This window comes from Ruminiclostridium cellobioparum DSM 1351 = ATCC 15832, assembly GCF_000621505.1.
GTDB classification, from domain to species: Bacteria; Bacillota; Clostridia; order Acetivibrionales; family DSM-1351; genus Ruminiclostridium; species Ruminiclostridium cellobioparum.
Map to the genome: position 1 here is coordinate 1 of NZ_JHYD01000031.1, position 57,671 is coordinate 57,671.

A 57,671-nucleotide genomic window follows, 5' to 3' on the forward strand; every position below is an offset into this window, starting at 1 on the left:
TCACACATAGATCCAGGTACTGTTTTTATCAGCACACCATCCCGGTAGATTTCATACCCTGCTACCCCTTCATTATCAGTGGATGGTGACCATGACAATGATACCGTCCCACCAACCACTGCTAATATGGTTAAATCTTCCGGCACTGTTGGTGCTTGTATATCAGGCGTGCTTATATTTATAGTGTATGCTCCTGTCCCACTACCATAAAGACGCATTTCTATATAATAAGTTTGCTGAGATTCCAAATAGATATTTATTAAAAAATTATAGTCTTCCGGGCCATCATCATTAAATCCTATCATATTACCATTACTGTCATAAATACTCCCATATGTGTCCAAATTACTTATACTTTTTATTATGTATTTGCCCTCTGTACTTACGCTAAATTTGAAATAATCTTTATCTCCATCAAAATTAATTACCCCTGGTGTATCAATTCCCAATTCAATTAATCCAGCTGAGTTTATATCGTCCCCATAATCATCATCAAGCGTTGTCACTTTAATGATATTACTTGCTTCCGATTCATTATTTGCCATATCCACTGCTTTTACTGTAAACGAATACTCGGTATTTGGAGTTAGTCCGTTTAATATATAATATGTATCATTGGTTGTCGTCATTAACGTTGTTCCGCTAAATATGGCATAGTGATCTACACCGATGTTATCTGTGGACTCACCCCATGTCACTGTTGCCGACCATGATGTGATTGATGAGACCTCAAAATCAGAAGGTATTGTTGGGACTTGTATATCCCCGTCAATAGTTACGGTAGCATCTTGGCTTTTTTTAGAATAATTACCCTGGTCATTAATCGACTTAATGTTGTAAATATATTTATTCCCTGGTATCAATCCAGTATCAGTTTCTGAATCCGCATCACTTACTCCAATTTTTACATTATCCCTATATATTTCATATCGGCTGGCTCCAGGTACGGCATCCCACACCAAATTAACGGATACAGACGAAGGAACCGCTGTAAAATTTTCAGGAACTGAAAGCAATGTATACTTTTCTGTTTGCTGGCTCCATTCACTGACATTCTGGCCAGTTACTGTTCTCACTTTTATAACATTTAAAGTGTTTGGATCCAGGTTATCAACAGTTATGCTTGAGCCAGTTGTATTATAAATTTTATCATTAATTGAAATATCATAACTTTCCGCATTTTTAACTACATCATAACTTATTGTTATAGAATTTTCAGTTGCTGCTGTAGTTATGGTGGACGGAATACCTAAATCCGATATTGTAACCAGTACTTCACTATCTGGCGTTTTATCTCCAGATGTTTCACTTCCTAGTCTTTCATTTTCCTGAGTTTCACTATTTCTTTCCGTCAGATTGCCCGATGTTACAACTAACTCCGAACTAAAGCCGGACATGTTTCCATTATGGCTATTTGCCTTTACCTTGTATGTATAGGAACTGAACTGTTCCAGAATTATATCTTTATATGAGTTGGAGTCTGAGTTACTTATTTCCACACCATTTCGGTATATCCTGTAACTGTCGGCTCCTGGTGAAGCTTCCCAGGTTAAATCTATAGAAGTATTTGATTGGGTTGCAGTAAGATTGGTTGGAGCAGTAATCAGTGTATATTTACTGACCTGTTGGCTCCAGTCACTGGTGTTACCATCACAAAATGCTCTGACCTTAAAAAAAAATTGTGTATTGGGTTCAAGGTCGGAATATGTAAAGCTTGCAGCTGTGACGCAGGTGATATCTCCATTGAGAGATATTTCATAGCCTGCTGCTCCATCAACCCTATTCCAGCTCACAAATAGACTATGTTCGTCAGTTATAACCTCTATATTCTGAGGAATCGATATCGCTGATGGAGTGGTCTGAACTGTTGGTGTGTTCTGTTGTATTGCATCAGCAAATGATGTGGTGTTAGTGCCTGCAGGAGCTGCCGATTCGGAATCGTGCGCATTTATATCGGTTTGTACGATATTGTCCGGTTTACCGGAATTGTTTGTTTGAATGGAATTGCTTGACATACTGCTTTGGGTGCCGTCAACGGAGATACCGTTTTTCTGGCTACCATTTTGTCCGAAAGCGGATGAATTTACATCCCGCATCCCCATTGCTGAAAAACTGAATGTTTGCAGAAGTAAAACAAAGACTAAGAGTACTGCTACTAACTTTTTACCTTCGAGCATCTTCCCAACTCCTTTTTTCTGCCAAATATATTATTTTTAACCATACTAATATAAATTTATTATAGCCTAAACTATAAATATTGTAAATATATGATATATTTAGTAATAAGAGCCAAGAATATAAAGAATAATAAAAAATCTATAGCTTTATATTAATCCATTGGCTCAGACACTTTGTGTCTTCCACAGATTATTTTTCTATGTTAAGCTGAGCCTTTATTATTCAAGTCCACTATGTCTATCTTAATTCTCAAAAAATTTTTCTAATATTTGGGCTATTGGCTTTAGTGATAGAAACAAGTTTGATTAGTGTTATCCACATGTTTACAAAGACAATTCCTCACTTTAGATGATATTGGCCCGACCGCTTGATTAGCTGGTTGAACATGGTAAGGACCTCTTTTCCGACCCCAAGACGGCTGGCATCCCCCCCAAGGTCAGGTTTGTAAATCGTACAGAATTAATACATCCATAGACAGTTCCTTTAACATAAAGGCTCTTGAGAAACAGAAAAGGTTGAAAAAACTATCATAATTGAAATCAAAGGTTTTAACAGCCGACACTCTTTGTCCCACATCAGCCAAAAGTATCGGTCCTGCCATTCCAGCAGGTTTAATATCTGCTCTTTCCAAGTTTTCCGGCCTTTATTGGTCAGCACCAATCTGCCGATTTTACAGACACGTAAATACAAAGAGGCTAGAACTCGCAAACTAAGAGTCCGATTAATAGCCCATAAAACTGTAATGTTGGTCTCTGCTCTGCTGCGCGAAAAAAACTTTATAAACCACCTGCACCTGCAGGAGGGGTTATTAAAAAATAGTTTCCTTTTTCAATATACTCCACACTTCTATGGTGATGGTCAGCTTTGCTATGCACTTATTAAGTTCACTTAATCAATTTTTGGGGATTTCCCAAGAAATTCTTGATGCATTACCGAAATCCCTACTGACCTAATTTGCTCAAGCATTTTTTTGAAATATAAAAAGAATATTGAATTCGTCTCAGAACCAGCCGCATTTTAAGCTGATTAACACATATGCTATTCCTCGTAGACGCGCCTTACATGCTCATGGCACAGGATGGCTTCTATCAATTCAGCCATTGATATTTGACCCGAGATGTCAAGCGTGAAGCGGATTACCATTTCGCCGTCTATCTCACTGCTTACAAAATCGGTCCTTTTAATTTTGACACCCATTTCCTGAATTAAACCGGATAATTCATTCACTTCTCCCTTTTTAATCCGGGTGTGAATAAACAGTCTGGCGTTTTTCTGCATTGTAATTTTCCCCTGGGTTTTCTTGATTACAACAAGTATCAGGAAGATTATTACAGTGGCGATTATGGCTCCTGAATAAAAACCTATACCTACGGCTATTCCCACACAGGATACAGCCCATAGACTGGCTGCGGTTGTCAGGCCTTTGACACTTATACCTTCTTTTATGATTGTGCCGGCACCAAGAAAGCCTATTCCGCTTATAACCTGGGCGCCAAGCCTGGCAGGATCCACATTTACATGGGAGGAATAACGGAAATATATAAATTCAGAGGTTACCATCACAAGAGCAGAGCCCACACATACCAGTATATGGGTTCTGAGTCCGGCAGGCCTATGTACATGTTCACGTTCAAAACCTATAATTCCGCCGAGTACACAGGCAGCTGCAAGCCTTAATATCATTGATATATAAAAATCAGACTGACTGACAATATAATTTATTAACCACATCGGATACCGCCGTTTCTGCCACAGTTAAAGGCCGATTAATTTTTATGATGTTATTATTATATATCAACCAGGAAAATTAATGTAGTTTTTTAAACGGAAAAAGCTATGTAGTTACTACAGCCTACATAGCTTTTCCGCTTAAGGAAGATTCAATTACATTGCATCAGTTTATTTGAACATTTTATTTACTGCACCTGTTACCTTAACTTTAGATCCCTCAAAAAGTTCCACAACCTTGAACTTTATTTTAACGGGAATGTCTTCACTGCTGTCTGACGTTGTAATCAGCTTGAACTCTTCTGCAGACAGCGAAGTCTTTAAATCCTGCTTTACCGAATCGGGTATGGTCCCGTGGGTTGCATCTATAAAACACAGCGGCGGGAACAGCACACACCACCAGTTGGCACCGGCACCGTCTCCTATAACGACTTTCAGTGCCTGGTACTCTCCTGCCGGAAGCGCTATATCACCATATGTCTTTGTGGGAAAAGAATAGTTTCCCATGGATGCCTTGACACCATAGCTGCTATTATTCTCTTTAATAATTTTTGAGGATACCTGTTCAATATTTTCCAGGTTGGCGTTTATTATTGCCCTGGTTTCATTAATATCCTTCGAATTTGCCAGCTTGTCCTTCATAAACTCTATAATGGCATCCCGGACTTTCAGCTTTAAGGCCTGATCCGGAGCGGAATCACTATTGGCAACCACATGAAGCCTGACTAAATTTTGCGAAAGCCCTGCATTTACATCTTCGGCGTAAGTGTATGAAATTATCCATGCCGCAAGAACTACCAAAAGAAGCACGGCTATGGATATTTTAATAATGTTTGCCATCTTCTGTCCGGTGGTAGTTACAGGTTTTAAATATAAAAGTCCCTTACTCATAATTTTCCCCTCCTGTTGCGATTTTCACCGGTGATATTACCGTTGAGCATCGCCGTCCCCAATTCATTGATCAAATATTCGTTTATATTCAATCAGTTTTTATTCCTATCAATATTTAGTAAATAAGGTTTCATGTATAATTATTGTCAGTAATACGATTTTTTATACAATTTATGAACTTTTTAATTCAGGGCAATATTCATTGGATTATTCTGGTAGTCTGGATAATTTATGACTGTAATGGCACACATCTTGACATAAAAAAACGATCGGGCGGCCCTGAAAGCCATCCGATCGTTTTTTATTGAAAATTATTAAATTTATCTGCTTTTATACTCGTATGCCGCTCTGATGAAATCCCTGAAAAGAGGATGGGGTTTGTTCGGTCTGGATTTGAATTCCGGATGGAACTGCACACCCACAAACCAGGGGTGATTCTTGAGTTCAATTGTCTCCACAAGCTTTCCGCTCGGTGAAAGTCCCGACAATACCATACCGCCCTCAGTCAATATGTCACGGTATTCATTGTTGAACTCGTACCTGTGCCTGTGTCTTTCATATATCAACTCATCTGCATAAATCCTCTGTATCATGGTGCCATCATTGATTTTGCAGGGATAGACACCAAGTCTCATGGTACCGCCCATTTCGTCGATATCACGCTGTTCAGGCATCAAGTCTATGACTGGATATGGTGTTTCGCCGAATTCCGAGCTGTTGGCATCATGCAAACCTGCGGCATTCCTTGCAAACTCAACAACTGCCATCTGCATGCCAAGGCATATTCCAAAGAAAGGAATCTTATTTTCCCTTGCGTAGGTTATGGCCAGTATCTTTCCTTCTATACCCCTGTCTCCAAAGCCTCCGGGAACAAGGATCCCGTCAGTTCCTCTGAGATAATCGTTTACGTCGGCACTTTCAAGCTCCTCGGAGTTCACCCATTTTATTTCAACCTCCAGATCATTTCCAATTCCGCCATGTCTCAATGACTCTGCCACACTGAGATATGCATCATGCAATTCAACATATTTGCCGACGAGAGCTATTGTCACCGAACCTTTGGGGTTCTTCTGCCTGCTGACCATCTCTTCCCACTCGGATAGATCAGGTTCATTGCAGTTAAGTCCCAATCTCCTGCAGACTGTTTTGGCAAGTCCTTCTTTTTCGAGCATTAAGGGAACTTCATACAATACCTCGGCATCGAGATTCTGAACGACAGCGCCGCCCGGAAGATTACAGAAAAATGCTATTTTATCCTTCAAATCCTGTGAAAGGAACTTTTCAGTTCTGCAAACTATTACGTCGGGTTGAATTCCCAGGCTGATCAATTCTTTTACACTGTGCTGGGTGGGTTTTGTTTTGAGTTCACCTGACTTACCCAGGAATGGAACCAGGGTAACATGAATGTACATTACATTTTCTCTGCCAATTTCTGTGGATACCTGTCTGATTGCTTCGAGGAACGGGAGACTTTCAATATCACCGACAGTTCCTCCTATTTCGGTGATTACAACATCTGTTCTCTCTGACTTGCCTACTCTATAAATTCTTTCCTTTATTTCATTTGTAATGTGGGGAATTACCTGAACCGTGCCTCCGAGGAAGTCACCTTTTCTCTCTTTGCTGATGACCGACCAATATATTTTTCCGGTAGTCACATTGCTGTTTTTACTGAGATTTTCATCGATAAATCTCTCGTAATGCCCCAGATCCAGGTCGGTTTCAGCGCCGTCTTCAGTGACGAAAACCTCTCCATGCTGATATGGACTCATTGTGCCAGGGTCAACATTTATATACGGGTCAAATTTTTGAATTGTTACATGCACACCTCTTGCTTTTAAAAGCCTTCCCAACGATGCCGCTGTAATTCCCTTGCCTAATCCGGAAACCACACCACCAGTTACGAAGATATACTTTACTGACATTGTTTTACTCCTCTCGACATGTTCATACGATACAATATATAGAAATGCAAAAAAAATTATATTTTAGGAATGTTGAATTATTCCTTGGTGCTCACCTCGTTATATTTTATATATTGACATACCAAAGGTCAATATATAAGTCAGATTTATTTTGAGCTAATTTCTACAAATTTAAATCACTAATTTAAGACAATTTTTCTAAAATTGCAGTGTGCTTCAACATTAAAAAAGAGGGGACTATCCCCTCTTATAATCAGCTATTGAAACAGACTTTTTTCTATATTTATTTAATGGCAATTCCTTCAAAATAAATAAGTGATTTTCCATATTTTTATCTCCATAGATTATTATACCTTAAAATATCTGAAAGCATCAAGTACTTTGTTTATTTAACCGTCTACTATTTTTACCCAATCGGCAATGCTTTACAAGAGTAAAAATCCCTATTCCCACACAGGCTCCAAGGCTGTCTATCAGCACATCCAGGGGCTGTCCGCTCCTGCCGGCCACAAAAAGCTGGTGAATCTCATCACTCGCGGCATACAAGACACATATACCAAGTGCTGCGGCAAGGCTTTTCAAACCCCTGATACCGCTTTGGCGCACCGCATTGGAGGACAGCACCGCCAGGAGCATATAAGCACTGAAATGTGCTCCCTTCCTGACCAGATGGTTCAAGCTTCCCGAATCTGTTTGAACAATTTTATCCAGGGTCTTTTGCAGCAAACCGGTTATACCGAGGCTCAGTCCGTTTGAATCCTCGGCCACCTGCGAAGACAGCCTGAATATTATCAGCATCCAGAGGAAAACCAATACCCATGAAATTGTTATTATAAACCTTTTATTCATTATGCCGTATACCCCGTTAAATAAAAAACATATGATAAAAATCATATGTTTTTTATTATAGCACATTTAATTGTCATTTAATAAAATAAGTTGCTTTTGTTTGAATTCATTCTATTTTTCAAGCATATATTTATTGTACATCTCTTTAAATTTTTCAATATCTTCACTTGTAAATTTATCCAGAGCCATCTTCTGGGCTTTTTCCTTTTCCTCTTCAGTGAGGCCACCTGCCAGCATATCCTTCAATTCCTTAATGTCACCGGTCGAGAATTTCGACATAACTATTGCAGCCGCGGTCATTTTATCCTGTGCCGTAATTTTTTTCTTTACTTCATTCAGCTTTTCAGCCGATAATGGGTTTTTCTGTTCGTTGTCGGCTTTTGCCGTTCCGGTACCGGAACCCTCTGTGGCAGCGGGAGATTTCGAGACATCTCCATCAATATCTCCCAGTTCCGGACCAATGTCCTCCAGCAGGGAAATACCTTCATCTATGGTCTCATCAACTATTTTATTCCCGATATAGTACAGCCCTGCAAATATACCCAGAGCTGCTGCCAGAAGAATTACCAGAGTTACCGCAATAATTTTTTTCATACCTTACCTTTTTTCTTTTTCTCTGAGATTTTAATTTATTAATATTATAGCATATATTCAAAGTCAATTACTATCGGCGTTCAGCCGTAATTGACCTTGGTAATTTATCAGCGTATGCCCCGTCAGGCTACCTTGTATCAGAACGCCTTGCTGTCTCCCAGCAGTACGGGAATGGTTCTCAATATTATTTTGAGGTCGTACAGAAGACATCTTTCACGTATGTATTTCAAGTCCATCCTGCACATGTCCTCAAAGCCTATGCTGTTCCTTCCGCTTACCTGCCATAAGCCTGTGAGTCCGGGCCTTACCGACAACCTCAGATTGTGCCAGCTTTCATACTGCTGCACTTCCTTCTCGATAGGAGGTCTCGGGCCCACAAAGCTCATATCCCCCTTCAATATGTTTATCAGCTGCGGAAGTTCATCTATGCTTGTTTTTCTGATAACCCTGCCCACTCTTGTAACCCTGGGATCATTCCTCACTTTGAAGACAAAGCCGCTCACCTGGTTCCTGTCCTCCAGCTCAACTAATTTTGTTTCGGCATCGGCAACCATTGACCTGAATTTATAGATTTCAAACACCCGGCCTTTGAAGCCATTCCTTTTCTGTCTGAATAAAACCGGCCCTCCCGAATCCAGCTTGATAAATACCGCAACAGCGAGGAAAACAGGTGAAAGAAGTACAAGTGCCGTAAATGAGACAATAATATCAAAGCTCCGCTTTAAAAGCTCATAATAAAAGGGCACATTATCAAACAATGCCCTTTTCTCAACAATATTTTCAATTGTAAACTTATTATTTTTCATATTTTGTTTTTCCTTTCAAAAGAGGTGCCTGTTCAGACCGCTAGTTTTGAAGCAAAGCTGCACCGGAGTTTCTCCAGTCGTAAGGCTTGCTCATATTTGGAATAAAAACATTATCGTGGTTTTCTTCCAAAATCTTTTCCGCATTGCTGTGGAACAGCATAACTGCAGTCTCCTTGCCTGCCCAGCGCACCACGGTACTGTACGCCTCCAGATACCAATTTGAATAGTCCCCGGCACAGTGGGCATTTGAGGCAACCATATCAACCAGCCTCATCCGGATAAGCTTCTTTGTGTATTCCCTCACTTTTCTCCCGTAAACACCGAGGATGCTGGCCGCATCCACCTGTATATACGAACCTGCCTTAATGAGAGAAACAACACTTCCAAAATCCCTCAAAAGACTTCTGTTCCTTTCGATATGCGCGATTACCGGGACAATTTTATGTAAATTCAACTCATAAACACTTTCAACGCACTTCTCAGGTGATACCCGGTACGGAAATTCAAAGAGCATTAGGCCTGATTTGTCCAGGCCGGACTTTACCCGGTTTATAAAATGGAAATTTGCCCCCTGTTCAACATATATTTCGTAAGCAAGTTTGATATCCACATCGTAAGCCTTTGCCCTGTACAGGAGCTCCTGATAATTATTTTCAACCCGCTCAAGCTCGTATACTGTTTCATGGAAATGAGGAGCTGCAACAATTGTCCGTATTCCTATACTATCGGCTTCCTTAAGCATTTCCACCGACTGTTCCAGGCTTGAAGGGCCATCATCAACACCAAAAATTATATGACTATGCACGTCAATCATTAATACCATATCCTTTCGCATTTAACATATCTTAAAATTGATTTTTTTACGGATAAATTTTATAAATCCGGGCATTTTAAGCACTTACACCACGGCTGTTAAATCAGGCTTTCTAAATTCTTCAGCCAGTCTGCCGTCCTTCAGCTTAAAGATCCGTGAGCAGATACTTAATGCACCCGGCCGGTGGGTTATTACTATACAGGTTCTCCCCGGCTGCATATCACGTATATTTTGCAGCACCTTCCTCTCGGAATTTATATCCAGTGAGGAGGTCGCTTCATCCAGTATCATAACAGAGCTCTTTTTCAACATTGCACGGGCTATGGCAATCCTTTGGGCCTGCCCCTCCGACAACCCCAAACCCTTCTCTCCTATTACGGTATCCAGCCCTTCGGGCAGCTCACTTATGAAATCCAGGGCACAGGAGGCTTGCAGGGCACATTCCATCTGTTCCCTTGTGGCCCCGGGCCAACCTGCCGTCAAATTTTCGGCAATAGTCCCGCTGAAAAGTGTATTGCCCTGCGGAACATATGACACATACTCCCGGGCAGCCGCGGAAATGCCTATCCTCTGCCCGTTCAAGTCTACAAACGCAGCCTCTCCCGCATCCGGCCTTACCAGTGACAATATCACTCTTATAAAAGTCGTCTTGCCCTCTCCGGAGGGTCCCACCAGCCCCACAATCTCCCCGGGATTAATACTGACCGATACCTTTTTTAATACGGGTTTATTCCCCTGATAGGAATAAGTGACATCCTTAAAGACAATTCCCAATGCGGTACAGCCCGGCAGCTTTTTAACCTCTGCAGCTTCCAGAGGAAGCTCCTCAAGCTCCATGAGCCTGGAAGCCGAGCCTATGGCCGCAATAACCTGCGGAAGTGTGCCCGACAGCCCGATGAACGGTCCCTGGACCTGTTGAACCAGCTGTAAGAAAGCAGTTAAGGTCCCAAAGGTAGCTGCTCCGATACTTAATTTATATGCCCCCCAGCAAAAAGCAGAAAAGTAGCCTGCCCAGTACCCGAAGCCCAGCACCGTTCCTGCGGCCACACCGGTGCGGTTCCGCCGGATAACCCAATGCATTCTGTTTGTATGAAGATTACTTATTTTCTCAAGGCTTTTATTCTCCATACAGAACGTCTTTACGACCAGAATATTTTCAATTGCTTCCTGAATAAAAGATTTGTAGGCGCTTTCGGTCTCCTGAACTTTTATATGAATGTCCTTCAGCTTCTTGCCCAAAATTTTGCTGAGGAGGACTGTAACCGGCCCCAGTATGAAGGCTAAAAAGGCCAGGGCAGGTTCATATACAAGCAATGTTGCAAATGCGGCCGCCAATTGGAATCCCAGCGAGATTATGCCCGGAAGGGTGCTTATTACACAGGCCGCAACATTGCCCACGTCACTTGACAATCTGGTCAATACATCTCCGCTGTGATATCTGGTCAGCTCAAGCCATTGGGTGGAAACCACCCTGTTGAAAAGCGCCTGCCTCATATTGTTTGACAGCAGTTCCTGGGTCCTGGCGGTCATCATGGATGTAAGGGCTCTGACTGCCAGGTTTGCAATTACAATTCCTCCAAAAAGTGCGGCAAAGAGCACTGTTCTGGATAAAATCCCGGCTACTGCAGTATCAATTACATTTTTTGAGAGTATTGCAACCAGGACGCCACTGAGAGCGCTGATGGTATTGAGAAAAATAATTAATATTATACTGCCGGTAAAATTTTTTGATTTTCGCGCAATCCATGCGATATACTCCAATAATTTTGTAAATTCCTTATGTATTCTCAATTTTACACCTTCTGCTTTTTACCTTCTGTTTATATTTCCTAAAATTCTTATGACCCTGAGAATATACCGGCGGACAGGTATGATATTCAGCCAGGCCAATGCTAAAAGCTTAAATACCGGCTGATCACAGCTGATATCACGCCCATTCCGCCTCACCGACCCGGCCTTTGCCAGCAGCTGTTCCGGAAATACCGGTCCTTCAATCCAGCTCTGGGCGTCGCCTATCATAAAGAAGGTATTAGCTTTTTTCCGCTGCACCCTGTGTAAAACATACTCTCCCGTAACCCGGCGAACCAGCACTATATCTCCTTTTTCAACAGCCTTGAAGTTGGTTCCCACAAGTTCCACACAGTCCCTTTCTTCCCTCAGAAAGGGGTACATGCTCATTCCGGTTACTGTTATCCGGACTTTACTGCCCATTTGAATGAGCTCCTGTACAACAGGGAATATTTCTCCGGCTTTGACTTTCAGTGTTTCACACATTCATAAACCAACTCCATAGCTTTCTTTTCAGGCGTACACGTGAGTAAATATACAGGCACCTTTTGCAGGATCATATCCAGTACCGAATAAGCCTTTTCCATAAGTTCTCTGTCAAAATAAGGCAGAAAAGCCCTTGGCATTAAGCAGGGCAGGGCCTCAAGGGGGGATAATTTTGAAATACTGTTTTCGGGAGCCTGTTTCAAAACCACTATTGCTCCCACAGGCACCTGAAGGTTTGCAAATTTATCGGAGGACCCGCTCCACGGAGTACCGCAAAGTGTGGGAATTCCATCAAAAAACCGGATAGCCGGTGTATCGTCATTGACAACAGTTACCTCATCCCCAATGTACTTTTCCCACAGGCCGACATGCGTTGATTTTCCCGTCCCGGACGGTGCGGTAAATAAAATCCCCCTGTTCCTCCAGGCTATGGACGAGGCATGTATGACTATTCCGCCCATGTTTATGAGCCTGTTCCTGAAAATTATACCCATGAGCATGAATGAATAATATTCCATCCAATCTCCGAATTCTGCCGGATCCCCGGATTTACTAAATTTGATATCAAGGCACCTGATTATATTACGGCTCCAATCCTTATTTATATCCATATGGGCCATAATATCCCTGCCGGCCGTATCCAGCCTGAATACATGGAAACCGCCATTATCATCCTTTTTCATCCATTTGACAAATTCATCAATTACAATTTGTCCCTCGGGTTTTTCAATATGATGGCATCTCCGGGTTTCGGCAAATAAATCTATACGGTTGGGATTGCTGTCCTCAAATATTTTTAACCTGTTGAGCAGGTATCTGTTGTCACCATGTATATCCAGATTGATACCTGCAATTTTGTATGTATTGCCAGTTTTCATATGCTTCCTCGTCTTTACGTTTATGGGTAAAACAAATCGGAGGGGAGGTCCCGTTTTTGGACAGCCCCTCCTTAACGGCAGTATCAGGGATGCAGGCCCGACCAGACAGGGTTTGAACACTGTCCGGTCTCATAGCATTTACTCCCCGGATTGGCCAAAAGTTCTTCGGTATGGAGATCAAAAAACTTGATAACCGGTTTCTGGTAGCTTTTCATCACTTCACCTCCATTTCATAAATGTCCGTTGGTACGTAACCGGCTGTCAGTTGGAGGAATTAAGCGCTACAAGATCGGTGCGGTACTCCCACTCTCCTGTTGCCGGGTTCAAAACCCAGCCCTCGTTGGTAGGGCAGCTGCCGGTGCAGCTGTTGGCCAATCTCTCCTCGATTTTATAACTTATGCACTCTAAAAAGGGCTTAACGTATTTTCCCATGACTTCACCTCCCGGATATATTTTTATTGGCTTATCAATAATATGCAGATTGCAGGGCCCGCATGCTTAAAACCAAATACCGGCTTACTGCCTTACAAGTCCGGTCTTTAGCCGCAGCCTGTTTCCGGCAGTATCACACAGATAGGCTGCCGGTTTATCAAAGGCACCTGTCTCTGTCATCAATCTGGCCGGGCAGGACATGCAGTACTCCCTGATATCGCACTGCTGGCATTCCTTGCAGGCCGGAACCTCCATACAGTCCTTTTTCAGTCTTTCCCAGGCCGCCGTGAAACCTCCCTCGCCTATCCTCTCACAGGGTATATCCAGCAGTCCGCACGGTGTCAGATACCCCTTCCAGTTTATCCAGAAGCCGCATTTACCGGCCTGGCACTTAAATGCCGACTTTACGGTTTCACCGCTGCTTTTCCGGCCTTCATCCGCCTTTACCGGCCCCTGCTCCGGGGTCTCGGGATTTACTTGTATATTTATTTCCCCATTCTGCTGTTCTATTTCCAGTTCATATTGAGCAGTCTGTTCGGGAGTCAGCCTTGTTTCCAACGGGTTATTTCCGCACCCCGGTCTTGCAGGTGATACATAGTTCACCACTCCCAGGCCGCTTCCGAAGCTTTTGGCAAGTGCCTTCAACTGTTCGAATTCCCTGAAATTGTCCTGTGTAACCGTTGTTCTGACGCTCACGATGATATTTTCATTCCTTAAAGCCTCTATCCCCCTTATGGTTTTTTCATAGCCCTCCCCATGCCCCGTTACTTTCTCATAGGTTTCGGGAGATGCTCCGTAAATTGATACACATACCTTTGAAGGTGGAATCCTCCCAAGCCATTTTGCCTTCTCAGCCGTTATGAGGCTGGCATTGCTGTATATGGTCATATTAAAGCCCATCCGGGAATACGCCTCATATATCTCCTGAAAATCGTTTCTTAAAAATACCTCCCCGCCCGTTAAAGTCAATAAAAATAATCCGGCATCCCTGCTTTGCTCACCTATCCTTATCCATTCCCCTGCGTCAAGCTCAGTGGCAATTGCAGCTTTATTGCCGGGAGAGTGGCATACATAACACATTTTACAGTTGAAGTTGCATCTCGATGTCAGCTCGAAAGCCGCAGATACGGGTATTCCTCCTGCGGCTGCATTTATTGAAATCCTATTGTTTATCTCAGCCCAACCGGCACACAATCTTTTCATCCCCCCAGTTTAATTTATTAATCAATTAAATCCCTGAATCTCATGCTGTCTATAAATTCCTGTATATCCTTTCTGGCAGTCTCAGGATCAATGTCATATTCACCGGTTATATGCTCCACAAGCTCGTTTTCCGACACCTCCTCCTCCATTTTGTTCCACAGGAAAGCTCCGCTTTCGCTCAAGGTTATAATTCCGTTGAACTCAACCACTCTTTCCCCCAGAGGAACAACCACCGCCTGACCTGCTATCTCACGCAGCATAAATCCGCTTTTAACCTTCATACCATAACCTCCCTTTGCTGAAAATTTCCTCTATCGCCTGTTTCCTCTGCCCAGGAAACCCCCAAACCAATTTCCCAATCCCCCCCAGAAGAAGCCCCCATGTGAATTTCCCCAACCTACATGCGGCTTATAATCAAAGCCACCCCCGTGTGAATCGTCAGATCCGGAACAAGCTATTCCCTCCTCTGTCCGGAGCTTAATAAATGTAAATGACGGTTTTACATAACTTTTCATAGCTACCTCCACATTTCCATACTAAATAAATTTTTATTTTAAATTGAGCCAGAGCAAAAGCTCATTCCGCTCCCGGGCTGTTTGGGCCAAATCTCCATCCAGAAATATTTCTTTTTTTGTTTTAAAATCAAAATCCCTCCTCAGAAATCCATAGGATATTCTTTGCAGCCAGGCCAGGGGCAGAAGATATGGATGTGCTTTTAAATAGGAGTAATAGGGTCTTTGGGACAGCTTTGCACAGGATGGGAAAAGAAGCAGGAATGCATTAACAACCCTGTTTTTATAACACTTCTCTTTTTTGCCGGTATTTCTGATGACTGCGTTTACAGCAGCCCGGTCCATATCATACTGGCCGAATACGCCGCCCTTGAGGATATCCTTGACAAAGCTGTCAAGCTGTTTGCACCGGGTCATATCATCACCCTTTAAAGCTTCTGGCACATCAATCCTGAAAAGCCGGCTGCAAACCTGGAAAACAGCAAGCAGAAATTGCTTTATGCCGTATTCTTCCGACTTGCGGAGAACCCCTTTCCAATCTATCACAGCTTTCTTTGCCTGATAAACCACAACAAAATCACAGAGCTGCCTTAACCCAAAACCTTTATATATCAAATGGGTGGCCATATGTATGCACATATGCAGGATTTGCATATCCCATGACAGTATGTTTGCTTTTGAATTGCCCAGAGATATTTCAAGCAGGTTTTCCCAGAGCTCCTGATGGAATAATTCATTGTTTTTAATAAATTCATAGTCTGATAAAAGCCTGTGCAGTTCAATGGGCACAGTATTCCTCCCGGCAAATTCCACATGCCTGGTATTTGTACTGTCGATGATTCTATAGCCCATCAGCAGCAGTACTTCCGACGCCTTTTCCATGTCCTCCTCATGTACCAGGATATCCACATCTCCCATGGTACGCAATTCAGGGTCGGGATAACAATTTTTTATGGCCATGCCCTTCAACAATATGGCTGCGATCCCGGCTTCGCCGAAAGCCCTGCATACTTCTCCGGTCCGCAGCTCATCCACACAGGATTTTATTCCGCAAGCCATGGCTTCAATATGCCATTTTTCAAGGGTATCCAGACCCGGACCTTTTTCAGGCTCCAGCTCTTTCACAACGGGATATATGAGGGTGTGGACCCCATGTGCCACCGCTTCATGATATACAGCATTCCAGTCGACATATCCCATTTTGTGCTTTTCCAGACAATCATCAATTTTAAAACCATCCCCGGTCAGAGCTGCCCAAAGCAGCTCAATTAAGATTTTGTGATTTACCTCCACCCTGCAGCCTCCTCTCTGCTTTTTTGCCGCTTTTACCCAAGCTTTTATAAATATTTTTGGTTTCAACAGCTATCCTGTCCCAGTTGTATTTATGCAGGATATAGGCCGATACCCTTTTCCTGACATTTTCCACTTTGCTTTTATCCTTTATTAGCAGGTCTATTTTGTTTAAGAGATCTTCAACCCGGGATTTCTCAAAACTGTACCCCATTGTCCCTATCACATCCGTATTTTCGGTAATATTGCTTACAAGGCAGCAGCAGCCGTAGCTCATTGCCTCTAAAAGACTGATGGGAAGCCCTTCCACGTCTGATGGCAGCACATAAAAATAAGCGTTGCTGTATAGCTCGGCCAATTCCCTGTCTCTGACAAAACCCGTGAATATTATATTTTCGTTATCCCTGCTCAATTGTTCCAGCTGCCTTCCATAGTCACCGCTGTGGCTCAGCCCGCCGGCTATGACCAGTTTCTTATCGGTATCCGCTCTTTTGAAGGCTTCTATCAGATAATGGGCACCCTTTTCGGGAACTATCCTGGCAAGAAATAAAACATAATCATTATAATCCAACCCGTATTTCTCTTTTATTATCAGGGGTTTAAGCATATCTGGCCGTTCAACCCCGTTAGGAATATACACCGCATCCTTCCCGTATTTTTCCTTATAATAATCAGCCAGATTTTTTGAAACGCTGATAAGTTTATGTGAGAATTTGGCTGCCGCATATTCGCCGAATTTGAGATAGGCCGAAGCAAGCCTCCCCCATTTTCCCCTCTGCCAGTCCAAACCATGTACCGTGCAGACAACCTTTTTGCCGAAAATCCGCGGAAGGAATGACAGGGTGGAGGGGCCCAAAGCGTGATAGTGAAATATGTCACAGCCCGACAATAATGCGTGTATGGTAGCTGTAAAAGTGTGAGTAATAGCATCCAGGTGCTTTGTATTGATAAATGGAGTGAATTTCAATGCCGTTCCGCAATATTTTTTGTTCTTTGGGTCCGTATCACAGTAGTTCTTCCTGCAATAGACCTCCACTTCATAACCAAGGCAGGCCAGCCTTTTAGAGATTTCTTCCACATGGATCTCTATCCCGCCAGCTCTTGACGGAATCCCTTTTTGTCCTATCATTGCTATTTTCATTTCCCTGTTCTCCCTCTGCTCCTGCTGCTTGTTATAAATTTCTGCTGTCTCTTCTGAATCAGTTCAGCCGCAGCTTACTGATTTTTTTGACAATCGTGCTTATATAGTTTTGTTTTATATAGCTGAATTCGGCTGTTTTTCTTAAAAAGGCACAGAACAGAATGTTCGGAACCAGACCGCAAACCAGGACTTTTACAATAAATCCTGCCAGGGTGACCTGGGTATTCCATTTTGTAAGCATATATACAGCTGTCCCCGAGACAGCCATGATCAGGAGGTACATAAACTGCTTTTTAAAATAATCCGCGGATTTCTTTTTAAAATATATTTTATAAAGCATCAAGGGCTCATACCAGAAGTTGGTACACAGCCTGGATACAGGAGCAGCCAGCAATATTCCCCCCAGCCCTGCCAGCCTGCCGAGTATTACCGATATTACAATGTTTAATACCGCTGTTACCATGAATACATATTTTGTGTGTTTGAAAAGTCCCACACTGTCCCTGAATATCCAAACGGGATTGATTATCCCCATTATATAGAAATTAAGTATTATGGCCCCCACCGTTAGCCTGTCGAGTATGTATTCACTGCCTATCCACACCGTAATAAAATCATTGAACAGTATGAAAAGTGCTATTGCGGAAAAGCCGGTTATCCAGAAGGCAATGAAGTTGAGAACATTGAAAATACTGCATTTGTGTTCAGGCTCTGCCGATATGTTCAGGTTTCCTATGCTGGCATTCATTGATGAAAATATTATATTGATAAATAATAACAGTGCGGTGATATACATACCGTAGTTTGAGTAATATCCCACCCAAACCGTTCCTATCATTATGGAAATCATTATGTTGGTTGAATTGTTAAGCAGTACCCCGCCCAGCTTATAGAGAAAAAGGGATTTGATATTATCGAAAATGACCCGCCTTTCATCTTTATCGAGAACATCCCTGCCGGTAATATATGGATACAACCTTACTGCCTTCCTTGAAAGAAAATAATTATTGCCGAATGTGCACAGTATCTGCGCCCCCAGATAATATAAAAAGCTGTGAGTGGCAACAAGCAATGCCGACTGCAGAATGAACTGCACCAGGTAAAAGGCAAAGTAATAAATCTTTGTAATATACATTTTCTGGTCGGCATTGACAATTGATACCCTATAGGAGAATAGATACGAGAATACCGTATTACATAAATATAGAACATAATACATTGTTATATCTGCTATTGCCTTTTCGGTATTGACCAATAAGGGCAGGAAGGGCACCAGTAAAAGCCCGGCAGCCGCAACGACCCCCGCGACAATGAGATACAGCTTCCTATAGTATTGCATTATGGCTGCAACCTTTGGCCTGTCCTCCCGGCTAAGGGGCTTGTAGAGCGCATACATTATGGCGTTTCCGATGCCCAGCTCGGCCAGTGAAAGCACAGTCAGTATATTGTTGAACAGTCCGTTTATTCCAAGGTACTCCACTCCCATGGTTTTGATGAATATTGTCCTTGAAATAAAATTGAGAAGGGTTATCAATACCTGGTTGACAAGCCCCACCGAAATATTCCTCATTGAATTAAAGGTTCTTGTCTCCCCCGACGTATTGCTGCCGTATTTTATCTTATTCCGGATAAAGCTGTTTATACAACCACCTTCCCATCCTCCAGCAGCATGGCAATCTGAGCAAACCTGGATTTAACCTGCTGATTATCATAACTGCAGTTTTGAAGTGAATACAATTCAGGAATATACTTTTTTACATCCCGGCAGTCGTCTAAAAAACGGATGTAATTCAAATTCCTGATCCACTCATAAACACCCTTGACCTTATGGTTATAATTGCTGAGGGCAATACAGGGCGTTTCGGTAATGGCACAAAAAATCATTCCGTGCAGCCGGTCTGTGATAACAAGCCGGGAACTTCTGAATTCACTTAATTTCATTTCAAGTTCGGTGTTCCGGCGGGTCAGGGGTATATGCCCACAACTGCTGATGGTATCGGTGTATCTGATTGAACCGGTATACTGCCTGCAGCTCTCAATGAGCTCTGCACACTGGGTCTGGGTGAGACTTTTTTCAACGTCATTTCTCAGGCAGATCAAAATACCGTCCCGTTTAAGCCGGGGACCGGCTCTGTTTAAATAAAGTACGGCATCCGGTTTCAAATAAACCCTGTTGTTGGGATATGCATTTTTCATTATTTCATAGGAATACTTTTCCCGTGCAATGATATGCAGGTCCCCATGAGCCGAATATATCCCCTTTGATCTCTCGAACTCACGCCTTCCGTATTCACTGTCACCATAGAATATGGTCTGGGGCATTATGACTATCCTGTTATGGGGGAACTGTTTTATGATAAGACGGATCAGTTCTTCATAAAAGAACCATTCCACCCCCATGCCCCCCCCGCCGTTAATTAAAATAACATCCTTCTTATCTATAAATCTTTTAATGCACCTGTAATGCTTGTTGTACATGTCAAATGAAATCTCATATATCTGATAATCCGGCAGCTCCCTTTCCAGAAACTCCAGGGTGGCGGCTGCAATCGCATGATCTCCGAGGTTGGAATGTTCCGGAGTCCCAATAAAGTATATTTTTTTACCGGCTTCTCTGCTTTTATAAGCCGGATAATTCTTAAAATAGCCATACAGGCCTATCAAACCCCTGAATATTTTTTTTGCCATGGGCTGAAATGCTTCCGGAATTAGTTTTCGCACTATTTTTGTCATATTCAAGACAGTCACCCCTGTTCAATATATAATGTTTCCCTTATGCTTTGAAAAGTGTCAGACTGCTTGTACCGACCTCTTTACACGGGTTTGAATAGACATGTCGTATATTCCGGTGAGGGTGTCTATATATTTATCTATGGAAAATTTGTCAATCTTGTCAAAACACCGGCTTGAAAATTTTTGGAGCAGCTCTTCATTGCAATACAAATAGTTGATTTTCTCGGCCAGATCCTCCGCATCTGCCGGATTGAACAGCAACCCGTCGGAGCCGTCGTCGATCAGCTCGGGTATCCCGCCTATCCTGGCTCCAATAACAGGAGTACCGTACATCTGTGATTCCAATATGGACAGCGGACAATTTTCATACCATTCCGAGGGGCAGACCGAAAACAGCGCCTCTCTTATGTATTTTTTCAGTTCTTCTCCCTGTTTAAAGCCCAAAAACTCAATATTTTTAATTCCCGCCAATTTATATTCCAGTTCTCCGCAGCCCACAAAAACAAATTTTATGTGTGGAAGCCTGGAACAGGCCTCTGCCAATGTGCTTATGCCCTTTTCATTTGCTATTCTTCCAAAGTATAAAACATAGGGTTTCTTGGTCCCCCCTTCCATTCCCACTTTCTCATCCACAAAATTGTGCAGGACAACGATCTTGTCGACCGGAAGGCCTGCCTGCATTTCAGAAATTTTGTCCTTTAAAAAATTGCTGGGCGATATAAAGCAGTCAATGAGCCGGTATGCCCTCAATTTCCGGTATATGAAGCTTTCTGCAGCCCCCATGGCACTCTTGGCAAGTGAATTGTCAATGCATTTTTGTACGATGCAATTCAGGAACTTCCCATCCCGGCACTTTTCACATGTTCTATTGTTCATATCGTTAAAAAGCTTATGATTGGGACAGACTATCTGCGGGTCGTGAAGGGTCTGAACCACCGGAAGGTTGTATTTCCTTATGGAATACAGTATGGAAGGTGTGATCTGATAATTGTAATTGTTGAGGTGAACTATGTTTGGCCTGAAATTGCGTATGACTTTATCAATTTTCTTTTTTGCCTCAACCGAGTAAATGATCCTCAGAGGGTACAGGCCTTTCTTTAAGACGCTGCCTTTAAAGTCAAGCTTTCTTGTACACAGCCCCAGGCTGTTCCCCACAATATTCCTCGAATCCTGCATACCAAAGAATTCGACTTCATGCCCCAATTCCTTCATCCGTTTAAAAAGCTTGAATATGTATGTCTCACTTCCGCCGCGGTTAAACAGGAACTTGTTGACCACCAGTATTCTCATTAATTTGTCTCCCGTAATTTGAATTTTTTTTCGGCATAGCCGTCCTTAGTCCGTCCCTCATCTAGGTTTATAAACCCGTTCTCCTTCAAGCTGTAACCGCCGGCCAGTTTATGCTTCAACACCCATAGGGCGGGTATCCAGATTTTCTGTTTCATTGCGGGAGCAGCACTTCCTATCATCCAGCAATTCCTGGGACATTTTTTCACCATATTCCTCACTTCTTCGGCCTCCGGTGAATTCCATATTTCATCCCACTCCTTATCATGGAGGTTCCCCATTGACATTTTTTCAGCACTTCCGTTACAGGGCAGCACATCCCCGAAGGGATCGACAAAAAAGCCGCTGCTTCCCATATTGCAGGGCAGATATCTTTTATTGCCGTAGATGTAATTTATTAATCCGTGATTAAAGTACGCCCTGAACCACTTTTTGGGCGATCCGGATTTAAGCAGTTTATTTATAAGCTTCTCGAAGGCCTTTGAAACCTTGAGTTTATCCTCTATTTTGTTATCTGTTTTTCTGAAATAAAAAGAATTGTGCAAAGCAGCCGTTGCAAACTCCATTCCCAGCTCGTCGGATAATTCATATAAAGGCAGCAGGTCCTGCGCGTTCATTTCCTGTACCGTACACCCGAAGCCCACATCCCTGTGTCCCTCGGCTACAAGCTTTTTCAAGGTGCCGTATCCCCTTTTGAATCCTTCCGGTATCCCCCGTATATGGTCATTTGACTCCTCAAGTCCCTCAATACTTATCCTGATTCCAACCCTGGGGTATTCCCGGCACAATTGCAGTATCCTGTCGGTGAAATAGCCGTTTGTGGAAATAACAATCCTCCTGGTTTTTTTATAAAGTTCACCTACAATTTCGCTTATGTCATTTCTAATAAAGGGCTCACCACCTGTAATATTCACAAAAGACATTGCGGGAAGCTTTTTTATTATATCCGTTCCAAGTTCTTCCCCGGGTTTGCTAGGATCCTTGAAGCAGTCGCACATGTTGCACCTGGCGTTGCAGCGGTAGGTTATTATTACTGATCCGTATAATAATGTGGATTTACTCATACCAGACTCCCTCAACTTTCATATTTTTTTAAGTCAGTTACTATCGGCTGAAAGCCGACGGCTTTGAACCGTAATTGACTTTGGAAAGGTTCTCAATTTTATAGCAGAAAACTTTTAAACCGGTAAGTAATTTTTTTGAAATCCAATGCAGTCCGCATAAGACATTGATGCTCATTCCGCTTTTCAGAAGATATAGGGCCAGCCTCTCGGTTTTCTTTAAATCATGGCTTTGTATGGCGGCTTTGTAATTATTTAAAACATTATTTTTCAGGTCGGTAAGTATCCGGGAGTATTTGCTTTTATGCATGCCTGCTTCATAAATAAGCCACAGGCTGGCCAGTGCAAAAAAGGTTTGAGCCTCCATATCATACATGCCTCCCCTGCTTTTTGAAAAATCCACAAGCTTCCGGCACTGTTCCACAAACTGGAGCTTCTTTGCACTAAAACCTGAGTTTACAATGCTTCCCGGTCTCTGGACATAATAATATTTGGGTTCACTCTTATATATTACGGTTTTGGAACTGTCCAGAAGCTTGTACGTTACGGCTATGTCCTCATATAACTCATTTTCCGGAAACCTTATCCGGTCAAAAAGTACTTTTTTATAGAGCTTGTCACAAACATAATTTTCAAAATGTTTTCTGCCCAACAGAGTTCTGATTGCCTCCTCATTATTCATGCATCTGCATACGCCGCCGGGCTTGGTATGGCAAATGCGTCCATCTTCGTATACAAAATAAAATGAGCATATGGATATATCGGCCCCATATTTTACAAGGTTTTCATACAAAAAATTGTACATGTCCGGAGCAATATAGTCATCTGAATCTACAAACCCCACATATTCACCTTTTGCAGCATCCAGGCCGGCATTTCTGGCAGAGGAAAGCCCTCCGTTTTCTTTGTCGATAAAAACAATTCGTGGGTCCTTTCGGGCATATTCCCGGCAGATTTGTCCTGAATTATCAGTTGATCCGTCATTTACAAGCACCACCTCAAAGTCCTGAAATGTCTGGGACAATATACTGTCCAGACACCGTCTTAAAAATTGCTCCACATTATAAACAGGGACAATTATGCTTATCTTTGGCATTCCAAACCACCTTTTTTTATTATTTTACTCGCGTCATTATGCAAGTGATTTACCTGTCTTGTCTGGCTTACGGCCACACCTATGATCATAAAAAGATTTACGCTGTAGTAATTGGCAAAACTGGATTCCGAAGTACTGGATACCAGCAGATAAATAAAAGGGATCAGGCAAAAAAGCAGTATATTTGAATCAAAATCCCTCAGTTTTTTTATTAACAAGGAAAATTGCAGGATTACAAGTATAAACAGGAACAGGCCCATATACCCGAATTGTCCCAATATCATAGGCCAAAAAGTATCGGATATGAAAAACGGATTATTTTTTGTCAGCCCCCAGGTGCTGCTCAAATTATACATATTATACAGCGGAGAATAAGCGGCCCCTGATATGTAAGACCCGAATGTACCGAAGCCCGAACCCATAGGAAAATAATCATTTGCTATTTTAATACCGGTTGAAGTGAGCAAATTCCTCGGACTGTCATCACTGTCGAAATAATAGGCATTGATCTGGGGTATTATACACGAAATTATAACTATTGCAGCCGCTATGACAGTTACGGCTTTTATATATTTAAGCTTTCTCAAGGGAGTCAGGAACAGCAGATAGATTATTACCATACCAATGGCTTTCATTCTGAAGGTGCTGACACATACAAGTATTATCTGCAATAAATATATGTAATCAGTCAGCCTGTTTTCAAAAACCAGAGTTAAATATGTAAGCGTAACTACACAGAATAAGGCTAAATACGTGGGGTGACTGAAAAAAAGTTTTTCGGAATGCATGAAAAATCTTTTATCCCCTTTTGGGAACACATTAAATATAATATCCAGTAATGTAATCACGAATGTAACAGTTGTAATTGTCCTGAAGGTCGCACGTATGTATTTCCTGTAGTCCATCAATATAACGCCGCCGAAACATATCCTTGCAAAAAAATATCCTCCAAGGAATTTGGAGACTATTACCAGATCGGATATTGCCGCACTCAGGCTTTGGAACTTGTTAACCAGGGAAGATATTATGCCGGTCAATATAAAAAGTATATATAGAAAAATTATGATTTGTTCTTCTTTGTATAATTTTTCGTTCTTATATATATATAAGATGAACACCACCGGCAGGAATACAAATCCGATAAATTCGTCAACCGATTTGAACACCGGCACATACTGTTGCAGCAAATCCTGATACAGGAGGAGCAGCGTTATGCCCAGAAATAGAAAGAAGGACTTGTTTCTGTTCCGTTCATAGTATAAGCTATCCATATTTTGCCCCTTTGTTGATTACTGAGTCCTTATCCTGTTTCTTGCTGTCAGTGTACAGGCTGAAATCTCCCGGATAGTATTTTTCTTCTTTCCAAAAGCAAAATAGTTTTTGAATGTCCTGATAATAGCTGTTCCTTGAAAGCATCAAAGCGTCTGTTCCGTTGAATCGGGCATCAATATATATAATTGTAAAACCGGCCTCCTTCATTATATTGTTTGTAATAATTAGTTTTTCCAGCTGTGCGGCGTTTGGATACAGGCAAATATGAATACCGGAAGGGTCCGGTCTTTGCGTGTGCCCCCAGCCGCCGCCGGCGTTACTGCAGGTGTTTCCGGCAAACAGGATATTTCCTGTATAGGATTCCGCAGGTGAATTCCAGTATTCAAAACTATATTCACAGTTCCAAATCTTGTTGTTTTTGTATGTAATATTATACTGTTTTTTTATCTCTCCGCTGTTCTGATTGGTAACCCCTGCATCATATATCTCCCATATATTGCAGCCTTCAACAAGATTATCATAAGCCTCTCCCCAGAACTCAATACCGTTTCCGTATCTGGTCCGTCTCTCATCGGTATATAAGTCGCCTCCCCCAACATAGCTGATATCACAGTTCCTGATGGTGATGTCATGTGTGCTATACCCTCCAATGCCATGTGCCGCCCCGTATTTCAGTGCCAGGCCGTCATATTCAACATAGCTCTTGTTGGATTGATTGATGATGTATCTGTTTACCGCACACTCAATACTATTATACTTTTGGGAAGGATTTTCATATGAAAACAACAGGACATTACCTGTTTGGGAATCATAGTAAAACCGGCCCTGGCTGTTGAGCCCGTTTTCATTCCAGACCTTTTGCCCGCATTCGGAATTATCGAATATGATGTTTCCTATGTCCAGCTCCCCTGCCGACGTTCTCCAAATATTCAAGGCAGACTGCTCCCAGCTGCCCATATCACTTTTATCAATTGACCCCAATATGACCGGCTTTTCTTTGCCCGGTCCATAGCCGGTATATTTTATGGCAAGCCTGGCATTCCCGCTCTGCGGAACCAGCTGTCCTCTCCATACGTCGCCTCTTTTGAAGCAGATAATATCTCCGGGTTTAAATTTATAATTGTTGACCTGTTCCAGACTCCTCCACGGAGCTCTCTTGCTCAGGCCGGAATTATCATCATTCCCGCTGCTGCTCACATAGTAATGGGTGGAGCCGGCTCCTTTATACCTGTATAATAAAATTACAATAATAACTATAATGATAATTATTACGGCTGCAGCCAATTTTTTAGACAAATGAATATCCTCCTGTCAGCCTTTATTGTATTAAACAGATTTATACAAGGCAGGCTTTCCGTATTTAAAGTAGTCGGGTGCTGAAAATAACTTTTTGTAAAATCTTTTGCTGGATTTATTGAGTATTACTCCCAGAATATGTGCATCTATTGCGTATAACTGCGTCTGGGCTTTTCTGATATCCTTTATTGTGGTGCTGCCCATTTTTGCCACAAGAATTACGGCATCGGTATTACCTGAAATGAGAAGCGCATCGGTATTACATTCCAGGGCAGGAGTATCTGTTATTACATAATCGTACTCGCTGCCGGCCACTTGCATAAAGGTGCCCAACCTGTCAGAACACAGCAGTGATACCGGGTCTCCCAAATATTTTCCCGAATCCAGAAAATACATGTTTTCGATATTTGTCTTGCATATGGCATCATTTAGCTCCACATCCCCTTCCAGATAGCTGGAAATACCGTACGCTGCTGAATGATATGACACTTTACCGGGCTTATATTTTTTTCTCAAGTCCAGGTTGACCAATAAAGTGCGCTTACCGGCTCCGGCAAGGACTTTTGCAAGGGATGCCGAGAAAGAGGTTTTTCCTTCTCCGGGATTGCAGCTGGTGACGGTCAAGGTTTTAAAACTCCTGTTTTTTTCAAGCATGTACAGTTTACTTATAAGGGTGGAGTAGGCGTGCTGAAGTACATTATCATCCTGGACCGTCTCTGTGAAAACCTTTGTCTGCATAAATCAATCTCCTTTTTGCTAAAAACCGTAGTTAAATCATTTGGCGGATTTCATATTGTACTTTGGTATGACTGCCAGCATGGGAAGTTTTGTATAATGTTCTATGTCCTCCTTGAACCTGATTCTGGTATCAAAGAAATCTGCAATGTAGATTATAATAATTGCCGTACCAATACCAATGAGCAATCCCATCAATATCTGCTTTAAATTATCCGGCTGAACCGGAGATGAGGGAAGCCCGGGTTCATCTATAACACCCACTATATCCGTCTTTGTCAGTTCCTCAAGAGTTGAAATAAAGCTGTCGGAAACAGCCAGGGAAACCCTTCCGGCTTCCCCGGCATCAGCCGAAACAGCTCTTATGACCACTATGCTGGAATTGTCCTGTGAGCTCACGCTTATCATACTTTTAAGCCGGTCCGGGTCTATTTTCATGCCGCTTAATTGTCTCTGCGACATTTCAATGACCTTTTTGCTTTTGATAATATCCTGGTAGTCGTTTGACAATTGCCTGTTGGTGAGGATATCCTGGTAATCGATTTTATTCCGGCTGCTGTCGGCGCTGCCTTTTGCCAGTGTGAATATTTTTGTGTCGGCGGCATATACCGGCACTGCCCCATAACCATATAAATATATGGTTACTCCCAGTCCCACAGCACCCAGCAAAATAATCAGCCAAAACATCCTCAAAAAAGTATATAAAAACCTTTTTAACTCCATATTGTCCTCCGTAAATTCCATAAAATTGCGTGCTTCGCCATCCTGAACAGCCAAAGTCCGTTCCGTTTCATTATCTGCTGCATATATCTCCCATATTCCCCTTTTGCGCCGAAACAGCAAGAGGGGCCTCCGGAATCCTAAGCCGGCTGAACCAATGCCACACTAAGTTCTACAAGTCTCGGTTCATTCATTATATTGAGCAGTACTTTAGCCCGGCCTTTTCTTTTATCAATGGACTTGATGCAGCCCTCCATACCATACAGCGGCCCATCAATAACCGTTACTTTTTCGCCGGTAACATATACCCTGGAATATCCAATGATTTCACAGTCGGCGGTCAGCTTGCCTATAACTTCAATTTCACTTTTATGTATCTGCAGCGGGCCGTCCTTATCCCTCAGAAATCTGATAACTCCGGGTATATCCCTGACCAAACCGTAGGTTTCATTGCTTATCATTCCATTCAAAAGAATATAGCCCGGAAACAATGTCCTGATTTTATCCTCCCATCTGCCCTCTCTGCGCTCCTTCATCCTTCTCTTTGGGACTATCGCTCTCAGCCGGTCCTGCATTCTGAAATTTATTCTGGCTTTGACCTTATCCTCTTCTCCGGTAGCTACAAAGACCGCATACCAACCCGCTCCATTTTTGTACATCATAGTTTAAACGCCGCACCTCATAAAGATATTGAAGGATTTGTTAATTTATTCCTGCTAATTTGAAATTATACTCCTCTCGGGGATTTTGTAAAATTAATACCTTCGCCATTTCCCGTTCCAAAGGGCAAATATTTTACATAATATAATAAATTAATGTATTAATCCTTGTTATAATTGGTTATCCGCTGTAATTTATTGAAATAAAAATAATCAATATCCTTTTTTGTATTTTTATACATTTCCAGGATAATATTTTGCAGCACCAAAAAAACCTTTCAGACCCGGTAAAAGTCTGAAAGGTTTTTTATAATTTGTTTTTTATTTTATGAGCTGCGCCGCCTTTGAATAAACAGGGTCCTTGATCACCTTCATAGCTGCAAGCCTGTCGTTCAAAAGCTTTTGAGTGCAATAATCCAATACTCCGTAGCTGTAAACCTTGTTATCCTTCTGGAATTTCTTGATAGCTTGGACAGTCTTATTGTCAAGAATCATATCGGGCTCATCCACATCATATTTCAAAAGCTTCAGGATATGTTCCGCGATATATACGTCAAAATACTTCGCTCCCAGGTTGGGTTTTACCGTCAGGGATAACGGCTCCATCAGGTTCACCTGTACACTGCTCCCTGCCGGTTCCTGGGCTGTCACCCTCACATTTGGTTCTATGCCCTTAAGGTCTATGCAATCCCCGTTAGGAGTGTAATACAAACCGGTAGTCATCTTCCCCCAGCCTGCAAGCTGCGTATCATCAATCATATAGATAAAATTGCTGGCATCGGCCGATTTGATCTCATTATCCCTGTTCAGGCTTTCAAATGCCTCAAAGCTTAAAATAGGGGTAAAGGTCTGTACTTTTGCCTTGCCGAAAGTCTTTGTCCCCACTACCACCCCGGCTTTGGTATCCTTTACGGCGCCGGTCAGAATTTCCGAGGCACTTGCAGAATACTCGTTTACCAGCACGGCCAGCTTATACCTGGGCTTTTTCAGCGAGGAATAGTATGTCTCGTCTTTTACTCCCTCGTCCTTGTAATCCAGTGTTGTGATAAGCCCTTCGGGTACAAAGCGCCGTGCCACCTTAACGGCCTGATCCACATATCCTCCGCCGTTATTTCTCAGGTCCAGTACCACCCTGGTAATATTTTTTCCGTCAAAATATCCGAGTGCTTCATCCACTCCGCTGTATGTATTTTCACCAAAAAGATCAATTTGTATATATCCTATATCCCCTCTTATTTCATAGTGTACCGAAGGAATATCTATTTCGGCTCTCGTCACCTCTACTCTTACAAGGTCTTTAAAACCCTGGCGTATCAAACCCAGCTTTACCCGGGTGCCGGGGATACCTTGAATCCTGTCTGTCACGTCCTCAGCCGGCTGCCCTTCCACAGATTCCCCGTCAACCTCAGCAATCTGGTCTCCGGTAAGTATTCCGGCCTCCCAGGCCGGAGTATTCCTGAAAACCTTAATTACTGTTGCATACTTATCCTTGTCCAGGATAGCAGGCTGAATTCCTATACCTTCTATGGAACCCGAAAGACTTGAAACAAACGCATCGAATTCCTCCGAAGTCATGAATTCAGAATAATCATCCAGGGTATCAAATATACCCTTTAATGTTGTGGCTTTTTCCATTTCTTCTTCCGGAATTTGACCGTTGTACTTTTGCCGGATAATCTCCCTGACGCTTTCCAGGTATTCGGTTTGATCGTTTACCTGTGTCCCGGCGGCAAAAGTGCTCGTTGTAAAAGCAGTAAATATAATGACCAGCGTCAGTATGACCGCTGTAATTCTTCTGGTTTTGTTCATTGGCTTCAGTCCTTCCCATGCTGTTAAATTGTTGATTGCTGCTGATAATTGCTGCCGGTTAATAGCTTATGAGCTTTTCCACATACTCTTTTCTCAGATCCTTGCCCATGTAGTCGATATATGTTCTCATCATATCTGAAAACCCGGCCTTGGTTATTTTATTATCGGGGTATATGTAACCCTTCGTATCTCCTGAAATCAAACCCAGTCTCTCTGCTACATACATGGGTCCTCTTGCATAGGAAGGTATCTTGTCGTTATCCCTGAAGCCTGTCACAGGGACAGGATTTGGGGCCAGGCCGTTGAGTCCCAGGGCATTGACCATGATTGCCACGGCTTCGGCAACGGTAATAAGCTCGTCGGGCCTGAATTTACTCTTTCCGTTGCCCGAGATAATAGCCCTTTTTGTTGCATCCTCAATACTTGTAAAATAAGGATTGCTGACTGCAACATCTGAAAATGGTGAGACTATCTCCACCTTTTTGGATGTCCTGGCCGAAGTTTTCTTGGGTTTGAAGGCAGGATCCAGGGGAACTGCCGGTGCCACCTTTAAGAAAGCGTCTACGAACTCCGCCCTGCTGATATATTCCTGTGGATCAAAGGCCGCCGGATTTTTGAAGGCTTCCAGCCCGAACAATAAAGCGATATTTTCCTCCGAAGCATGGCCTCTTATCTGGTTCAGGTTGGGAGAAACCATCCTTGTGGAAGTCGGAAAGCTTTCAAGCATAAGACTGTCAGTGTGTTTTACAACCTTGGTTGTGGGATTTCTTTTGCTGTCCAGCTCGCTGAGATCGGCAGTATACTTTAATATGTTTTCATTTGCCTGTGTCTGGACATATCCCCCTGCTATACTTGACTGCTCAGGAAGGTTTTCATAATACTCCAGCTCTTTTTTTGTGGTAGTTGAAACCTCCATTGATATATCGCCAACCTGAACAGGAGCTTTTCCGGCTCTCTGCTGTTCTATGGTCTGCTTGATTATCTGAGTTTCGGTCGAACTCCAGTATTGGTCGTAACCGGTGTAGCCGGTGGTGGAGTTGACAACAACATAATCGGAGCCGGTGGTTCCCATTCTGTACCGTTTTTTGCTCATTATTTCACCTGAATAGTAATTTACGGCAGGTTTGTTATCGTTGAGAATCGACTTTGTAAGTTCATAATCATCTTTTGAACCGATTGTATAAACCGCATTTCCTATCTTTATGTTCTCTTTGGCCGCGGTCAGCTGGGTCGCTTCAACCTTCTGACCGTTGTCCTTGGGAGTTATTACGGTGACAAAGGTCAGCGTTCTGGATAAGGTATTCTGTGTTCCATTTCTAAGTGAATAGGCATATGTACTGGTTAAAGTCTGCGTTTTAGTTTTTGTATCCTCTTTAAGCTTTTTGGACAGTGTCAGCGTACCGCTCATAATTACAGGTACTCCTGTGAGAAAGCAGGGCTCCTGATACTGGAATTCGTACTTGCTGGTAGAGGACAAACTGGTCATACTGGGTGTTTCCCCCGAGGAGATCCCGCCTTCATAACCGCTGTCTCCCTGCCTTGCATATATGTTGCCGGGGCTCAGTGACAATAAAATGGCCGCTGACAGTATCACACTTATTGCAGTCCGCTTTCCGCTTTTCCCCCGTCTCTTGTATTTTTCAGTTTTTGATCTCTCAAATAAATTATGCAAAATACCTGACCTCCGCCTGATTATTATCTATTCTTCAACTATTACGATATATGCATCGCCGGTAACAGCAGTATCTTTCTTCAACACTCTGACTTTATCGCCCTTCTTAAGCTCTGAAGGCTGAATTCTTACATTATTCTTTATTATGAATGAATTAGCCAGCAAATTGAACTTACTGTCGGCCATATTCGCATAAAGCTTTGTAGAAGTATTATAGTACTTGACGTTTCTGAGCTCCAATGCCGTCGGCTGGGTCAGGAGCTTTCCTTCATCATCATAGGTGGCTCCCGAAGCGGTTATAACAGTACCGGTGATATTTACATTTCCGTACGGAGCAGTACTTATTTCAACAGCGTTGGTTCCGTCACTGAGCACATAAACAGTCCTGTTCTTGAAGGTCGTGGCGCCGTTATAGCTGTTGAAGTCGCCCTGGCCCACAATACCGTCGGTATCTGTGATCCTTGTATTGGAGTTCAATGTAAAGGTTACCGGGGTGTTGGCAAAATCCCAGTTTACACCGTTAAGCTTTGAGTAGGACTGCAGCGTAACGCTCTTGTACTCATCTATACCGGAAATTCTTCCTCTGAAGAGCTGCAAAGTATCCGTTCCCGCTCTCTTCTCTATGGCTACCACTCCCGCCACAAGAGTTCCGCTGTCGGCATCCCTGTTTGCAACAACATAGGTGTAATCGTCGGCAGTGACACTGCTTCCCTGAACTAGTCTTCCGTCCTTGACTACAATAGTGCCGTTGTCATATGAAATACTTGTCTGGGCCTGCTGCAGTGTAAACTTGTTGGCACCGGCAGTATATACCCTGTCATTGTACGGAACTTCAAGGTCGTTTGTAAAGTTTGCCATTACAACATTTTCATTGTTTCCGTAATCGCTCTCGCTTACAAGGTATACCACCGACCCGTTCAGGTATTTGTTTAAATTCTTCACAGGCTGGGCGTTACCGCCAAAATACGCGGTGAAATCCTCATCAAGCTTGAGAGTCTTCATAGGTTCTGCTTCGTCCTTGACCCAGGTGCCTTTCCGGAATACCCATGGATCGCTCAGAACAATCTGGTTTGACAGGTTGTTGTAGCTTTTAAAATTACCCTTGTATATATTTGCGACAAGCTTGTCTCCGCTCTCAATAATTATCTCTTTCAGTCTTGTCAGATTGGGTGCCTCATTTACAAGCAGCTTTACCCTGTCGCCGTCTTTCAGCTGGGTCAGCTTGGACAGCTTTCCGCTTTTGATGACATTGACTCCGTCGGTGTTGTACTGCAGCACACCTTTATCGGTTTCAACGGTAATTGAATTGATCTTCCTGGAAATGACCTTTCCATACCGTACCGAATAATTGTCAACACTGCTTATTGAAGAAACGGCTCCGGTGTCATCTATTCTCACAAACACCGTATCTCCCGGTTCAATATCCTCCAGATCTGCCGGTTGGTGGTTTTTATACACTTCAACACTGTTGGGATCGTCATAGTTGAAAATTCTCAGCGCAGAGAGCTCCAGCGGGCCCGAACCGTCGGCCTTATACATGGACAGATAGCCCAGCTGGGGATTGTTTTCCTCAACAATGCCCGAGGTCAAACCTGCCTCACGTGCCTTCTTGACTGTGACCGGCGCTATCTCTTTTACCACGTTCTGCTGGATACCCACTACCACTACCATTTCAGGTTTAATAGAAGTCATATCCACAGGAGCTTTTGTTATTGCATTTAAAATATTATTGGAATAGGAATGGTTTTCATACACTATATTCCCATTTGCCGTTTTTTTGACAGGATTAGAAATAGCCTGATCAGGGTACTTGATAGTCTGCGTAAGCGGGGTGTAGTTTATGGTTCTGCCGGCAGTGCCGACGCTGTTGACAATAGCTGCCACGTAACTCATTTCACCGCTGTTCGACAGAACTCTGGCATACCTGATGATTTTGTCCTCCGAACCTACTATATATTCCAGGCGGTCACCCTTTTTCAAACTCAGGGAATTTGTAATGGTTCCATCCTTAAAGACCGGAATTTCAGTCTTGAAAGAGGCCTGTACCTTTCCGGTCTGCTCATTTGAGGTAGTGGTGGGAGACTGATAGCGTGTCTCGGTTATCAGTTCATCCAATAACCCGTCGGAATTTCTCACAATAAATGAGGTGTAATCTATCCTGTAACCCTTTGAGGTATCATTGGTTTTCTGAATATCCTCTATGGTGGCTGTTCTCTTTTCCATATTCTTCAGAGGCAATATGATATTTTCGGCATTCTTAAGAACCCTGGCTGCCTCCTCCCTGGTTACTGCTTTGGTTGGGTTGAATTTTCCATTTCCGTCGCCGCTCATTATATTATTTTGCAAAATGGCTTCTATGTACGGTACGTTTTCGGCAACAGTACTGTTCCAGTCGGTGAAGTTATTGAATAGCTCCTGTGATTCATAGGCAGGCGGCAGCATCAGCGCTTTTGCAAGCCATGTACCAAATTCCTGTCTTTGCGCTGCCGAACCTCTTCTGAAATCGCCTGCCGCCAGGGTGCTCTGGTCTGCATTCAGGGCATTTACCAGCTCCTGTGGAGTTATCAGGCCTTCATTTGCAGCCAGCTGAAGACTTCCGTCATACAGCACGGCCTGGAGATTTGTTTTTTTCTGTCCTGCAGGTCTTGCGGCATTGAGGGCCTGTCCCAGAGCAGTGATATCCTGCACCCGGTTGGCTGCCATATATGCCAGGTATAAAGCCATTTCCCTGGACACAGTTCCATTGGGGTTGAACTGCGTGTTTCCAAAACCCTTTAACAAATCGAGTGCACCGTTCTGGTAAACCGCATCCTTCAAATCATATGCAGCTTTGCTCATGTCGGTATATTTAAGGTTATTTATCACAGCCTGCCCGTTTTGAGCGGCTGAATAAGAATTTACCGTGGGTTCATTGCCAACAGCCGCATATACGTAACCTGACTGGATTAAGACTGCAGCGCTGACGGTTAAGGCTATCAATTTACTGATTGATCCTGAAACGGATCCTGATTTCTTTTTGTATTTTAATGATTTTAGTGATTGAAAAAGATTCATCTATTTGACCTCTGCGTTAATCAAATTTTATGTATATGCATATTATATCGGTTTTTTTTGGATATTTATTATTAAAGTTTCATTACAATATTGCGAAATTTTCAAAAAGTCTTATATAAATCAGGACTAAAGTCCTATAAAAATTTCAGTTTTCAGGACGATAAATTTATATCGACAAAACCTCATTTCACAGCTGTAAATGCCCCCCAAATAAGGAAAGTATACTAATACAAGGAGATGATTTTATGAAAATAAAGGCAAAACTGATTGTGTCTTTTACAGGTATCTTATTGCTTTTCGCCCTTACAGTTTTTTTCCTTGTTTATTTCAAAGTGTCAGGGATAATTACCGGAAACTATCAAACCAACATTGAAAAAAATGCCAATCTGTCCCTGGCTTTCTTTAACGAAAGATTTACCGGAGACTGGAATATTAAAGACGGCATGCTCTACAAGGGGAATGAAAAAATCAATGACTCTGCGGAGTTTGTTGATACCATCCAAAAGGAGAGCGGATATCTGGCAACCATATTTATGAATGATACAAGGGTTGCAACAAACGTACTTCTGGATAACGGTTCAAGGGCAACGGGGACAAAAGCCTCCGAAGAAGTTGCCAATACAGTCTTGAAAGAGGGAAAGGATTTTCACGGTACCGCTCTGGTTGCAAATAAGAATGTATTTACGTATTACACTCCTCTTAAGGACTCTAGCGGAAAAATAATAGGTATGTGGTTTGTGGGGGTTGAAAAAAGCGTTGTTGACAAACAGATATTTAATATTGTGGGAACAATAGCAATTATCATAGTCCTTGTTCTTTTCATTGGATCAGCTCTCGCTTTTAATATAGGCCATGTGCTGAGCAAGTCAATAGGGAAAATAAATGTTCAGCTTAATAAGTTTTCAGACGGGGATTTCAGCCACAGGCTTGATGACAGCAGCTTGAAGTTAAAGGGCGAACTCGGTGAAATATCCAGAGCGGCCAACCGGATGCAGCAATCGATACAGGGAATAATCAAATCGGTTATGGACGAATCCTCCAAAATAGATGAAGCCATGCTCCATACCGTAAACAGGATTTCAGACCTTAATGGGAATATTGAGGATGTCTCAGCCACGACAGAGCAGCTTTCAGCCGGAATGCAGCAGACTGCCGCAACAATGGAGGAAATGAACGCCACCTCCCACGAAATAGAGTCTGCGGTGGAGAATATAGCCAAAAAGGCACAGGAGACCTCTTTTGCCGCCCAGGAGATCAACTCCAGAGCACTTGCGCTCAAGACAGGGGCCAAAGAATCCAAGGATTACGCATATGACATTTATAAATCAACCAATACCGAGCTTACACAGGCTATAGAGCAAAGTAAATCCATCGAGCAGATCCGCAGGCTTTCGGATTCCATCATGCAGATCACCAGCCAGACCAACCTGCTGGCTCTGAATGCCGCCATTGAAGCCTCCAGAGCCGGTGAAGCAGGCCGTGGTTTTGCTGTAGTGGCAGATGAGATAAGGAAACTGGCCGAGGATTCTAAAAAGGCCGTCGCTGAAATACAGGGTGTCACCACCAGCGTACTCAGCGCCGTAGAAAACCTGGTAAACAGCTCCAAAAACATTTTATCCTTTATTGAAAATACTGTCATCACTGACTATAACAGTCAGGTGGAAACCAGTGAACAATACAGCAGGGATGCAGCACATATCGATGAATTGGTGCTGGATTTCAGCTCTACCTCGGAAGAACTTCTGGTTTCCATAAGCAATATGATTAAAGCCATAAACGAAATCACCATCTCCACGGGTGAAGCGGCTGAAGGTACGACGAATATCGCTGTCAAAGCCTCCGGAATCCTTGAAAAGGGAAATGAAGTCGTACAGATATCCCGGGATTCAAAAGCCGCATCCGATAACCTTAAAGTGTATGTTTCAAATTTCAGGATTTAGGAACAATAGAGTATCGCAAAACCAGAACAATTGAAATAAATGTGAAAAGTATTGTATAGTGCTCCCATACAAACTTCAATAAATGGATTGCTCCCAAAGTACATGCTGAAATTTGCACGGCTCATCACAGGTGTTTTTGCTGTCGCACAATACTCGACCTCCTGTCTCGGATTGCTGCTCAAATCGGCCTCCTGCCGATTTGCCAGCAAAAACACCTGTGCTTCACCTGCAATTTCGGGCATATACTTTTAATTGAGCACCATTTATTGAAGTTGTACTCGCGCACTATAAACATAATTCACGTATTTCAGTTGTTTTAATTTGTGACACTCCACTGTAATTTGTTTTATTTTTCGTATAAAGTCTTGTCCAGTTCATCCATGATGCTTTTATTCACGATAATCTCATACTGGGGCTCACGCTTCAAGGAAGCCAGATTTTGTAAATAGCCTTCATTAAACCTTGTGTTGATAAGCGTTGACTTAACCAGATCTCTTAAAGCTTCAAAGGATACTTCTTCTCTATTGTCCATTTTGAGTACATGATATCCGTAATTGGTTTCAACTATGCCAATATCTCCCGGAGAATGTGTAAAGGCCCAGTTTTCGAAGGGCTCCACCATTTCCCCTTTTCCAAAGGTATACTGTCCTCCGTTTTCCTTCACTCCCGGATCGTCGGAATATTCTTCAGCCAATTTTTTAATATCCTCTCCTGCCTTTACCTTTGCCAAAAGCTCCTCAGCCTTTTTCCCTGCAGCCAGCTTTTCCTGACTGCTGATTTGCCCGCCGTCCTCCGAAACTGTGGATATGAGGATATGAGTTACGGTAACACTGTCATAATCCGCCTTGTGGGTATTATAATAATCTTCTGTTTCTTTTTCCGACACCTCAATTTTATTGTACTCGGCTTCAATATACTTCTGCATCAGTATTAAATCTTTGCAAACCTGCTTATATTCCTCCAGTGAGAGGCCATACGCCAGTCTTACTTCCTTTTCGGCCGGTTCAAGTCCCCCTGCGCCGTCAATAAGCTGCTGAATCTGTGAATCCATCATCTTTTGATCATCCGCATCAAATTTAATTCCTGCTTCCAGGGCCTTTTTATATTGGATCTTGAATTCCTGGATTTTTTCAAGTACCTGCTTTTGAACCTGCTCCTTCAAGGTTAATCCATTCACTTTAGACGTCCAGCCGACTTTGTCCATTAAAACATCCGGATTCTGTGCAAGCAGAGTATTCATATTGAATTTTGTAAACATGGTATACTCCGGTATGGAAATAGCTGTATTCCCGATAATCGCCACACAGTTTTCCGCTTCCTTTGCCGGTATAACAGTAACATAGCAGTAGGCTTTAACTTTTCCGTCAGGGCTTTTTGCGGTTATCACAGCTTTTGACCCTGGTTTTGCAGCTGTTATATTACCTTTTGAATCCACCTTTACGGAATTCGGCTTGTCCGATATCCATAAAAACTTTGTATCACCCTGTACCGTCTTTCCGTTGGTCTGCATAACCGCTTTCAATTGCACCGTCTGACCGGCTGCCATACTTAACTCATGGCGGCTTAGTATAATTTTACCCGGGTTCTCATTGCCGGCCGTATTGCTCACTGCCGCAGACGGTCCGTCTGCCTGAGTTGAAAAAGCAGAGATATTTGTGAAGGATACACCCACAAACACTGCCAGTAACAAAGCTGATAACCTTATCCTTGTGAACATATTGTACCCCCTTTTACTTATTTGGATTTGTATGTAATATTCTACCATATATTATATTTTATAACAACTCTTATCTCTCATTTTTGTACACAAAATGATAAATTTCGTGCTCTCAAAGCAAAATCCCCTGTAACATAAGGTATAAATCTTAAGTTGCAGGGTATTTTTATATCCGTTTATTTTTTTGATTTCACTTGAAATAATACTGCTATCCGCAACCGGCGGTTACATCCTCTCAGGTGCGCTGACACTCAGCAGGTCAAGTACGTTTCTGATTACGATTCTTGTACAGTCAACCAGCACCAGCCTTGCCTTCATAAGTCCCTCTTCCTCGCCCCTCACTCTGCAGGCATTATAGAAGCTGTGGAAGGAGGCCGCAACTTCCTGTACATATCTTGTGAGCCGGCTCGGTTCAAGAGTTTCTGCCGATATCCTCACCTCATCAGGATATTCGGAAAGCTTCTTTATAAGGTCAAGCTCCTCCTGCCTTTCAAGCAGTTCCAGCTTTACATCCTTGACATCGGGTATCATGATACCTTCACCCTCCAGCAGCTTCAGCATGCTGCATATTCTTGCGTGTGCATATTGCACGTAGAATACAGGGTTTTCATTGGACTGCTTGACAGCAAGGTCGAGATCAAAATCCAGATGGCTGCCTGATGCCTTTGTATTAAAGAAGAATCTGACCCCATCCCTGCCTACTTCCTCTACAAGGTCCATCAGGGAAATGGATTTGCCTGTTCTCTTGGACATTCTTGCTATTTCACCGTTTCTGTACAGGCGCACCAGCTGGAACAGCACAACGTCAAGCCTGTCAGGATTGATCCCTATAGCCGCCATGGCTGCTTTCATCCTTGCCACATGGCCGTGGTGGTCGGCTCCCCATAAATTTATTACCCATTCAAAGCCTCTTGTCTCAAATTTATTGCGGTGGTAGGCTATATCTGCTGCAAAGTAGGTTGGTATACCGTTATTCCTTACAAGCACTTCATCCTTTTCACTGCCTATTACCGAGCCCTTAAGCCATAGAGCTCCGTCATTCTCAACAGTACAGTTGTTTTTCTTTAACAGCTCAATAGTTTCTGCCACCTCCCCGCCTTTGTGGAGAGTCTGCTCGGAGAACCACACGTCAAAATGAATCCCGTAGCTCTCAAGGCCTTCTCTGATTCTCTGGATATTCCTGGGAAGCGCAAAATCCACAAATACCTTCTTTCTTTCCTCCGAAGGAATATCAATATATTTATCCCCGTGAGCGGCGATAAAATCCTTCATATGTTCGGTTATATCCTCGCCATGATAGCCGTCCTCGGGAAACTCCACCGCATCCGCTCCCTTTATGAGCTGGATGTACCTGGCTTCAAGGGAGGTTCCGAACTTCTCGATCTGGTTTCCCGCATCATTTATCAGAAACTCCCTGGTCACATCATACCCGGCGGCATCCAGCACGCTGGCTATGCAGTCGCCCAGTGCGCCGCCGCGGGCATTGCCCATATGCAGAGGTCCCGTGGGGTTTGCACTGACAAACTCAACCATGACCCTTTTACCGTTGCCTATATTAATGCGTCCGTATTGTTCTTTTTCTTCCTTTATTATTCTGATTGCATCGTAGAGGTATTTGCTGTCCAGCGTAAAGTTTATAAACCCGGGACCGGCACAGGCTGCCTCTACGATATAGGTGCTGCTGAAATCAATGTTCTTGATAATGGTTTCAGCTATCAGGCGCGGTGCCTTTTTTGCTGTCTTTGTCAGCTGCATGGCAATATTGGTTGAAAAATCTCCATGTCCCTTTTCCCTGGGAATTTCGATTGCCACATCATTGACCTCAAGTTCGGGAAGCTCTCCTGCTTCTATAGCCTTTTTGACCGAACCCAGTACGGCATTTTTAATTTGCTGGCGTAATTCCTCTGTTATATTTTTCATTTGAAGCTCCTACCTCTCTAATATGCATGTAAAAATCATTTCTTCCTGTATTGTAACTGTCTATCTCTATCTGATAACCCATACGGATCTCGCCGCCGGTATCATCTATATTTATGTCAACATTATTGGCGTAAACACCTATTGTAAAAACCCCATACTCAGTCTCATAGGATGAGATATGCTTCTGTCCTTTCTGGAAAACGAACTGCGAGTTTACCTTGCCAAATCTCATGAGAGTAACGACACCATCGCAGATTTTTAAAGTGGTGGTGGTACCGAGCATTCCGGTAACTTCGCTCTCCTTATAGCTTACATAATAGTTATTGCCCTTTTGATAGTACTTTCCCTCAGTGATAAGTTCAAGAGTGTTCTGATCGTTTTCGGGATCAACTTGTATACCCTTTACATTTATTATCACGTCTTTACTCATTCAGTTTCCTCCTCAGTTGAGTCATACCAAAACTTACTTCCAATATAATAAACATTTGGCAGGATTTTTTCAAGGAAAAATAAATAAAAACAAATCCGGGACCACCAAAAGCAAAGGACAATTATTGATTGGTAAACTCTCTTTTACTGTCCTCATATCTTTCATAGGCAAGCTCGATGAGCCTGTCAATGAGCTCGGTGTAAGGTATGCCGCTTGCCTCCCACAATTTTGGATACATACTTATCTGAGTAAAGCCGGGCAGAGTATTTATTTCGTTTATATATATCTCTCCTGTAACCTTATGTACAAAAAAATCCACTCTTGAGAGCCCGGCGCAGTCGAGGCATTTAAAGGCTCTGACCGCATATTCCCTGATTTTCTGCACCGTATCGGCAGGCAGATTTTCAGCCGGAATGACCACCTTTGAGTCGTCCCCCACCTGATATTTTGCCTCGTAATCATAAAAATCATTGCAGGGTATGACCTCCCCGACAGTTGAAGCTATGGGATTATCATTGCCAAGAACCGCACATTCTATTTCTCTGCCGTCAATAAATTCTTCCACAAGAATCCTTCTATCATTCCTGGCTGCTATTTCGAGAGCCCTTTTTAATTCTTCCCTGTTTGAAGCTTTGTTAACCCCCACGGAGGAGCCTGCATTCGAGGGTTTAACAAAACAGGGGTAAGTCAGCCTGCCTTCTATTTCTTCCATGACTTCTTCAGTCCTGAAATTGACCTGCTTTCTGCTGAACACCAGATAGTCACCCTGGGGAAGGCCTTCCTTTTCAAATATTATCTTGGTATAAGCCTTATCCATACCCACAGCCGAGCCCAGTACACCGCAGCCCACGTATGGAAGGCCGGCCAGCTCAAACAGGCCCTGGATGGTTCCGTCTTCCCCGTTACAGCCGTGCAAAACAGGAAATACCACATCTATCGGCTCTGCCGAGCTTTCGGTAAAAATGGCTCTTGCCGAATTGCTGACAGCTATATCATTGGAACTCCTGGCTGCAGTGTTTGCCTGCTGATTTTGAGCCGCCAAAAGCAGGGCATTTTGCTTTTTCTCCTTAAGGTCGGCCTGGGCAAGCTGCAGCCATTCGCCGCTTCCGATTTTGTTTGCAGGCCCGTCATATGTAAGCCACTGTCCCTCTTTTGTAATTCCGATCATAACAACATCATATTTTGATTTATCTATATTCTCAATTACCGACTGAGCCGAGACTCTGGATACCTCATGCTCCGAAGATTGTCCTCCGAATATTACAGCTACTCTTTTCTTTGCCATAATTACCTCCGCACGCATGTGAAGCCAAGTGTTTGACTTCGTGTTTTTATTGGTATATGCCAACTTACAGATACCATTTAAATTATATTTAACATTTTACTATTTAAGTACCAATAATACAAGAAAATACAGCACTCAAAGCAAAAAGAGCCGTTCCGGCTCTTTTTGCGATAAATCCCTATTTTATATTTATATATTAATAACACCCTGCGGATATCATTCATGGACCATGGACATTATTGCTCCGGAAAACAAGCCTATTTAAAAATGAATCCGGCAACATCTTTCCAGCTCTGCTTGAGAAGCTTCTCATACCTTACCTTGAACATGACCTCATGCTTCTTTTCCCAGTCTGCAAGCTCGAGGAGAAATCTCTTGGCCTCTTCATCCTCCACCTGGCCTGCCGCATTAAAATAAAACAGTGCAAAATCACTTTCCATCAGGTAGGCCATTCTTATTATTGCCAGGTCGGACAAAGCATTTTGATCAGAAATAAGTTCAGAGTTGTCAGGTATTATTGCGACATTTTTTTCTCTTGAAGTGTCATCAACTACCCAGGACATTACTATGGGAGGAGGCGTTACCTTAAGCAGGTCGTAAATACTGCTCAGTACCGCATAATGGGTTTTTTCCATTTCGGCCAACTCCTCAAAGAGTTTTTTATGTTCAGCCGACTGAACCCTCTCCATATTGTAACTGTAAAATTCCTCCGCATCATTTTCCATTCTCATGGCATATTCAATAATCTCTTTTAATTTGCTCATAATTGGCTCTCCTTCTGTATGTAATCAAGAATATTTTGTGGCAGTGCCCCCGGAAGTGCAATCTATATAAAATATACCCTGCAGTTTATGCTTAAAACATTAATTTAACCCGTTGTGCCAATTAAAATTTTATTTTTGCTTTACAGATAGATTTAATCAGAATCAACTGGTACGCGAGTACAACTTCATGAAATAAGATGCACAGTTAAAAACAATTTTCGCAATTGTTTTGGGGCATCCTTATTTCATGAAGTTAGTACGGAAGTTACCATTTGATATAAAAAAATTACAGGGTGAAGCAAAAATTAAACTAACCGGCACAACGCGTTAATTTAACTGGTTAATTATTTTACTCACGAAAAGAACGGAGTCCTTTGAAACTCCGCTCTAATTTATGTCAGAAATATTTGTTTTTTCGTTATTTAGCCTTGTCCGAAGTTGAAGCCGCTTTCAAATATGGCACAGGATCAACTGCCTTGCCATTTTTCAAAACTTCAAAATGCAGATGTGCGCCATCTTCACATTCACTTTGAATGGGATCACCTACAAGGCCTATTATTTCATTGGCCTTGACCTTAAGGCCGCAGCTTATATCCTCCAGGCCCTGCTTTGAAAGACCTGCGTATCTGGTCTTCAAACCGCTGGTGCCGTGAGTGATTTCTACGGTGATGCCACTTGTATTATCCTCAACCAGTGACACTGTTCCATCAGCTACAGCCCTGACCTTTGTCAGCTTGTCCACTTTAAAGTCAAGACCTGTATGAGCCCTTATGTCCCCCAGTGTCTTTGACTCTGAAAAAGTATTTACGTCTCTGGTGTAGTCCTTCATAATCGACCCATCAACAGGACGGATAAATGTAATGGCTGCATTGGAAGCAGTACTTTTGCCCTTGGCAGGAGAACTCTTGGCCGGTTCTTTTGAAGTATTTGCCGACGGTGTCTGGTTGGCAGGTACTTGCTTGCCCGAAGTATTGGCTGCAACTGCTTTAGCAGGATCTTCCTGGCTTGATTGATTTGCATTGGCATCATCCGGAATTATTTTTCCTTCGCTGCTGATGCCGGTATCAGGAGAGTTCATGTTTTGAGTAGTTACAAATATCGCCGTGGCTGCCACAATGACTATGCAAACTGCAAGAATTACATAAAATCCCTTATTATTAAAGAATTTTGACAGTTTGTTTTTCCAATTCTTTTCGTCTGGAATAAGTTTCTTCATAATTAATATTCCACCTCCATTAAATATTGTTTCCTTTATTGCCAACAATATACATAGAGGTGGAATGATTTATATAAATCATTTATATTAATTGTTATCATTTATATTATCGCCAAGTTTGTTAAGAGTTACTCCTTTATAATAATACTTCAGGATGTCGGAATAGGGGTATCCCTCCTTTGCCAGATAATCGGCTCCGCACTGGCTCATCCCCACGCCGTGCCCATAGCCCAGGGTGGTAACGTCTATTTTGCCGTCTGAAAGCTTTGACAGCTTGAAGTTTGCGGATTTCAGCTGAAATATTTTCCTGAAATCCGTTCCCTTGATTTTTATATTGCCAATCTCCATTTCCATAACACGGTCACCGGAGGAATACTTTTTTATTTTAATTGCAGAAAAAAGATCCTTGGTCTTTAGCTGAAATTCAGGGTTGAATTCTTTCAGTTTTTTAACCATTTCCTCCTGGTCAAAAACCACCTGGGTTTTATACTCTGAAAAAGTGTCCTCACCGGGGCTTTCCACCCCCCTGAGGTAAGGTTCCGCCGTTCCGTCCCATACATCTTCGGAATTTTCGGTATGCCCCCCGCTGTTTGAGTGGAAAAGAGGATTTATTACAACACCGTTGTATTCAATAATCTGTCCTGAGGTTTCACTTACTGCCCTACAAATCTTATTCCAGTATTTAAAGGCTGAGAACAGGCCCCACCGTTTCATTGCCGTTTCCTTGCTGATCCACGCCTGGCAGTGGGCCGGGTTTGTGCAAACATCGGCTCCGTTATGCGCCGTCTCAGAGGAACCATACAGCTTGGCGGCCCGTCCCATGGCATATGTCCTGGCCGCAACCGCCTGCGCTTTAAGTGCCTCCATTTCAAAAGAAGCCGGCATTTCGGCGGCAACCACCCCGATCAGGTAGTCTTCCAGATTCATTTTAACTGTCTTTTTCTGGTCTGAAAGGTAAACATTTATGGTCAGCGGCTTATCTGTACTCTCCTTTGCTGTTTTCTCCTGCTCCTGTATTATGCTGAAATTGCGGACCATTAATAAAGGTATAAAAACAATTAATATAACCATGAAAATTATGTAAATACAAAGTTTCTTCATTTTACCTCCATGCCCCAAATATCAATTCCTCACATAAAACCAAGGACATGTTTTAGTATATTCATATATAAACATAATTTATGATTTACTCAGTCATTTTTATATGTATTTTTAATCCTTCAGGCATTTTCTAGCACGCTACTACTCCATATATCCGCCCTTCATAGGTGAAACCGCAAGCTTTGAATATATTTTCAATATGCCTGTTTTTTCCTTCAATACAGGGGGCCGCATGGTCCGTCTTCTTTCAGAAAGGCAGCCGTTTACCTCCTCAGCGGTTTTTTCCTTTCCGGCAATACCTACTATATCTATTCTTCTTGAGGGAATGTCAACTCGGATCAAATCTCCCTCCTGTACAAGAGATATAGGCCCTCCCTCAACAGCTTCGGGGGAAACGTGGCCTATTGCCGGACCCCTTGTTGCACCTGAAAACCGTCCGTCGGTTATAAGGCATACCGAGCCTGATAATTGGTCATCACAGGCTATGGCTTCTGTAGTGTAAAACATTTCAGGCATCCCCGACCCCTTTGGCCCTTCATAGCGGATAATCACCACATCCCCGGGCTGTATCCTCTTCCGTACCACCGACTGGTAAGCCTCCTCTTCGCTGTCAAAGGGACGGGCCCTTCCCGTGAAAACAAGCATCTCCTTTTTCAGGGCGGAGTGCTTGACTACCGCACCCTCCGGAGCAAGATTCCCCTTTAGGACTGCCACTGCTCCGTGTTCTGATATCGGAGAAGAGCTGCTTTTAATAACATCATTTCTATCAATTTTTCTTTCAGATAAATAGTCCTTGCACTTTTCATAATAGCCTTCTTTTTTCAGGCCCTCCAGGTTTTCGCCCAGAGTTTTGCCTGTTACCGTCATTACCTCCAGATTGAGATGTTCTTTTATCTGCTCCATCACATAGGGAGTTCCTCCGGCATACCAATAGTATTCTGCAGGATGCACCCCGCTCGGACGGATATTGCACAAATGCGGAATTTGCCTGTGAATCCTGTCAAACATCCCGGCGTCTATTTCAATGCCAAGCTGATAAGCTATTGCAGGCAGATGCAGAAGTGTATTGGAAGAACCCGCTATGGCCGCATGTACCATTATGGCATTTTCAAAAGCCTTACAGGTCATTATCCTGTCCGGTGTCAAATTGCTTTTAACCAGATCAACAACAGCTTTACCGGCAGCTTTGGACCAATTCCCAATTTCATCACCCCAAGCCGGGATAAGGGCGGCTCCCGGAAGTGCCACACCAAGGGCTTCAGCCATTATCTGCATTGTGCTTGCAGTGCCCATAAACTGGCAGGCTCCGCAGCTGGGGCACGCATTGTGCTTATAATATGTATACTCCTCCAGTGTTATCTCATTTCTTAAATATTTGGCATGATAGGCACCAATCTGCTCAAGTGTCAGGTTGTCCACCCCTGTTTTCATCACTCCTCCCGGAACAAAAACCGAGGGTATGTTGCAGCGCGCCATTGCCATCAAATGTCCCGGTACCGATTTATCACAGGAGGATATGAATACTGCTCCGTCAAAGGGCGTAGCCTTCAGCTGAACTTCTATTGTGTTGGCTATCATTTCTCTTGATATAAGTGAGTAGTTCATGCCGTCATGTCCCTGCGCAATACCGTCGCAGATATCTGTCACGGTATACCTGGCGGCCTTGGCACCCCGTCGGTCGATTTCGGTTCTCACCATGTGGACAAGCTCTCCAAGATGAACACTTCCGGGATGACTGTCCCCCCAGGAGCTGTTAACCATGATCTGGGCCTTTCCGAGATCCTCCGTACTCCAGCCCGCCCCCAGTTTCAAAGAGTCTATTTCAGCAGCTATTCCTCTCATTTCCTGACTTCGCAACATGTTCCTCTCTCCTATGCCGTATTGTATATTTATGACATTACCGCTGTTCCATAACAAAATCAATCAATTCCTCAGTTGGAACCGTAGCCAGACTGATAGCGGTATCCGTACATCCATAGTATATATGCAATATACCTTCCTTTTCAACAGCTGCCGTAGGAAAAATCACATCGGGTATATACAAGCCGAATTTCTCATAGTACTCTTCCGGCTCCATAATGAAGCTTTTTGCCCTGGCTATGATCTTCCCGGGATTTTCAATATCCAGCAGCATTGCCCCTGCCCGGTAGACATTATGGTCATCTACTCCGTGATACAAGGTCAGCCAGCCTTTATCGGTCCTGATGGGCGGAGCCGAGCCTCCGATTTTTTGGGATTCCCAGGACTGTTCCGGAACAGCAAGAAGTTTCGGTTCGCTCCAATCAACCAGGTTATCGGAATAGCAAATCCACATGCCGGCCTTTTCTGTTCCGAACTCTTCTCCTGTATATTCCTCCGGCCTTCTCAGCAATGCAAATTTTCCGTTTATTTTTTCGGGGAACAGTATATTGTCCCTGTCATTAATTTCAAACGGCGTTGTATATGCCACCTGTTCAAAATGTATCATATCATCCGATACCATAATTCCCGAGCGGGTCATGAAGCTTTCCTTCCTTGACCAGCCGTCGGGATATTCGGGGCTGACTTCTATGGGCTTTCCCACTCCTGTGGGATAATAGCCGTAGGATGAAGGGCGTAATGCATATGTAAGATAAAACCTGCCCTCTATTTTTACTATTCTCGGGTCCTGAACACTTCCATACGGAAAGCCAAAGGTACCAGGTGTTATTATGGGTTCGTCGGTCACATGAGTAAAGTGTATGCCATCATCACTTTCCAGCAGACCTATATAACAGTGAAACGGCATCAGAGACCCGGCTGCCCTTTCATACATGTAGAACCTGCCCTTTTCCAGTATTACGGCCGGATTGAAAACCGTGGCCTTTCTCCAGTCGAATATGCCGGGCCTCACTATGGGATTTTCCTTGCATCTTGTTATCTTCATCTGTTCATACCTGCCATTATTTAATATTTTTTAAAAATTCCTTATACCACAAAGAGCTTTTCTTCCATAATCTTTGCTGCGTCTTATAATCAACATGGAACAGGCCGAATCTTTTGCTGTATCCCCAGGCCCATTCGAAATTGTCCAGCAGGGACCAGGCATAATAGCCCTCTACTCTGCAGCCGTCCTTTTTAGCCTGCAGCATTGCAGCTATATGGTTCTTCAGATATTCAACCCTGTCATCGTCCTGGATAATGCCTCCTGAAACAACGTCATCAGCATAGGCTGCTCCGTTTTCAGTGACAAAAATCCGGGGATCATCATATTTATTTTTTAATCTTAAAAGCAATTCGTGCATGCCCTCCTGGTAAACCTCCCAGTTAAATGCCGTATAAGGTCTTCCCGCCGGCTTTACCTCCTCAAATCCTAATACAGGATCTGCATCCGAGCGTTTTACAACTTTTCTGAAGTAGTAATTTACACCCAGAAAATCCCCGGGATTACCGGCAATCACATGCATATCTCCGGTTTGTACGACAGGTGCGGCGCCGGCTTTGTTGTATATATCAAGAATGTCTTCAGGGTAAGCCCCTTTAAATATTGGATCCAAAAACCATCTGTTGTGGTATCCGTCAACAATCCTGGCGGTTTCGGCATCTTCCTGCAAGTCTGAGGCAGGGTGAACCGGATACAGATTTAAAGTGATTCCGATATCATCAACTTTTTTGCAGCTGCTCCTGAATGCCTGAACGGTCTTTGCATGGGATAATATTAAATGATGGGACACCTGAACCGCTGTGGGAAGGTCGGTTATTCCGGGGGCATGCCTGCCCTGCCTGTGTCCTGCAAATGCTGCCACCCAGGGTTCATTGTGGGTAATCCACTTATTAACCGAACCGCCAAAGCTTTTAAACATCGCCTGGGCATATTCAACAAAATAATCCACTGTTTCCCGGTTTGCCCAACCGCCTGTTTTCTGGAGCGACTGCGGCAAATCCCAATGGTACAGGGTTATAATCGGTTCAATGTCATTTTTCAACAATTCTTCAATCAGTTTTTTATAGAAGTCCATGCCTTTTTGATTGAGCTTTCCTCTTCCCTCCGGCATAACTCTCGCCCAGCCTATGGAGAACCTGTAGGAATTTATCCCCAGCTCCTTCATAAGGCCTATATCTTCCTTGAATTTATGATAATGGTCGCAGGCAATTTCTCCGGTATCTCCATTGTGTACCTTACCCGGTATTTTGCAAAATTCGTCCCAGATATTCAGGCCCTTACCATCTTCAAGATAAGCCCCTTCAATTTGGTAAGCCGCTGTTGCCGCGCCCCACAAGAATCGTCTGTCTTCCATATCCGCCCTCCGATTTATCATTATATAAAATTAATTCCATTTCTGCTTGCCGCCAATACGGTTTATCCCTTCACAGCCCCCGCTGTCATACCGTCTATTACCTGCTTCTGCAATAAAAGGTATATTGCAATGACAGGGATTGAGGATATTACCAGCGCGGCCATAAGACCGGCATAATTACTGGTTTCCGCACCCAGAAAGTTGTATAGTCCCAATGGAAGTGTCTTTTTCTGTTCTACCGATATAAAAATAAGTGCAAAAGAAAACTCCTTCCAGTTATTTAAAAAGTTCAGTATAACTACCGAGGCAATTGCCGGCTTTGTCATGGGAAGTATTATTTTTAGAAACATCTTGTATATGGGGCTGCCGTCAATAATGGAAGCTTCCAGAATTTCATCGGGAAAAGCCCGCATGAAGCTCTCCATAATGAATATGGTTATGGGCAGGCCAAAAGCCGTATATGTTAAAATCAAGGACCAAAGGGAGTCCAGCAGCCGCAGGGTCCTCATCTGGATAAAAAGCGGTACAAGAATTGACTGCAGCGGTATCAGCATGCCCACAATAAAAATGGAATAAACTCCTTTTTGCATGCTGAACCTGAATTTAGACAGTATAAAGGCGGCAGCCGCGCCAATAAATACTGTAAAAATTATAGCAGCTACAGAGACAATAATGCTGTTTATAAAATATGTCCCTATATTTGCCTGCTTCCATGCATTTGCATAATTCTCAAAGTGCAATGTTGCAGGCAGTGCAAATGTGCTCATGGATATATCCTTATTGGTTTTCAGCGAGGTATAAAGCATCCAGATCAATGGATAAAGGGTAATAATGGATGCCATACCCAGCACAAAGAAGAGTGCTATTTTTGAAATCGATCTGTTTGAAGTGCCATGCTTCAAAATGATTTTCGCATTTTCATTCATGCCATATCCCCCTAATCCGATAAATTCCGGCTCATAAGACTTCTGCTGATAATTATCAGACCGAAGCTGATAATTGAGATTACCAGTGAAACAGCGCTGCCGTAGCCGTATTGATATATTGCAAAGGTTTTGTTATACATATATGTCGCCATAAGTTCGGTTGCGTTGGCAGGTCCCCCTCCTGTCATAACAAACACAAGATCAAAGGATCTCATGCTTCCTGAAATGCAAAGTACAACCGCGGTCATCACAGTGGGCCAAAGCATCGGTAAAATAATATTTGTAAGCTTTTTAAGCTCACCTGCACCGTCTATATCCGCAGCTTCCAGGATTTCTTCCGGAATATTTTGAATTGCGGCCAGGAATATAATCATGTAATAGCCGAAGCACTGCCACACAATCACGGCACATATGCTGAGCATGGCCAGCTTTGGGTCTCCCAGCCAGTTTTGTGTAAGCTCCTCAAGACCTATAGCCTCCAGTATGCTGTTGATAATACCAACCTGGGAATTTAATATGGTTGACCATAAAAGACCTACAACTACTGTTGACAGTATCATGGGGATAAAAAATGCTGTTCTGAAAAAACCGGCCCCCTTGATATTTCTGCTTAATATGACTGCCAGTATCAGACCGATCGGTACCTGACCGAAAATTGAGAAAAGTACTATAAAAATATTATTTTTAAACGATTGCCAGAATACTTCATCCGTTAATATGATTTTAAAGTTATTTAATCCGGTATAAATTGGCTCGCTTAATCCGTTCCAATCATAAAACCCATAAATAAAAGATCTCACTATGGGATATAAAACAAATATAAAATAGATCAACAGTGCAGGAAGCATACCGGCTATGATGTATTTGACATTCTTTCTGATAATGTCCATTCGCTCACTCCTTTATTGTGCAATGGAATAAGAGAATTAAATTCTCTTATTCCATTGCAGATAAACTACTTCACTGCTGCCTGCAGTTGTTCTGCTATCTGTTCAGGTGTCTTCTGATTTGACATAATAGCCTGTAAACCATTATTAACTATATCGGCCTGTTCCGAATTCAGGGCCGAATCATAGACAGTTACCAGCGGATGATCGCTGATCAGCTTTGTAAGCTTTGTATAAATAGGATCGGAAGTACTGCTGTCTATATCCACATCCTTGTAGCTGACAGGAATATTTGATTTGGCATAAAGCTTCTGAGCATCACTGTTTGTTGTAAACATGATAAGGTTTTCTACAGCCGTCTTTTGCTCAGGACTTGCCTTTGCATTTATAGCTATACCGGTGGCACTTACTCCGGACATAACATTGGCATCGCCCTTTCCACCCTCAAAAGCGGGTAAAATTCCAAGTTCAATATTGGGCTTCATTTCGGGTGTAAGCTTTTCAATCAAGTCAGGAACCGCCCAGGAACCCTCTATCATCATAGCTGCATCTCCCCTGTAGAAATAATCCCTGGCCTGAACGTTGTCTATACTTGAGAAGTCTTTATTGAACGCGCCCATATCCGTTATTTCCTTGAAGGTAGTCAGTGCGGCTACAAACTCCGGATCAGTAAATTTGGCTCCATTTTTAGCAAGTACATTGTCAAGCCATTCACTGCCTGTATATCTGTTTGCCAGGCAGCTGATAATGGAGGATTGTGCGGGCCATTTTGCCTTGTTTCCGTGTGCTATTGGAATTACCTTATTTTCCTTGAAGGTGGTTATGGCCTTTTTAAGCTCGGCATAATTGGCGGGATATGTAAGATTGTATTTTTCAAATAACGCCTTGTTATAGAAAACAATGGACGTTACCGATACACCCAAACCGGCCGAATAAGTCTTTCCATCCACTGTAAACTCTTCCAGCGCTCTGCCGATGAACTTATCCTTCCACTCGGTTTCTCTGCTCAGCAAGTCATTTATATCTGCCAGAAGACCGGCCTTTGAAAATTCTATGGTCATTGCATTGGGCCAAATTACAAAGGCATCGGGCAATTGTCCGGCAGCGGCCTGAGTCTTCAATTTCGTCTGATATTGATCTCTTGGAATCTGCTGTTCATCTATTTCATAATTTGTATATTTTGCTCTGAACTGTGTCATTATTTCCTTCATAAATTCGGTACGTTGGTCAGAGCCCACATAAGAATGCCAAAGAGTGAATTTTGCACTTTGTGCTTCATTATCATTTACAGCACTTTTTGTTTCTTCTGACTGTGCAGCACTTGCCGAATTTGAACTGCTGCCGGTATCGGCAGGCTTGGAAGCACCACAAGCTGCGAAGCTTAATAACATGATTACTGCCAATAGTAGACATAATACTCTTCTATTCATATTTCCTCCTAATAATAATTCAGTAATATTGTACAGAAATAGCGCCATTTCCAACTGCATTTTTATTATATATCTACAACCCGCTTTATAAAATCCATAATTCTTTGATTGTATCCGAAATTCTTAGAAGTTCCTCATAAAAAAAGGATTTGTTTCGAAACAAACCCTTTTACTGTAATTAATTGTCTAAAACTGCCTGAAACACTACTTCCCAAGCTTGTTATACTCTGTAGGCGATACTCCCACGAGCTTTTTGAATACACTGCTGAAATATTTGTAGTCGCTGTAGCCAACCATGTCGGACACCTCATATACCTTATATATATTCTCGGTAAGCAGGCTTTTGGCTTTTTCAATCCGCACCTTGTTCAAATAATCGGTAAAGCTTTCCTTTCTTATCTTTTTAAACAGGTGACTGAAGTAATTTGAGTTCAGATATACATTCCGGGCAACCCTCTGGACTGACAAATCCTCATAATAATGGTTATCAATAAAATCAATTGCCTTTGATATGACCATTTTATAGTTTTCACCGTTATTATCGTCAAATAGAAGAATGATTTTTTTGGTAAACTCCTGCATCCACTCACTCAATTCCTGAACTGATGTTATATTTAAAAGCTCGAGATAATGGCCGGGATACGATTCGTTCACCGTATTCTCAAGCTCCACCCCATACTTCTCCAGCATCAGGCAAATGGTATTGACAATATCAACGCTCAACTTGTGATATTTTTCAATTGGCAGGTTCTTGATTGTATCTTTTCCGAAAATACCGCTTATTGTACTTAATGCCGCCTGATTTTTTCCTGCACGGATTGCGACAATATATTTTTCGAGTTCATCCTCTATTTCCTTCTGGAAATAAAGCTTGTCTTTATCAAAATTCAGATCCTCCTGCAGCGAATCCCCGATTCTCTCCATCAGCTGTGTCAGTTCATCGGCGTCCACAGGTTTGACCAGATAGTCCACCACACCTGATTTAAGGGCCTTCTGCGCATATTGGAAATCATCGTAGCCGCTGAGAATTACAACCTTGATATTCGGAATTTCCGCTTTAATAATTTCAAGAAGTTCAAGTCCGTTCATCTCAGGCATCATAATGTCGGTCAAAACCACCTGGGGCTTCTTCTCTCTGATTATCTCCAATGCCGCTTTCCCGTTTGCAGCCGCTCCAACCACCTCAATGCCCAGCTCTTTCCATGGCATTGTGTAGACCAGTCCATCCCGAACCATTTTTTCATCATCAACAATCAGAACCTTGATCATTATTTATGACCTCCCGAATCCAATTTGAAAATAACTTTTGGTATTGTTATAACAACCTTAGTCCCCGAGGCTGTTTTACTGAAAATTTCAACTCCATAGTCCTGGCCAAAGTATAATTTAATACGTTTATGAACATTTCTGACACCATATCCCTTTTGATCGCTTTCAAAATTTTCCTCAAAGATTTCCCGGATACGGTCCTCTTCCATTCCCTTTCCGTTATCTATTACCTCAAAGCATATGTTTTTACCCTGATCTCTTCCCAGAATTTCAACTCTTCCCCTGCCTCCCATTTCAGCAATTCCATGCATAAGGGCATTTTCCACAAAGGGCTGCAGTATCAGCTTTATGGTTGAATGCTCCAGAATGCTTTCATCCACAGCTATACGGAACTCGGGTATTTCATCATATCTGAACTTTTGTATGGTTAAATAACTCTGTACATGCTCTACTTCCTTTTTTATGGTAGTTATCTCACTGCCCTTGTTCAAGCCAAGCTTGAAAAGCTTTGCCAGTGCACTGACTATTTCTCCTGTTCTGGGCGCATTCTCCAGTCTTGAGGTCCAATAGATAACGTCCAGTGTATTATACAGGAAATGAGGGTTAATCTGGGCCTGTAAGGTTTTTAATTCTGCTTCCTTTCTGGAAAGCTGTATTTTATATACCTCTTCTATCAATATTTTAAGCTTTCGGGTCATACTGTTAAAGCTTCTCCCCAGTGTGCCGATTTCATCTTTCCGGTCGGTATTAATAAGCACATCCAGATTTCCCTGCTCAACCTTCTTCATCAGGACCGTCATTTTTTTTATGGGTTTGGTAATTTTCATTGTCAGAAACGACAGGGCTATAAAGGCCAATGCTATAACCACGGCCACTATACTCAGGGTAACCTTCAGCGAAGTATTCAATTCCCTGGTGATCTCCTTGAAGGGTACAACACTTATATAAGTCATATCCTGTATGTTGGATTCATAATATGTAACAAGCATGTCCTGTCCGGAATATTTCTCCCTGTAGAAACCGTTCTCACCGGTAAATACCTTCTTAAACAGCTCTTCATTCCTTATGTTTTTATTAATCATTTCCACATTTGAGTGAGAAAGTATAACTCCGTCCTTGTTGGTAATAAAAACATATCCTGTTTCTCCGAGCTGTATATCTCTGTATATCCTGTTTATTTCACGTTCACTGAGATCTATTCTGATGATTCCCAGACGTTTTGTCAAATTATTTATGTCGTTGAGCTGCCTGTACAGGGATAAGACATATTTATCCCCGATCTGCTGGTACTTTCTCCGGTAAGTGTATGTCAATAAATTATTCCCATCGGCAGGTATCTGACTTTCCCGCTCTTTAAGCAGGGACTCTTTTTCAGCATGGGATATCCCCGCCGACTCAAATTTCAGCCCCTTGTCGGAGTATACGTTCACCGCCAGTATATATGATTTTGTATTTGTCAGATTGGCATAGGTTTCATCCAATTGGGCAATCAGCTCACCGATTTGGGGAAATTGCCCCACCTCGGTGTTTGTTAACTTTTTTATGTTTTTGTCAGAAATAATAAAAAGTGAGAGATCATCAACTCCGCCAAAAACAGTATACATATTGCGGTCCAACTGCTTTAAGGTTTCAACGGTAGATTGAGTCACTCTCTTTTCCACTGTATTCTTGGTGGATATATACGAAAAAAAACCAACGGATGTAACTATAATTATTATAACGATACCAAAATAGATCATTAGTTTGGATCCAAGACTTTTCATTGCAGCACCCCACGCGTATACTATTGTTCATCCGGCCCGTCATATTCAGTTATATTTTTTTGTAATACCTATATTATATATGCATTTTACACTTTCCGATATCTTTTTTATTCCTCCACCCTTTCAATTTTAGCTCCAAGTGCCTTAAGCTTTTGATCCAGCCTGCAATAGCCCCTGTCAATATGCTGTATCTCCCCGATCTCAGTCGCTCCGTCAGCTGCCAGCCCGGCCAATACCAACGCCGCACCCGCCCTCAGATCGGTGGCTTTTACCGTTGCACCTGTCAAACACTGCTTTCCCTCGATTACTGCCGTTCTTCCATCAATTTTGATACTTGCACCCATCCTTTTCAATTCACTTACATGCATGAACCTGTTTTCAAATATGGTTTCGGTCACAATGCTTGTCCCCTGCGAACAACTCAGGAGTGAAGTCATCTGTGCCTGCATATCTGTGGGAAAGCCAGGATACGGAAGGGTCTTCACGTCAACAGGCTTCAGCGGGCCATTGCCCTTGATCCTTATTGACGTCAACTCCTCACTGATTTCCAGCCCTGTTTCCTTAAGTTTGGCAATTATTGGCTTGAGGTGATCAGGTACCACATTCTGAATCTCCACATCGCCATTGGTTATTGCCGCGGCTACCATAAATGTACCGGCTTCGATCCTGTCGGGAATTATAGTGTGTGTACAGCCCCGTAGCCTGTCAACTCCCATAATCCTGATGGTATCGGTGCCGGCGCCTTTTATGCATGCGCCCATTTCATTCAAATAGTTGGCAAGATCAACTATCTCAGGTTCTATGGCAGCATTTTCAATACTGGTCTGCCCTTCTGCCAGCACAGCCGCCATCAGGATATTCTCGGTAGCGCCCACACTTGGAAAATCAAGATAGATTTTATTGCCTGTCAACTTTTTGATTCTTCTTGCTTCGATATAACCATGTCCCTGGGTTATTTCGGCCCCTAGTGCCGTAAACCCCTTTAAATGCAAATCTACAGGCCTGGATCCGATGGCGCAGCCTCCCGGCAAAGCAACCCTGACATATCCCGTTTTGGCCAGCATGGGTCCCATTATTAAAAAAGAAGCCCTTAGTTTATTAACTAATTCATAGGGTGCGGTTGAATTAGTGATGTTTTTTGCGTAAAAGCTGATCGAATTGTTTCCGGGCTGTGCTTCAACCTCTGCCCCCAGTGATCTGATCAGCTCACACATCATTTTGACATCATATAAATCCGGGACTTCTTCAATAATACTTTCCGACTCACCTAACAGGGATGCAGCCATTATTGGAAGAACTGAATTTTTAGCACCATCTACTCTTACTTTGCCTTTTAAAGGTACACCTTCTCTTATAACATATTTAGCCAAGTGAGCTCTTCCCTTCTCTTTGATATTTTTGTATTGCTTCACTTAGTATTCGGTGTTCACCACAGGTGTTGCCACCCAAAGGTAAGTCTTGTTTTCGATTTTATTGTACCGGATGGCAAGACTCAGATTAATGTTCTTCCCATCGATACTCAGCTTATCTTCAATCATAGGTGAGAAAGCCGATACGCTGATGATGTTTTCCTGCCTTGTGCTGTCAACCTTTTTTGCATCACTGTCGTCCAAAATCTTTCTGCAGATATTTTCCAGCTGCGAATCCTGCAAATTACCTTCATAGGTTCCGGTAATACATGAGTTGACAACAGTTTTAAGCCCGTATTTACCAAAAACTCCTTCTATTTTATCCCTCAAACGCAATGCTGAACCATTGACTGTTTCAGTTGCATCTATAGTTATATATTTGTCTCCGTCACCGGATTTATTCCCTACAATACTTGCCATTGCAGATATTTTAACCCCATCTTTAGTTG

50 protein-coding genes (1 of these 50 running past the window's edge) are annotated in these 57,671 nt (G+C 42.8%); 1 reads left to right on the forward strand and 49 read right to left on the reverse strand.

The window, feature by feature from the left end; genetic code table 11:
- The 32 genes from T344_RS28130 to T344_RS29745 form a co-directional block, all read right to left on the reverse strand.
- On the reverse strand, positions 1 to 2,177 hold a 2,177-nt coding region (locus T344_RS28130; RefSeq protein ID WP_034861312.1), incomplete at its 3' end, for a fibronectin type III domain-containing protein.
- Positions 2,178 to 2,614: 437 nt separating this feature from the next.
- Positions 2,615 to 2,809: a hypothetical protein gene (locus T344_RS0112310; protein WP_027628971.1), complete on the reverse strand. Its 195-nt coding sequence runs from the start codon at positions 2,807 to 2,809 to the stop codon at positions 2,615 to 2,617.
- Between the two features lie 407 nt (positions 2,810 to 3,216).
- A complete protein-coding gene (locus tag T344_RS0112315) occupies positions 3,217 to 3,909 on the reverse strand; it encodes an MgtC/SapB family protein (protein ID WP_034861314.1) in 693 nt (230 codons plus the stop codon).
- Between the two features lie 168 nt (positions 3,910 to 4,077).
- A complete protein-coding gene (gene spoIIR / locus T344_RS0112320) occupies positions 4,078 to 4,797 on the reverse strand; it encodes a stage II sporulation protein R (RefSeq protein WP_004625521.1) in 720 nt (239 codons plus the stop codon).
- A 320-nt stretch (positions 4,798 to 5,117) separates the two neighbouring features.
- On the reverse strand, positions 5,118 to 6,722 hold the full coding sequence (locus tag T344_RS0112325; protein ID WP_027628974.1) for a CTP synthase: 1,605 nt from the start codon (positions 6,720 to 6,722) through the stop codon (positions 5,118 to 5,120).
- A gap of 372 nt (positions 6,723 to 7,094) precedes the next feature.
- The gene (locus tag T344_RS0112330; protein WP_034861318.1) at positions 7,095 to 7,571 is read right to left on the reverse strand and encodes a VanZ family protein; all 477 of its coding nucleotides are present in this window, start codon (positions 7,569 to 7,571) and stop codon (positions 7,095 to 7,097) included.
- Positions 7,572 to 7,682: 111 nt separating this feature from the next.
- The gene (locus tag T344_RS0112335; protein WP_027628976.1) at positions 7,683 to 8,165 is read right to left on the reverse strand and encodes a hypothetical protein; all 483 of its coding nucleotides are present in this window, start codon (positions 8,163 to 8,165) and stop codon (positions 7,683 to 7,685) included.
- Positions 8,166 to 8,302: 137 nt separating this feature from the next.
- Positions 8,303 to 8,971, reverse strand: coding sequence for a sugar transferase (locus tag T344_RS0112340; RefSeq protein ID WP_027628977.1), 669 nt, complete (start codon positions 8,969 to 8,971; stop codon positions 8,303 to 8,305).
- A gap of 40 nt (positions 8,972 to 9,011) precedes the next feature.
- Positions 9,012 to 9,785: a tyrosine-protein phosphatase gene (locus tag T344_RS28135; RefSeq protein WP_051571812.1), complete on the reverse strand. Its 774-nt coding sequence runs from the start codon at positions 9,783 to 9,785 to the stop codon at positions 9,012 to 9,014.
- An 84-nt stretch (positions 9,786 to 9,869) separates the two neighbouring features.
- Positions 9,870 to 11,576 carry an ABC transporter ATP-binding protein gene (locus T344_RS0112350; protein WP_027628978.1) on the reverse strand — a complete coding sequence of 569 codons (1,707 nt, stop codon included), beginning with the start codon at positions 11,574 to 11,576 and terminating at the stop codon, positions 9,870 to 9,872.
- Between the two features lie 18 nt (positions 11,577 to 11,594).
- Positions 11,595 to 12,059 (reverse strand): S24/S26 family peptidase, encoded by a 465-nt coding sequence (locus T344_RS0112355; RefSeq protein WP_027628979.1) that lies wholly within the window; start codon positions 12,057 to 12,059, stop codon positions 11,595 to 11,597.
- Entirely contained in the window at positions 12,044 to 12,937 is an 894-nt protein-coding gene (locus T344_RS0112360) for a hypothetical protein (protein WP_027628980.1), read from the reverse strand. The genes T344_RS0112355 and T344_RS0112360 overlap by 16 nt, the downstream gene beginning before the upstream one ends.
- An 83-nt stretch (positions 12,938 to 13,020) precedes the next feature.
- Positions 13,021 to 13,152 carry a hypothetical protein gene (locus tag T344_RS31740; RefSeq protein ID WP_278246156.1) on the reverse strand — a complete coding sequence of 44 codons (132 nt, stop codon included), beginning with the start codon at positions 13,150 to 13,152 and terminating at the stop codon, positions 13,021 to 13,023.
- Positions 13,153 to 13,198: 46 nt separating this feature from the next.
- On the reverse strand, positions 13,199 to 13,369 hold the full coding sequence (locus tag T344_RS31010; protein WP_154669444.1) for a hypothetical protein: 171 nt from the start codon (positions 13,367 to 13,369) through the stop codon (positions 13,199 to 13,201).
- Between the two features lie 84 nt (positions 13,370 to 13,453).
- Positions 13,454 to 14,572 (reverse strand): radical SAM protein, encoded by a 1,119-nt coding sequence (locus tag T344_RS0112375; protein WP_034861322.1) that lies wholly within the window; start codon positions 14,570 to 14,572, stop codon positions 13,454 to 13,456.
- Positions 14,573 to 14,589: 17 nt separating this feature from the next.
- The gene (locus tag T344_RS0112380; protein WP_027628982.1) at positions 14,590 to 14,853 is read right to left on the reverse strand and encodes a PqqD family protein; all 264 of its coding nucleotides are present in this window, start codon (positions 14,851 to 14,853) and stop codon (positions 14,590 to 14,592) included.
- A 30-nt stretch (positions 14,854 to 14,883) separates the two neighbouring features.
- Positions 14,884 to 15,087 (reverse strand): hypothetical protein, encoded by a 204-nt coding sequence (locus T344_RS0112385; protein WP_027628983.1) that lies wholly within the window; start codon positions 15,085 to 15,087, stop codon positions 14,884 to 14,886.
- Positions 15,088 to 15,120: 33 nt separating this feature from the next.
- On the reverse strand, positions 15,121 to 16,377 hold the full coding sequence (locus tag T344_RS0112390) for a nucleotidyltransferase domain-containing protein (protein WP_027628984.1): 1,257 nt from the start codon (positions 16,375 to 16,377) through the stop codon (positions 15,121 to 15,123).
- The gene (locus T344_RS0112395) at positions 16,349 to 17,515 is read right to left on the reverse strand and encodes a glycosyltransferase family 4 protein (RefSeq protein WP_027628985.1); all 1,167 of its coding nucleotides are present in this window, start codon (positions 17,513 to 17,515) and stop codon (positions 16,349 to 16,351) included. The genes T344_RS0112390 and T344_RS0112395 overlap by 29 nt, the downstream gene beginning before the upstream one ends.
- A gap of 58 nt (positions 17,516 to 17,573) precedes the next feature.
- Complete coding sequence (locus tag T344_RS28140; RefSeq protein WP_162178036.1) at positions 17,574 to 19,070, reverse strand: lipopolysaccharide biosynthesis protein; 1,497 nt, start codon at positions 19,068 to 19,070, stop codon at positions 17,574 to 17,576.
- An 83-nt stretch (positions 19,071 to 19,153) separates the two neighbouring features.
- Positions 19,154 to 20,248, reverse strand: coding sequence for a polysaccharide pyruvyl transferase family protein (locus tag T344_RS28145; protein ID WP_154669445.1), 1,095 nt, complete (start codon positions 20,246 to 20,248; stop codon positions 19,154 to 19,156).
- A gap of 57 nt (positions 20,249 to 20,305) precedes the next feature.
- A complete protein-coding gene (locus T344_RS0112410) occupies positions 20,306 to 21,538 on the reverse strand; it encodes a glycosyltransferase family 4 protein (RefSeq protein WP_027628986.1) in 1,233 nt (410 codons plus the stop codon).
- On the reverse strand, positions 21,538 to 22,599 hold the full coding sequence (locus T344_RS0112415) for a radical SAM protein (protein WP_027628987.1): 1,062 nt from the start codon (positions 22,597 to 22,599) through the stop codon (positions 21,538 to 21,540). The genes T344_RS0112410 and T344_RS0112415 overlap by 1 nt, the downstream gene beginning before the upstream one ends.
- A 40-nt stretch (positions 22,600 to 22,639) precedes the next feature.
- Positions 22,640 to 23,692: a glycosyltransferase family 2 protein gene (locus T344_RS29740; protein ID WP_051571820.1), complete on the reverse strand. Its 1,053-nt coding sequence runs from the start codon at positions 23,690 to 23,692 to the stop codon at positions 22,640 to 22,642.
- Positions 23,680 to 24,963 carry a hypothetical protein gene (locus tag T344_RS0112425; protein WP_027628988.1) on the reverse strand — a complete coding sequence of 428 codons (1,284 nt, stop codon included), beginning with the start codon at positions 24,961 to 24,963 and terminating at the stop codon, positions 23,680 to 23,682. Before T344_RS0112425 ends, T344_RS29740 begins: the two co-directional genes overlap by 13 nt.
- Complete coding sequence (locus T344_RS0112430) at positions 24,956 to 26,260, reverse strand: right-handed parallel beta-helix repeat-containing protein (RefSeq protein ID WP_027628989.1); 1,305 nt, start codon at positions 26,258 to 26,260, stop codon at positions 24,956 to 24,958. Before T344_RS0112430 ends, T344_RS0112425 begins: the two co-directional genes overlap by 8 nt.
- Before the next feature lie 30 nt (positions 26,261 to 26,290).
- Positions 26,291 to 26,998 (reverse strand): CpsD/CapB family tyrosine-protein kinase, encoded by a 708-nt coding sequence (locus T344_RS0112435; protein ID WP_027628990.1) that lies wholly within the window; start codon positions 26,996 to 26,998, stop codon positions 26,291 to 26,293.
- A 36-nt stretch (positions 26,999 to 27,034) separates the two neighbouring features.
- Positions 27,035 to 27,838 carry a YveK family protein gene (locus T344_RS0112440; RefSeq protein WP_027628991.1) on the reverse strand — a complete coding sequence of 268 codons (804 nt, stop codon included), beginning with the start codon at positions 27,836 to 27,838 and terminating at the stop codon, positions 27,035 to 27,037.
- A 17-nt stretch (positions 27,839 to 27,855) separates the two neighbouring features.
- On the reverse strand, positions 27,856 to 28,377 hold the full coding sequence (loaP, locus tag T344_RS0112445) for an antiterminator LoaP (protein WP_051571822.1): 522 nt from the start codon (positions 28,375 to 28,377) through the stop codon (positions 27,856 to 27,858).
- A 318-nt stretch (positions 28,378 to 28,695) separates the two neighbouring features.
- Positions 28,696 to 30,183 (reverse strand): S41 family peptidase, encoded by a 1,488-nt coding sequence (locus tag T344_RS0112455; RefSeq protein WP_027628993.1) that lies wholly within the window; start codon positions 30,181 to 30,183, stop codon positions 28,696 to 28,698.
- Between the two features lie 58 nt (positions 30,184 to 30,241).
- Complete coding sequence (locus tag T344_RS0112460) at positions 30,242 to 31,855, reverse strand: S-layer homology domain-containing protein (RefSeq protein WP_027628994.1); 1,614 nt, start codon at positions 31,853 to 31,855, stop codon at positions 30,242 to 30,244.
- Positions 31,856 to 31,882: 27 nt separating this feature from the next.
- Positions 31,883 to 34,909: an S-layer homology domain-containing protein gene (locus T344_RS29745; protein ID WP_051571824.1), complete on the reverse strand. Its 3,027-nt coding sequence runs from the start codon at positions 34,907 to 34,909 to the stop codon at positions 31,883 to 31,885.
- 245 nt (positions 34,910 to 35,154) lie between these two features.
- Here T344_RS29745 and T344_RS0112470 point away from each other — a divergent pair, with 245 nt between their 5' ends.
- Complete coding sequence (locus T344_RS0112470; RefSeq protein WP_027628995.1) at positions 35,155 to 36,849, forward strand: methyl-accepting chemotaxis protein; 1,695 nt, start codon at positions 35,155 to 35,157, stop codon at positions 36,847 to 36,849.
- A gap of 346 nt (positions 36,850 to 37,195) precedes the next feature.
- On the opposite strand, the gene T344_RS28160 is transcribed toward T344_RS0112470, so the two are convergent.
- From T344_RS28160 to T344_RS0112565, 17 genes are all read right to left on the reverse strand, one after another.
- A complete protein-coding gene (locus tag T344_RS28160; protein WP_051571826.1) occupies positions 37,196 to 38,566 on the reverse strand; it encodes a peptidylprolyl isomerase in 1,371 nt (456 codons plus the stop codon).
- 225 nt (positions 38,567 to 38,791) lie between these two features.
- A complete protein-coding gene (gene argS, locus T344_RS0112485) occupies positions 38,792 to 40,486 on the reverse strand; it encodes an arginine--tRNA ligase (protein ID WP_027628997.1) in 1,695 nt (564 codons plus the stop codon).
- Complete coding sequence (locus tag T344_RS0112490) at positions 40,449 to 40,916, reverse strand: YwiB family protein (RefSeq protein WP_027628998.1); 468 nt, start codon at positions 40,914 to 40,916, stop codon at positions 40,449 to 40,451. Before T344_RS0112490 ends, argS begins: the two co-directional genes overlap by 38 nt.
- Before the next feature lie 121 nt (positions 40,917 to 41,037).
- Complete coding sequence (locus T344_RS0112500; RefSeq protein WP_027628999.1) at positions 41,038 to 42,201, reverse strand: D-alanine--D-alanine ligase family protein; 1,164 nt, start codon at positions 42,199 to 42,201, stop codon at positions 41,038 to 41,040.
- 257 nt (positions 42,202 to 42,458) lie between these two features.
- A complete protein-coding gene (locus T344_RS0112505) occupies positions 42,459 to 42,965 on the reverse strand; it encodes a ferritin family protein (RefSeq protein WP_034861327.1) in 507 nt (168 codons plus the stop codon).
- Between the two features lie 418 nt (positions 42,966 to 43,383).
- A complete protein-coding gene (locus T344_RS0112510) occupies positions 43,384 to 44,181 on the reverse strand; it encodes a M23 family metallopeptidase (RefSeq protein WP_004625546.1) in 798 nt (265 codons plus the stop codon).
- 87 nt (positions 44,182 to 44,268) lie between these two features.
- On the reverse strand, positions 44,269 to 45,282 hold the full coding sequence (gene spoIID / locus T344_RS0112515) for a stage II sporulation protein D (RefSeq protein WP_027629001.1): 1,014 nt from the start codon (positions 45,280 to 45,282) through the stop codon (positions 44,269 to 44,271).
- Positions 45,283 to 45,423: 141 nt separating this feature from the next.
- Positions 45,424 to 47,142, reverse strand: coding sequence for a dihydroxy-acid dehydratase (ilvD, locus tag T344_RS0112520; RefSeq protein ID WP_027629002.1), 1,719 nt, complete (start codon positions 47,140 to 47,142; stop codon positions 45,424 to 45,426).
- Between the two features lie 37 nt (positions 47,143 to 47,179).
- A complete protein-coding gene (locus T344_RS0112525) occupies positions 47,180 to 48,187 on the reverse strand; it encodes a glycoside hydrolase family 130 protein (protein ID WP_027629003.1) in 1,008 nt (335 codons plus the stop codon).
- Between the two features lie 16 nt (positions 48,188 to 48,203).
- Entirely contained in the window at positions 48,204 to 49,538 is a 1,335-nt protein-coding gene (locus tag T344_RS0112530) for a GH1 family beta-glucosidase (RefSeq protein WP_027629004.1), read from the reverse strand.
- A 62-nt stretch (positions 49,539 to 49,600) separates the two neighbouring features.
- Positions 49,601 to 50,464, reverse strand: a complete 864-nt coding sequence (locus T344_RS0112535; protein WP_034861330.1) for a carbohydrate ABC transporter permease — start codon at positions 50,462 to 50,464, stop codon at positions 49,601 to 49,603.
- An 11-nt stretch (positions 50,465 to 50,475) separates the two neighbouring features.
- On the reverse strand, positions 50,476 to 51,354 hold the full coding sequence (locus T344_RS0112540; protein ID WP_027629006.1) for a carbohydrate ABC transporter permease: 879 nt from the start codon (positions 51,352 to 51,354) through the stop codon (positions 50,476 to 50,478).
- Between the two features lie 65 nt (positions 51,355 to 51,419).
- On the reverse strand, positions 51,420 to 52,781 hold the full coding sequence (locus T344_RS0112545; protein ID WP_027629007.1) for an extracellular solute-binding protein: 1,362 nt from the start codon (positions 52,779 to 52,781) through the stop codon (positions 51,420 to 51,422).
- 204 nt (positions 52,782 to 52,985) lie between these two features.
- A complete protein-coding gene (locus T344_RS0112550) occupies positions 52,986 to 54,050 on the reverse strand; it encodes a response regulator transcription factor (RefSeq protein WP_027629008.1) in 1,065 nt (354 codons plus the stop codon).
- Positions 54,050 to 55,813, reverse strand: coding sequence for a sensor histidine kinase (locus T344_RS0112555; RefSeq protein WP_027629009.1), 1,764 nt, complete (start codon positions 55,811 to 55,813; stop codon positions 54,050 to 54,052). Before T344_RS0112555 ends, T344_RS0112550 begins: the two co-directional genes overlap by 1 nt.
- Before the next feature lie 107 nt (positions 55,814 to 55,920).
- Positions 55,921 to 57,183 (reverse strand): UDP-N-acetylglucosamine 1-carboxyvinyltransferase, encoded by a 1,263-nt coding sequence (murA, locus tag T344_RS0112560; protein ID WP_027629010.1) that lies wholly within the window; start codon positions 57,181 to 57,183, stop codon positions 55,921 to 55,923.
- A 42-nt stretch (positions 57,184 to 57,225) separates the two neighbouring features.
- Positions 57,226 to 57,671 carry the 3' portion of a YwmB family TATA-box binding protein gene (locus T344_RS0112565; protein WP_004625633.1) on the reverse strand. It continues 307 nt past the right edge of the window, so 446 of the gene's 753 nt are visible here — the last part of the coding sequence; its start codon lies beyond the right edge, outside the window; it ends in the stop codon at positions 57,226 to 57,228.

What these genes read in the sequence shown, in the direction of transcription:
- T344_RS0112315 (WP_034861314.1), bottom strand. Translation starts at nt 3,909, where the DNA reads ATGTGGTTAATAAATTATATTGTCAGTCAGTCTGATTTTTATATATCA.
- spoIIR (WP_004625521.1), bottom strand. Translation starts at nt 4,797, where the DNA reads ATGAGTAAGGGACTTTTATATTTAAAACCTGTAACTACCACCGGACAG.
- T344_RS0112325 (WP_027628974.1), bottom strand. Translation starts at nt 6,722, where the DNA reads ATGTCAGTAAAGTATATCTTCGTAACTGGTGGTGTGGTTTCCGGATTA.
- T344_RS0112330 (WP_034861318.1), bottom strand. Translation starts at nt 7,571, where the DNA reads ATGAATAAAAGGTTTATAATAACAATTTCATGGGTATTGGTTTTCCTC.
- T344_RS0112335 (WP_027628976.1), bottom strand. Translation starts at nt 8,165, where the DNA reads ATGAAAAAAATTATTGCGGTAACTCTGGTAATTCTTCTGGCAGCAGCT.
- T344_RS0112340 (WP_027628977.1), bottom strand. Translation starts at nt 8,971, where the DNA reads ATGAAAAATAATAAGTTTACAATTGAAAATATTGTTGAGAAAAGGGCA.
- T344_RS28135 (WP_051571812.1), bottom strand. Translation starts at nt 9,785, where the DNA reads ATGATTGACGTGCATAGTCATATAATTTTTGGTGTTGATGATGGCCCT.
- T344_RS0112355 (WP_027628979.1), bottom strand. Translation starts at nt 12,059, where the DNA reads ATGTGTGAAACACTGAAAGTCAAAGCCGGAGAAATATTCCCTGTTGTA.
- T344_RS0112360 (WP_027628980.1), bottom strand. Translation starts at nt 12,937, where the DNA reads ATGAAAACTGGCAATACATACAAAATTGCAGGTATCAATCTGGATATA.
- T344_RS31740 (WP_278246156.1), bottom strand. Translation starts at nt 13,152, where the DNA reads ATGAAAAGCTACCAGAAACCGGTTATCAAGTTTTTTGATCTCCATACC.
- T344_RS31010 (WP_154669444.1), bottom strand. Translation starts at nt 13,369, where the DNA reads ATGGGAAAATACGTTAAGCCCTTTTTAGAGTGCATAAGTTATAAAATC.
- T344_RS0112375 (WP_034861322.1), bottom strand. Translation starts at nt 14,572, where the DNA reads ATGAAAAGATTGTGTGCCGGTTGGGCTGAGATAAACAATAGGATTTCA.
- T344_RS0112380 (WP_027628982.1), bottom strand. Translation starts at nt 14,853, where the DNA reads ATGAAGGTTAAAAGCGGATTTATGCTGCGTGAGATAGCAGGTCAGGCG.
- T344_RS0112385 (WP_027628983.1), bottom strand. Translation starts at nt 15,087, where the DNA reads ATGAAAAGTTATGTAAAACCGTCATTTACATTTATTAAGCTCCGGACA.
- T344_RS0112395 (WP_027628985.1), bottom strand. Translation starts at nt 17,515, where the DNA reads ATGAAAATAGCAATGATAGGACAAAAAGGGATTCCGTCAAGAGCTGGC.
- T344_RS28145 (WP_154669445.1), bottom strand. Translation starts at nt 20,248, where the DNA reads ATGACAAAAATAGTGCGAAAACTAATTCCGGAAGCATTTCAGCCCATG.
- T344_RS0112410 (WP_027628986.1), bottom strand. Translation starts at nt 21,538, where the DNA reads ATGAGAATACTGGTGGTCAACAAGTTCCTGTTTAACCGCGGCGGAAGT.
- T344_RS0112415 (WP_027628987.1), bottom strand. Translation starts at nt 22,599, where the DNA reads ATGAGTAAATCCACATTATTATACGGATCAGTAATAATAACCTACCGC.
- T344_RS29740 (WP_051571820.1), bottom strand. Translation starts at nt 23,692, where the DNA reads ATGCCAAAGATAAGCATAATTGTCCCTGTTTATAATGTGGAGCAATTT.
- T344_RS0112425 (WP_027628988.1), bottom strand. Translation starts at nt 24,963, where the DNA reads ATGGATAGCTTATACTATGAACGGAACAGAAACAAGTCCTTCTTTCTA.
- T344_RS0112435 (WP_027628990.1), bottom strand. Translation starts at nt 26,998, where the DNA reads ATGCAGACAAAGGTTTTCACAGAGACGGTCCAGGATGATAATGTACTT.
- loaP (WP_051571822.1), bottom strand. Translation starts at nt 28,377, where the DNA reads ATGATGTACAAAAATGGAGCGGGTTGGTATGCGGTCTTTGTAGCTACC.
- T344_RS0112455 (WP_027628993.1), bottom strand. Translation starts at nt 30,183, where the DNA reads ATGAACAAAACCAGAAGAATTACAGCGGTCATACTGACGCTGGTCATT.
- T344_RS29745 (WP_051571824.1), bottom strand. Translation starts at nt 34,909, where the DNA reads ATGAATCTTTTTCAATCACTAAAATCATTAAAATACAAAAAGAAATCA.
- T344_RS0112470 (WP_027628995.1), top strand. Translation starts at nt 35,155, where the DNA reads ATGAAAATAAAGGCAAAACTGATTGTGTCTTTTACAGGTATCTTATTG.
- T344_RS28160 (WP_051571826.1), bottom strand. Translation starts at nt 38,566, where the DNA reads ATGTTCACAAGGATAAGGTTATCAGCTTTGTTACTGGCAGTGTTTGTG.
- argS (WP_027628997.1), bottom strand. Translation starts at nt 40,486, where the DNA reads ATGAAAAATATAACAGAGGAATTACGCCAGCAAATTAAAAATGCCGTA.
- T344_RS0112490 (WP_027628998.1), bottom strand. Translation starts at nt 40,916, where the DNA reads ATGAGTAAAGACGTGATAATAAATGTAAAGGGTATACAAGTTGATCCC.
- T344_RS0112500 (WP_027628999.1), bottom strand. Translation starts at nt 42,201, where the DNA reads ATGGCAAAGAAAAGAGTAGCTGTAATATTCGGAGGACAATCTTCGGAG.
- T344_RS0112505 (WP_034861327.1), bottom strand. Translation starts at nt 42,965, where the DNA reads ATGAGCAAATTAAAAGAGATTATTGAATATGCCATGAGAATGGAAAAT.
- T344_RS0112510 (WP_004625546.1), bottom strand. Translation starts at nt 44,181, where the DNA reads ATGAAGAAACTTATTCCAGACGAAAAGAATTGGAAAAACAAACTGTCA.
- spoIID (WP_027629001.1), bottom strand. Translation starts at nt 45,282, where the DNA reads ATGAAGAAACTTTGTATTTACATAATTTTCATGGTTATATTAATTGTT.
- ilvD (WP_027629002.1), bottom strand. Translation starts at nt 47,142, where the DNA reads ATGTTGCGAAGTCAGGAAATGAGAGGAATAGCTGCTGAAATAGACTCT.
- T344_RS0112525 (WP_027629003.1), bottom strand. Translation starts at nt 48,187, where the DNA reads ATGAAGATAACAAGATGCAAGGAAAATCCCATAGTGAGGCCCGGCATA.
- T344_RS0112530 (WP_027629004.1), bottom strand. Translation starts at nt 49,538, where the DNA reads ATGGAAGACAGACGATTCTTGTGGGGCGCGGCAACAGCGGCTTACCAA.
- T344_RS0112535 (WP_034861330.1), bottom strand. Translation starts at nt 50,464, where the DNA reads ATGAATGAAAATGCGAAAATCATTTTGAAGCATGGCACTTCAAACAGA.
- T344_RS0112540 (WP_027629006.1), bottom strand. Translation starts at nt 51,354, where the DNA reads ATGGACATTATCAGAAAGAATGTCAAATACATCATAGCCGGTATGCTT.
- T344_RS0112545 (WP_027629007.1), bottom strand. Translation starts at nt 52,781, where the DNA reads ATGAATAGAAGAGTATTATGTCTACTATTGGCAGTAATCATGTTATTA.
- T344_RS0112550 (WP_027629008.1), bottom strand. Translation starts at nt 54,050, where the DNA reads ATGATCAAGGTTCTGATTGTTGATGATGAAAAAATGGTTCGGGATGGA.
- T344_RS0112555 (WP_027629009.1), bottom strand. Translation starts at nt 55,813, where the DNA reads ATGAAAAGTCTTGGATCCAAACTAATGATCTATTTTGGTATCGTTATA.